Consider the following 55981-nt stretch of genomic DNA (forward strand, 5'->3'; position numbering starts at 1 on the left):
AGTCCAGGAATTTATCTCTCATGAAAATTTCAGCTCGGTTTCCAACACATAAGTAACCACTCAGACAAGGCAAGCCGCTGTTCTACGCATTAATAGACAGCAACTTACTTGAGGTTTAACACAAGGTTTTTATACAGCTTTAATGCATATTTTTGATCATGATCTATCTTAAAATTACATTGATGAATATTTCAGAGCTAAAACCCCATGAAAAATACATAGAGGAACGAGTACTTTTCCTGTTAGAAGATATGATGAGGACTGGTATCCTAAGAAAACCGGTGGTCGCAGAAAACAAACACAATGTTTTGCTGGACGGTCATCATCGATTTGAAGCATTTAAGAGATTAGGACTCCAGTATATCCCTGCCGCTGTAGTAGACTACCAGGATCCTAGAATTGTCGTTAAAAGCTGGGAAAATGGGTACATTTTTGATAAAGACCAAGTGCTTAGGAGAGCCCTTAAAGGAGAATTATTCCCTCCACGCACAACGAGACACGTGGTTCAACTTGACGGGAGAGAGCTTCACATCTCCGAGATTCTTCCCGATGTCAACTTACCCTTGAAGAGCTTTAAAACTATGCCTCTCAGTATTGGGGAGAGGCTTGAATTCTAGAATCTCTGAGTAATCGCAGTTGCTACACACTTCGAATCCGGAGACGTCGAAAAAACCAGAGACCTCAAGCCTGATATATTCTTGATCTATTATGGGAAGCCTTAGTATCAGCTTTCTGGACGCATCGGAGGGTACCAGGTGTAGTATAAGCCACCTTCCACCATCAGGCCTGCTGCCTTCAAGCCCACTAGGCCCGGACTTACCGATTATGGATAGTGTTCTTGAAAAAGTAATGCTTTTATCGCCATCAAAGCCCCCTTCATCGTTGCGGATGCCCAGGTTCATCTGTACCTTTCCATCCACAACGATGGTAAAGAAGCCTCTGTAGACCCTTCTACCTTTCTTTACACGCTTGTGAAGTTCTCCTGATATACTGACACGAGCCAAGGGTATGCTCGGTTTCGCCTTTGGGTTGAGTCGGCTATAAATGTTTCGTAGGACGTTTTAAATTTTCAGCTTGGCTTTGAAGAACCGTAGATAAATAACATATATAATAAAGGTTTTGCGGTTGGGGAATCATGGATATCAGGACATCTCAGGTGGAGACTAGAGGCTTCAGGATTTCTATAGAGGAGAATGGTCGCGAACTAGGACATTGCTTTATTTATCTGATCAAGAATGATCTTCACGACAGACCTTATGCGTTACTAGAAGATGTCTATGTGAATGAGAGTAATAGGGGGCAAGGAATCGGAAAGCTTTTAGTGAAAAAGGCTATCGACCTTGCGCGAGAATTAAACTGCTATAAAATAATCGCTACCAGTCGCTTTGGACGGGGTGAGCTCCACCAGTGGTATCAGAAGCTGGGTTTCAAGCTTTACGGCTACGAGTTCAGGATAGATTTTGAGTAGCCAGTTCATTTTTTCTCATGTACTTTCTCATCTTTTTCTCGACGAAAATTCGCTGAAGACCTCTAGCTCCACTCTGGACTCGAGCATGTCAAGTATGAGTGAAATTATGTTTCCTAAAAGATGATCTATAAGGCTTGAAGACTCGAACTTCTCAAAATACTCTCGGTACGTTTTCGTGATGACAAGTTTTGACTCCTCGTCGCCGGTCTTGAAAGCCTTTATCCCTGCTTCGAACGCCTCGCGGATTACTCGGATATCCTCCTCTGATAACTCAACTATATGAGCTATCCTTGCTATGTTCACTATAACGTCTCCCACTCGTTCAAGAGTCTTGCCGTAGTTGAAGATTGGAAGGAGCAAGGTCTTATTAGGAATGCCCACTTTGGCCAGATACCATGAGTATAATATCGAGAGGTTGACTTGCCTGCTTAAGAGAAAATAAAACTTGTCCACCTCTTCGTCTCTCTCTAGTATGTCTTTCAGGTACGACATGTCCCCCGTGCGCACGAACTCTTCGAGGTCCTTTATACTGTTAAGGATGAGTACTTCCATTCTGTTCAAAACCTTAGGAACCTCTGTTGATGCTGTGTTCGCCAGCATCTGGAGAAGGATGTAGTCGGAGCCCTCCTCGAAGACTTCTAACCCTACTAGGCGTTTTAGAGTTTTCCTGATCGTTTCGCGTAAGCTTAGGGGAACTCTTCCCGAGGTGGATACGACTTTAATCGATGAATAGCCTGCCTGGTACAACGCTATTATCATTCTCTCGACGGTGTCCTCGTCCCCCTGTGCGGCTTCCAGAACTTTGGTCTCCTCTATGAACTCCTCTCGACGCATTATCGGCGAAATAAGCAAGTAGTTGTCGTACTCTTCCAGAAATAGAGTATCTCCCTCGCGTAGACCGTTTTTCTCAACCCATTCCCGTGGAAGTGTGACTGCGAGGCTTGTTTTTCCCAGCTTTAAAAGTTTTCTTGTCGTAGACATAATACAGGTATATACTTGTTTATATAAATTAGTTTTGTATTAAAACAAGTCTTATAGGCTAAGCCAAGCGTTTCACGAATATGGGGAGATTTGTAGAGAAACTAAAAACAGCTGAAACAGCTCTAAGCTTCGATGACATTCTCATATTGCCTAGATACTCTGATGTAAGTATAAGTGAAATAGATGTCTCGACAAAGCTGGCCCCTAAACTGGACCTCTCTCTACCTCTGTTAAGCTCCCCAATGGACACTGTTACAGGCCGCGAGATGGCGCTGACACTGGGAGAGATCGGTGGTCTGGGAGTCCTGCCGAGAAATCTCCCAATTGACGAAGCAGTAGGGATAGTTCGAGAAGCATCAGTTAAAAAAATTCCCGTGGCTGCTGCGGTTGGACCATTTGACGATGAAAGGGTAGGCAGGCTTTTGGATGCCGGTGTCTCTATGATAGTTATAGATACAGCTCATGGCCATAGCAAGAATGTCCTGGAGGCTACGCGAAGGTACTCATCGATGGGCGCTGTCGTGATGGCTGGGAACATAGTCACAGGTGAAGCCGCGGAGGACTTAATTTCGGCTGGGGCTGTCTCGCTTAGAGTTGGGGTAGGGCCCGGCCACGCATGTACAACTAGAGAAGTGGCAGGGGTCGGATGCCCACAACTTACGGCCATCGCAAGCGTAGCCGATGTCGCTAGAGCTTACGGTGTTAGCGTTATAGCTGACGGGGGGATTGAGAAGCCTGCTGACGCAGTTAAGGCCCTAGCGGCTGGAGCAGATGCTCTAATGTTAGGCTATCTTTTCGCTGGAACCGATGAGGCTTCGGGGGCTCTCGTCGCCAAAGAGGGTCGTTGCTTTAAAGTGTACAGGGGTATGGGTAGTAGGGGAGCTTTAGCTAGTGGCTCAGCGAGATATGGAGAGTTTAAACGCGTACCTGAGGGTGTCGAGGGACTTGTTGAGTGCCGTGGAAGTGTAAGAAATGTTGTTGAGTGGATAATAGGCGGGATTAAGCAAGGGATGGGTTATGTTGGAGCTAGGAACATACGTGAGCTACAGGAGAAGAGTATCTTCGTGAAACTAACGCCCTCAGGTGTACGGGAAAGTGGTCCTAGAGGACTATACGAGGTGAGGTATTGATGGGTGTTATTGAGGTCTCAGAGCTTCTCGACCACGGAGTGCTCCGGAGGAATGTCAAGATTCCCTACAACGGGAGTGAAGATTTGTACTTTGTGTCTGCGATTGCACCAGGTTTTAGTGACGCGCATGCTCATCCACAGGTCGTTGACGTCGGTGAGAAGGGGGGGTGGAGGCATTCCTATGAGTGGCTCGAGAATAGAAAGCTGAGGGTTAACGAGGCTGGTATTAGAAGGGACAAGGAGCTTTCCTCTCTTCTCACAAAGGCTACTCTTCTAAAATCCTTGATGGAGGGGGCTACACTTATAGCGGTAACGGGAAGTCTTGAAGGGAATATCTCCGCTATACTATCGCTTCCAGCTACGCCACGAGTGGTCGTCCTCCCAACGGTAATGGATCGGGAGGGCTGGAGTACTCCGGAGAGAGTTTATGCAGAACACGTGAAATACCTTTCAAGGTGGGATGGATACTTCAATATGGGCTTCTTCGTACACTCGCTTCGAAAGACGGGCAAATCTTTTCTTGTCGCCTCGTATAAGACGGCTATCAAGCTTGGTGTTCCTTTCGCTATTCACTTATCAGAGGGCGTGGACGAGACTGAAAGTTTCATAGAGGTGATAGGTGAGCCTGCAGGGAACGTGGTAGCCGTCCATTGCCTTGAAGGCGCCGAGAAGTGTAAGAGGTTCGGGTTTAAGGTTGTTCATTGTCCAACTTCTAACCTCTACCTTTACGAGCGAACCCTGAGAGGTCTCGGACTTTTCGACGCTTTGGGTAGTGATTGGCCGCTTGTAACTGGAACTATAGCTAAGACTTACAGGGATGCTGTGGCTGTCCACGGTGCTAGCTACGAGTTACTGCAGAAAGCCACGCTCGGGGGATACAGGGTCTTCGGAATGAAGACTTCGGGAGATATTGTTGCCTTCGATGAGAACCTCGACAAGGTGATGAGGGGCGAATTGAAACCCAGGGCTGTAGTCGTTAACGGTAGACTTGTTGTTTATGAGAATGTTATGATTGACTTGAACTTATCGAGTCAAGATATTGAAAAGGTTAAAGAACAGGCTGTGAGGCTTGCCTTTGAGCAGTATGGAATCTAGGAAGAGCGTTGTAGTCCTGGACTTTGGGGGCCAGTACGCACATCTTATCGCACGCCGTATCAGAGAACTCAACTTCTATTCTAAGCTTCTGCCCTACGACATATCTCTAGAGGATTTACAAAGGTCAAATCCTGCTGCTGTAGTATTCTCAGGGGGGCCTGCAAGTGTACTTGAGAAAGACGCTCCCAGGCCGAGAGAAGAAGTTGTCTCGTTTCTGTTAAGGAATAAGATCCCAATCTTAGGTGTATGTTATGGACACCAGCTTATAGCTAGCTTTTTTGGGGGAAGAATTGCCCGCAAAGAGAAGGGGGAATACGGCTCCAGTGTCCTGAGGGTAGTAGAGAAGAACGAACTTTTCCTCGATACCCCCAGCATACAGCGTGTCTGGATGTCTCATCGGGACTCCGTGGTAGAGCTTCCTTCTGATCTTGTAGTCCTTGCATCTACCGATTACTCGGAGGTAGCAGCTTATAAACATCGAACGCTACCCGCTTACGGTGTCCAGTTTCACCCTGAGGTAAAGCACACGGAACATGGAAAAACTATCCTCTCAAACTTTCTTAGAAGAGTTGTTGGTCTTACACCGAACTGGTTTATCGAAGACGAAGCCATGCATATCATTGAAGAGATGAGAAAAAACATTAAGGGGAAAGTGCTCCTAGCCGTAAGTGGGGGTGTTGACTCCTTAACAACAGCCCTCATGCTTCAAAAAGCCATTGGAGGCGAGAATCTATACCTAATCCACGTTAACACCGGCTTACTCCGAGAGAATGAAAGCGAACGTGTCCTCGAAATCCTCAAGAAACTCGGCTTCACAAACGTTCACTATGTTGACGCCAGCAAGCTATTCCTAGAGAGACTCAGAGGAGTTACTGATCCGGAGGAGAAGCGGAGGATAATCGCCAAGACATTTGCAGAGGTCTTCAAGGATAAAGCCCTACAGCTCAGCCATACTGTGGGCGGTTTCAAATACCTAGCACAGGGAACCATTTATCCAGATCGTGTGGAGAGTGGGGCTACCGGCAAAGCTACAGCCAAGATAAAGAGTCACCATAACGTTGTGATGGAGGCTATCCCTGGGCTGGAGCTCGTGGAACCACTGGCGGAATTCTATAAGGATGAGGTTAGGCGTATAGCTGAAATCCTCGGATTGCCAGAAGAACTTGTTAAGCAGCACCCGTTCCCGGGGCCTGGTTTAGCCGTGAGGGTTTTAGGAGAGGTTACAGAGGAAAAGCTCAAAATCCTACGAAAGGCTACTATGATAGTTGAGGAAGAGTTTAGAAAAGCAGGTCTCTATGAGAAAGTGTGGCAGGCTTTCCCCGTACTACTCCCTGTGAAATCCGTAGGCGTGAAAGGCGACGTTAGAAGCTACGAGTATGTGCTCGCCCTCCGCGTGGTCGAAAGCGAGGACGCGATGACGGCTAGCTTTGTAAAGCTTCCCTGGGATTTTCTTGAAAAGCTGGCCGAGCGCCTTGTAAATGAGGTTGATGGGGTTAATAGGGTTTTATATGACATCACTCATAAACCGCCTGCGACTATTGAGTTCGAGTAGACCTTATAATGGTGTGTCAGCCTTGTCACCAATCCTCACAGATCGGGATTGGAGTCACTCATCATCCATTTATTTGATAAGCGGGACCCTATAATTGTTATCATGAAGCCACGAGATTCTTGGTAACGGTAGAAGAGGGTAAGAGGGCCTCAGGTCCCTTCTCGTCAAGTACGCGCTCGAGCTCACGCACCCTTGCCTTGACATACATTAGAAAAGCCTTGAAGAGTATTCTTACAGGAAGATACTTTGGCGAGCGCAGGTACATGTTGAAGGCTATGTCTTCTCCCCAACGTAGAGAGTGGTTTAGGGCACGCCACATGACCTCTAGGTGGGCCTCAGTGATCCTATCCCTTATGAAGCCCTCCCTATCTTTCAGGTATCCTAGCGGGACAAAAAACATGGGCACTATAAGGCTCCGGTAGTCCTTTATGTTATCGATTAGCTCGCTAGTCTCTATAAGATCCTCCTCCGTCTCTCCAGGAACCCCCAGTATAAGTGTTAAGGCTGGAACTATCCTATTGTCGTGCATTATAGCTAGGGCGTCCCCTACAACCTCATGCCATTTTTCAATGGGGTAGGGTGCCGCTTTCCCGGGCATGATTATCCTGGCCAAGCGTCGACTCCCAGTTTCAAGCCCCACTTGCACACCTAGCCAGTCCTGGTGCTCGTCGTACAATATTTCTGTAAGATTAGTGATTAGCCTGTACTTCTCCTCCGCGTACTTTACGCCTGCAAGCGTCACATGACTCCAGGCAACTGTTCTATAATACTTTTTCACAAGGGTGTGCAGTTTTAGAATAGCATCAGGGTTCGGCTCGATGCCCCTCGCCCCATATAATAGGACATCCTCTGAGTGAAGCACACCCGAGCGTATCCCTGCCTTCACGTTTACTTGAAGCTCTTTTTCGATCTTCTCCAACGGGTAGTACCTAACAGGTCTAAGGGTTACTGGGCAGAACCTACACCTTCTAGGACAACCCCTCATTATCTCGACAAAGCCATTAACACTTGCACCCTTTATCTCCGGAATCTCATCTATACTGGGAGCGTCCTCTGGACCCACGTAGAGGTATGCTGGGAGCTCCTCGCCTTCAAGAGCCTTCCGGGTTATGTCTACAATTACTCTTTCCGCCTCCCCATCTATGACCGTGTCCACCCCGAACTCGCGCCAGTACTCTGTTCTCCATAACCACTGCCAGGCTGCTGGGCCACCCGCTATTATTTTTAAGCCGTTGCGCTTAGCCTCCCTTATGCTCTTTTGCCTCATAAGCCTCTTGAAACTCCTTGAATTAACAGGCTCTTCACCCGTTATTGCCCACCACTCAACACTCGGAGAGTTCATCGCAAAGTAATCGTGATGCCCCACCATGAGGAGCCTAGCGCTCTTAAGATACTTGTCCAGGTGGTCAGGATCTATGATGGCAGCATTGAAGCCCGCCTCTTGAAGCTTGGCCTCTATTTTCCTAAGACCATAGGGCGCCTCGATGGGTCGTCCAAGTCTGTCCACTTTAGGCTTTGGCGCGCTTAGCCACATCCAGGCCCGCTCCGGTAGTCCCACAGGCGGAGCTGTGGTAAAGAAGCCTAGAAACTCCTTCCTGTGATGGTTTGTCATCATAGTCCTATCGGTTGTTATTACTACGTCCAGCATCCCGCATCACCCGTACCTCAACGGTGAGGAAAGACGCCTCTGCCAACGCACCTCGCACAACCTCAGCGGCACCTGCAGGATCCTGTGCGGGCACGTACAATATTATCTTCCTGTAGCCGTTCCTCCTTGCCTCCCTAATTACACGATATGCCTCGCTACTAGTCCTCACCGTTGCCTCCAACTCCATGGAGGCTCGCCTCGAAGGTGCTTATAACACTAGATATCTCAGAGTCTAAAAGGCTCAGGCTGTCACCGTGTTGTGGAAAGCGCCTTGAAAGTTCTCGGATTCTATCCCGAGCAGATCTCAGCATCATGAGGTGGGACTCTGCCACTAGCCTAGGAAGCGTTAGTGAGGGAGAGTAGTGATTTCTTCTACCACTTTTCACCTTATGGACTAGCCTGTGACTCTCAAGCACTTTTAGGGCAGCGGATACTGCAGATTTACTGTAACCCGTCATACTTTGAATTTCACTACAATTGAGAGGCCTCCTAACAGCATATAGTAGGGCCAGTATTAAGGCACTGGACCTAGGCAAGTTTAACGGTGCAAAAGTTGTCGAAAGGATGGAAAGGATCTCCATGAGAAATGTTAGCTGCATATTCATGAGAACCACTAATTCCACAGAAATCTGGAAATACAAAAAATTTTGTTTTTAATGAAGGTTATTTATTAGGAAAGAGCTATAGGTGTCTAAGGTGCTCTACATCACCCGCATAAAATACGTGAAGCTTACCATCGGACTCGACTAGCAGTGCTCCTTCCTCGTTTATGTCTAATGCCTTCCCGACGATTTCTACTCCCTCCTCAATTTCCACTCTTACATCGCGACCAAGAGTAGCTGAGAGGGATCTCCACTCGTCTAGAACCCTAGCCCCTTCACCATCACTTATAAGGCTGATTGCGCGGTAAAGCTCGCTTAAAATCTCCACTAATAGCTTGTCAGGGTCTACCCATCTGGCAAGATACTCCTTAAGCGAGACAGCACGTGATATAAGATCATGTGGAACTTCATTGTTAACATTGACTCCAATACCCAGGATGACGAGGAACCCGGAATCAAGAGTTTCAGCCTCCAATAGTATGCCCCCAACCTTCCTGTCATCCAGGAGTATATCATTGGGCCACTTAACAAGAGCCCTCAGCCCCGTTACCGATTGAATTGCTCTAGCTACAGAGGCTCCGGCTGCGAGACTTAGTATTCCAAGGTTCGCTGTTCCATGCTTAAAAGCAAGGCTAAACCAAAGACCACCATTAGGAGCATGCCACGGCCTACCTAGCCTGCCTCTAGCACTCGTAATTTCCCTACATACAACGAGCACAGGTTGTGAACTGTTAAAGAGACCCTTGGCCAGCTCCTGTGAGGACTCCTCGCATCTCTGGAACAAAAACATTTTAAGACCAGGCCACACGTTTACCAGCAACTCTGGCAGAGATCTCTCTAAATTGTTAAGCATAGCATCACGACCCTTGTTCACGCGTACAATACAACACACCAAAAAACATTGCTTTTCACAGTGAATAAGATCTCTCAAATCCCGTGAGTACTACAAGCCTCTAGCGAGAATACTCAGATTCGTGAGAACTCTGGACGCGATCACGTTATAGGTCGCTAAGAGAAAATCGAAGACTTTGAGGAATTACAAAGCGTTGTTGGAATTCTGTCCGTTGCTCTTAAGCCTTATTAGTTCACTTATTCCTTTTTCTAGGTCTATGGTCGGCTGGTAGCCGAGCACACTCTTGGCCTTTGTTATGTCTGCATAGCTGTATCTTATGTCCCCGGGTCTCGGCGGGTAGTGCTCTACCCTGCAGTCAGGACATGTTAGTTTTTTTATGAGCTGTGCCAGTTCGAGTATGGAGACAGGCTTCCCGTACGCAATATTGAACTTCTCCCCGTAAGCTTCCTTCTCTAATGCCAGTTCTACGGCTTGGGCGACATCGTAGACGTGTACAAAGTCTCTGGTCTGGAGACCGTCGCCGTATATTATGAGCCTTTGGGATTCAAGTGCTTGTTCTATGAACCTTGAGATTACTCCTGCGTATGCGCTTGATTGTCCTGGACCATAAACATTGAATAGGCGTAGGACCGTGTATCGAAGCCCTTGTCTTGCGAGAAGTTCTAGTATTTGCTCGCCGAAGAGCTTGCTTAGACCATAAGGAGAGATAGGTTTTGTAGGGTGTGCTTCGTCTATCGGGAGTTTGACAGGCTCGCCGTAGACTGCAGCCGAACTAATGTATATCATGCTGGCACCCGCTTCAAGACATACTTTTGCGACTGCGAGAGAGCCCATCACGTTGTTGTCGATGTATACTTCGGGGTTCTTCATCGATTCCTCAACACTGATGTAAGCTGCAGCATGAACCACGATGTCTCCTTTCGAGACAAGTTTCTTTAGAAGAGCTACGTTCCTTATGTCCCCTCTGATTAAGGGGACATCTGAGGAAGAAAGCCTCTGGAGAGCGAACGTTGTTGAACGTTCCAGAGAGTCTAGGACAATCACGTCGTACCCTTTCCCTTTCAGGATAAGAGCTACGTTATGTCCGATGAAGCCGGCACCACCGGTTATCAATACTTGCATAACTTGCCGTGTTCTAAATCTGAAGACTTTACTATTATATTAGTTTTGTATTTTTCAAGTCAGTGCTCCTCCTCGCTGATAACTCTCTTAATCTTCTTTGCGACGCTGTCGGGTAGCGCTTCATCTTCTACTCTGCGCGTGAGAGGACGCGTCAGCGTTAGCCCCTGGCCATCGACTATGGATATTTCCCAGGCTCTTAGATCATGAGGGGTCTGTCGCATCTTCTCTACGATCAGGTAGCGTGTCAGTGTGCCGTTTATGATACGCCTCTTGAAGTGAATTATACCGTCTGCTATGTGTTCTAGACCCCATCCAAAGGCTCCTCCTGTAGTAATGGCGTACTGTGATGTCGCGTAGACCGTGTAGTCCCATTTTGCCAAAACCCTCTTCACGAGGTAGCTTTCCTCGCGAGCCTTTACAGGTGCTCGGAGCCAGAAGGCACTCATAGAGTCGATTACCAGCCGCCTGGCCTGGGATCCCAGGAGCTTCTTAGCTTGTATCACCTTGTCAAGCATTTCCTCGACCGTTACCAGGTTTAAGGTCCACTCGTCACTGGTGGCTCTCATCAAGGCGTCTATTATTATGAGTCTGTTCTCCCGTAACGCCTTGTCGAAGTTCATGTTGAACTGCGAGGCCTGTCTTACTATGCTCTCCCTGCTCTCCTCGGTGGTTACATAGACAGCTTTCTCGCCTTTTAACAGGCCAGCGTTGATGAAGTGGAGACAGGCTATTGTCTTGCCTGTTCCAGGCATCCCGACTAGCGCAACGAAGAAGCCCTCGGGTATGCCACCAGCTAGAAGAGAGTCAAGTGATGATATGCCTGTGGAGAGCCTCTCCAAATCGCTTCATGTATCGAATTGGGTTAGATGGATAAAATGTTAACTTTCAAGAAGAGGAAGCGGGGAAGTCTCTCTAAATTCTATATAGTTTGAGCCGAAAATAGATAGTTTTATATATTCGTGCCCGTTTCTTTGTAACGAACAAAAATGGCCGAAAAAGTATTCAAGGATAGAAAGATGCTAGGCATAGTTGCTGCAGTGATTATTCTGATAGGCATCTTGGCTTTCATACTCACTGGAAGTAGCCAGAGCCAGGAGCCTGCTATAACTGAGAATGTTCTCCTGGTTGGAAGCGGTGCCACCTTCCCACAACCCCAGATAAATGCATGGATCCAGGCATTCACAAAGAAGTATCCAAACGTCAAAATAGAGTATGGTGGTGGTGGCAGTGGAAAGGGTCAGACTGACCTGTTACAGGGAGTCGTAGACTTCGCGGGAAGCGATGTTCCAATGAAGACTGAGAATTGGGAGCAGGCCAAGGCGAAGTATGGAAAGGTGTATCAGATACCATGGATTTCGGGAGGAGTTGCCTTTGTCTATAATATACCTGAAGTAGGAAGTAAAAGGTTAAAGCTTTCTCGTGAGGCCTTAGTAGGAATACTCCTTGGAAAGATAGAATACTGGGACGACCCCGTAATAAAGAAGGATAACCCAGATCTAAACCTCCCCCATCAGAAGATTATATTTGTGCATAGGAGCGAGGCTAGCGGAACGACTAATATAGTTACGGCCTATCTGTCCCTTATCTCACCTGAATGGAAGGAAAAAGTGGGCAGTGGCTTGACCGTTAAGTGGCCGCTAGACGCCGTGGGTAGAGGCGTCGGAGCACAGGGCAACCCTGGCGTAGCACAAAACGTAAAGGCAACCCCGTACTCCCTTGGCTACGTTGAGCAGGCTTACACGAAAGGACTTCAAGTCGCCTTGATCGAAAACGGTGTAGGTGAATACGTCGACCTCACGCCTGAATCTGTGTCAAAGGCGCTCTCAGGGCTCACTATACAATTCGATCCAGCCGAGGATATAAGCAAGATAGACCTGCTATCCAAAACACTTAACGTGAAGGCGTCAGGTGCTTACCCAATTGTTTCGATGAGCTATGTCATAGTCAAAGACCCCGCACAATATCCGACAGCGAAGGCGAGGGCCCTTGGCGCCTTCCTGAAGTATGTCTTCACTGAGGGCCAGCAAACTAGCAGTATAATTGAAGGATACGCGCCTGTAGGGGGAAGCTTTGTAAAGGCCGGATTAAAGGTAGCCGAAGAGCTATTAGCTCGCAAGTAAAATATATAATTATTTTTTATATCTATATTTTCTCTTTTCTAATGACGATAGTTTTATATCACTATATACGGGTTATAGGTCAGAGGAAGATGAACATACACGATGACCTGAATTTGCTCTCACTTCCATTCTTAGTGATAGTGCTAGCCATCGTGGTTGGAGTATTCCTAGTACTCTTAGTGAACTCTATGACAACCTTCACTAGGGAGGGTATAAATTTCCTGATCGGCTCCAACTGGTCCCCCTCATCTGAAACATATCAAATCCTACCAGCTCTAACCGGGACCTTCTACACCTCTGTGATAGCCGTGCTTTTAGCTCTTCCCATCTCTCTTGGCCTTGTGGCCTTCACTTACGAATATATGCCTATAACTATACGAGAAACAATAAAAAGCGCCCTCTACTACGCAGCAGCCATACCCACGGTCGTTTACGGTATATGGGGTCTCGAGTTCGTCGTGCCCGCTGTCAGGAAGTTCATTGAGTTTTGGGGTTTAACGGCTTCACCGACTGGACAGTCCATACTGGCCGGCGCGATAGTGCTAGCCTTTATGAACATCCCATACATGTCTTTGATTATAAGCGAAGTATACGGTAAAATCCCGTTCACCTACATCGAGGCCATGCACAGCCTTGGCGCTCTCGGCTATGAGAGGCTTCGGATTAAGTATGGGATGGTCAAGGGAGCCGTCCTAGGAGCCTCGCTGCTTGTCTTTGGAAAGTGTGTGGGTGAGACCACGGCAGTATCAATGGTAGTGGGGAACTCATTTAACCTTGCGCTTTCCCCTCTCATGCCGGGCATCACGATCTCTAGCCTGATAGTGAACTACGTCTCAGAGACGTCACTCTATAACTACATGACGGGCGCGCTCTTCGCCGCAGCACTCGTTATGCTCGTTTCTAGTAGCTTGTTCATACTCCTGGGGATGTGGGTTGCCAGGAGACTCGTGATAGGTGGTGGTGAGTGGGGAGGATAAGATATATTCTCGATAAAGTCTTCCTATTGCTGGTCACTCTAGGGACAGCCATGCCTGTTCTTGTTACAGGGCTAATAGCTGGAAGCTCCATTTATTGGAGTGTTAAAGCTCTACTATCGGAGGGGCTGGGCTTGTTCATTAAGCCGCCGGGTGTGCCGGGGGGCTCCGAGATAGGAGGGCTTGGACCCGTGATTCTAAATACTATTTTCATAACAGGGCTAGCCATCTCGTTCGCGGCACCGCTAGGTGTGGTTGTCGGAGTCTACTTGAGCGAGAACCGTAACGGAAAGCTCTCTAAAATTGTGAGCCAAGCGGTCCAGATGATATCTGAGATGCCTACGATAGTTATAGGGCTCTTCGTATTCAGTGTCGTATGTCTCCCGCTCGGCGGTTACTCGATGCTGGCTGGCGCTGTAAGCCTAGCTATAGCAGCACTACCATATATCGTGACACAGGTGCGTGAAACCCTTATGTCTATTCCTTCGACTTACCGGGAAGCAGCCTACTCGCTTGGTCTACCGAGATGGAAAACCGTTTGGTTCTTATTAGTGCCTATGAGTAAGAGTGGGGTCGCCTCCGCGATAATGCTTGGCTATATGAAAGCTCTAGGGGAGACCGCACCCGTTCTTCTAACTGCGGGCTTCGCCCTCTACGGCTTCTACGGGCTACTGGGACCCTCGAATACCGTTTCTCTCTTGATTTATAAGTTTGCTCAGACACCCTATGACAATTACAGGATTTTAGCTTGGGCTGCATCCGCTATCCTACTACTTGGCTCTCTCTCCCTTTCCTACTTAGTTAGAAGGGTTGTTGGTGAGGTGAGATACGCATGAGTAGTGTTGCAGTTAGGCTTTCGAACTTGAACGTGTGGTTTGGTGAGAGACAAGTCTTGTTCAACGTTAATCTGAGTGTTCCCTTGAACACCGTGTACGCTATTATGGGGCCATCAGGTAGCGGTAAGTCAACTATACTCCGAGTGATAAACAAGCTTATACTGCTTAGACCTGAAAGCAGAGTCGAAGGAAGGGTTGAGGTGATGGGCCTAGACATTTACGGTGACTCGGTCAGGCCTGACCAGCTCGCGAGGCTTACGGGAATGGTTTTCCAGACACCAAACCCCTTCCCACACCTCAGCATCTACGATAACGTGGCTATCGGTCCAAGGCTACACAATACAGTTAAGAAATCTGAACTCGATAGCCTGGTTAGGTGGGCTCTCGAGAAGTCTGCTTTATGGGACGAAGTTAAGGACCGCCTCCGAGATCCAGCATCCACGCTTAGTGGAGGGCAACAGCAGCGCCTCTGCATAGCGAGAGCTCTCGCTTTGAAGCCCAGGATACTACTGATGGATGAGCCGACGGCTAACTTGGATCCAGTAAACGCTGCTAAAATCGAGGAGGTTATAAGGGAGCTTTCACGTGATGTCACAGTGATCATCGTAACACATGACCCTGGCCAGGCGAGACGGGTTGCTAACCGTGCCGCCATATTATTCATGGGGAGGCTTGTAAGAGAGGGGCCGCTCCACTCGGTATTGCATGACTCGTATAGCCAGCTTATCCAAAGGCTGACTGAAGAATACGCTGTACAGAGAGGAGTGAGTGATTAGAATTCGTATTCTTTACCTGTCTCTCCATCCACGCGGTAGCCGGGGAACTTTTCGATGTCCTCGCCCTTGAGGCTTTTTACTCTCTCGAGAAGCCTAGCTACCTTGGGTTTTTGAAGGGATTCCTTGCTGACAATTAAATCGTATCTCTCCCATGCGAGACTTGTGAAGCCTAAGCCATATTTTATTGCGACGTATCTCAGAGCAACACCAACATCAGCCACGCCGCTAGCCACGATGTGGGCTACTGCTTCATGCGTTTTAACCTCGAACGTGTAGCCCTTTAGTTGTGCTTTAAGCTTGGAGGATGTTATACCCCTCCGCGCGGCCTCATCTTCGAGGAGTTTATCGATGAGAACCCTGGTCCCGCTGCCAGGATTCCTGTTGACAAAGCTTAAGCCCTTGTCGATCACCTCGGAAATGGACCGAACGGGTTCTTTTTCCTTCCGGTAAACGAGGCCCTGCTCTCTGAGATATCCCCTTATGAGGATGACTTTGTCAATGCCATAGCTTTTTACGTATGGAATGTTGTATTCGTTGGTGGCGGGGTCTAAGAGGTGGCTCCCCGCTATGTCCGCTATACCGCTCTTTACGGCTTGCAAGCCACCCGTACTCCCTACATTGACGAGCCTAGCAGATGCCCCTAATGTCTCGCTTACAACCTCTTGGAGAAGAGGATCGTGGCTACCGATAATGTTTACCTCTGGGCGCCTCGAGAACGGGTTTAAAAGTACCTCAACCATAGATCCCGCGGGCAGATATTCCTGGTCTTCGCGGAGTACTGCGAAGCCATCAAAGAGAGAAATTAAGGAGACCCTCCCACTATGTCCGGGAAGAGGGAAAACCTTCATTCCGGAATACTTCTGGACAAGTATGACGGGTATAAATGACCTTATCCCTGGCTCGTTTCTCAGAGGCAATGCCAGCTCGGCCCTCACAGCCTCGATCGAATGTTCTCGTAATCCTTGGAGCTTAGACACGATTGGGATAAGGTACAAGTAGACTGTTTGCATACACGACATTGGAAAGCCCGGCAGGCCTAGGAGGATCTTGTCTCCGTGGAGAGCAACAACCAAAGGCCTCCCTGGCTTTTCCCTGACACCATGAATGATGATCCCTGGTTTTAGCCTCGACATTGCCCGGTAGGTGTAGTCCTCTAGACCCGCACTTGTACCACCTATTGTTACAACTACGTCGTTCTCCTCCAGTGCCCTGTCTATGTACTCGCCTATCTGAGAGGGATCGTCGAGCGCCCTCTCGTATATCTTTGGCTTTGCACCGAGAAGCTTCATGAAGGCGTAAATCATGTGCGAGTTGGAGTCGTAGATCTGGCCGTACTCGAGTCTCTCGCCCGGGTATTTTATCTCGTTGCCAGTGGGTATTATGCCTACACGAGCCTGCCTGTAAACCCAGACTGTTTTAAGCCCCGTAGCTGCAAGTGACGAAACCAGGAGAGGCGTAACGAGTTCACCCTTCCAGGCTACAACTTCCCCCCTAGCAATGTCTGAGCCAGCCGTGTCGACGTTTTCCCCATGGCTTACGCTCCTGTAAAAGGTAACCTTATCCCCCGAGGCGTGCGTGTACTCCACGGGAACCACAGCGTCTGCCGGATATGGTACAATCGCGCCAGTTGAGACCTCAACGGTTTCACCCGAACTTATGTGGGGTACTCGAGTCTCCCCTGTCGAAAGCTTCCCCACAAGCTTCAGGGTCTTTGGCCTATCCTCGTAAACCCCGACCAGATCACTGCTTAGAACGGCATACCCGTCGACTAACGCGCGAGTGTAGGGCGGATAGTCTATAAGGGAGTAAACGTTGCGGCTTAGAACACGCCCGACAGACTCCTCCAGGGGGACTTCTTCTTCTCCTAGGGGTTCTAGACGACGATAAGACTCTATTATCTTTAAAACCTCGTCGACCCCCACCAGGTTCCTGTATATTTTTCTCTCACTTGTCACTCATCAACACCCTTGTAGAGATGTACCTTGACGATTTCCCCTTCCTCGTACCCCTCCACCCCCTCCGGTACTATAAGGAAGCCGTTGCCCCTAATAAGACTTGCCAGCGAGCCAGAGCCCCCCAGCATCACTGGTTCAGCACAGAGCTCCTCGCCACACTTGTAGACTCTGACTCTAGCAAATCCAATCACGCCCATCTTAACGGTTACTCTACGCGTGAGGCGAGCCTTAACTACTGGATATTCCGGTAGCCTGAGGCCCGCTGCCCTAAACAGGGGTTTAAGGACGACTTCGAGTGTTGAGAGTGCTGCAACTGGTAGACCACTCATAGCTATGAATGGTCTACCATCCTTTATGGCTAGGCAAGCTGTTTTCCCAGGTTGAACCGCGAAACCGTGTACCATATACTCGGGCCTCATTTTCTCCAGAGCCCTCACAGTGAAATCATGGCCACCCATGGATGTGCCTCCGAGCATGATGTTGAGATACGACTCTCCTCTCTTCAACCATTCGAGTATGTCGCCCTCCTCGTCACGCGAGAAATCCACTTCCAATACCTTGAAGCCGTGTTGTTCAAGCCAGGCTTTCACAAACATATGCGTGAAGGGCCTGAAGAAAGACCCGCTTACTATCTCGTCGCCGACGTTTAAAATCCTTGCAGTGGCTTCGAAAACCCGAAGATGTTCTCTACCCTCGAGAATTAACGCCGCTATTGCAGGGGGTGTCACAATCTCTCCTCTCTTTATTATGGGTAAACCTGCATCGTACTCCTCTCCGGGCAATGAGACGTTCTCGTATGGCGCCACGCGCTTCAAGATGAAGACCTTACCTTTGTCCTCAAAGGCATCCTCGACCGGAATTACCGCGTCGGCACCCTCAGGTAGTAGAGCGCCGGTCTCTATCCTTGCAGCCTGGCCAGGTTGTAGGACGAAGTCCACACCTCCTAGAGGTCTTAGAAGTTCTGATCTCAAATCTAATGGTACGGGAGCACTAGGGGAAGCTGCTTCAACGTCGACTGCCCTCACTGCGTAGCCGTCAACGACACTCTTACCACGAGGAGGAAGCCTGAACGTCGAGTAGACGCTCTCAGCTGAATACCTTCCAAGGGACTGCTCTACGCCTATCGCTATTTCAGGAGGGGGGCGGAGAAGAGGGAGAGCCTCCTTGATGACTTTGGCTACGCTGTGTAGCTCTCTCAAACTCATTCACCACCTTATATGGAAGTCCTTGAATTCTCCCTTGTATTGTTCCCAGTCAACCTTTACTTCTTCAACTCTAGCAAACCTTGGACCCTTGTGAGCCCACTCTATAATCTTTAATACCTTGTCCTCCTCGCCCTCGACTACCGCCTCCACCCTTCCGTCAGGAAGGTTTCTAACCCACCCTGTAACGCCAAGCTGTCTGGCGACCTCCTGCATTGAAGCCCTATAGAAGACTCCTTGCACGTGACCTGAGATTAACAGGTGCGCCCTCACCATTTTTGCCAAGAAACAACACCTAATAATCAATGAGGATATAGGAATTTTAACTTTTACCGGGATTACTGAAATACGATAATATCGATTTAGGGTCAAGAGGTTAGGAGAACGGCTGGCTTCCAGGAGATACGCGAGGTAATCACCCTAGCGTTGAGCCTTTCAAGTATTTCCACAACCTTGTCAGCCTTGTCCTCGGGGACCACGGTAAAGACCGTGTCGCCCACCATGGCTTGACCCGCGTGTGGAAAACCCTGGTCTTCTAAGACCTGGTAAGCCCTAGCCACTTTTTCTGTGGCAAGCCTCGTCTCAATGGAGAACTTTTTAGAAATATCGAGCATTTTCTCAACTGTTGGCTCGCGTGCAAGCTCCTCTACAAGTCTCCTGCCCAGCCTGTTTATCTCGTTTAAACTTGTGGACCTCAAGACCGTGCTCTTCTTTATGGGCCCGAAGAACCCAACCACAGCAACGTAGTCTTGGCCTATGGGTATCCTTTCTACCTTGTCGTAGCCAGGTGGCCCTGGCTCAAGAACAATGCAGGCTCCGCCTAATGCTAGGCCCGAGATCGTTCCTAAGCCAGTACCTGCTAAGACCTCGACCTTATGGGCTATGCGTGCAATTGAAGTATAGGTAATTTTTAAGTCGAGAAGTCTTGACGCAGCGAGTGCTACTGCAAGCGAGCTCGCCCCGCTGGTTCCTAGCCCTCCTCCGATTGGAACCTCGACCCATTGTTTGATTATGAAGCCACCTGTATACTTGGCCTGCTTAGCAACTTCTTCTGCTGCCATCCTCGCAACAATGTAATCGCCTCTAATATCATTGAGATAGGTTTCATAGACTCCCTCCTCTGAGAGGCATACCTCTACCATTACACCCTTTTCGAGGGCTAAACCAGCACCCCTAGCCCCGGAACGCATCGGGTCTCCTTCGACAACCACTGCCTCGAAAATAGCGGAGAGCCCTGCAGGACTCCAAGCCTTGGTGCATCTCATGTCTAACCACTCTTAGCCAGGCCTAGTTTTTCGAGAAGGTGTATCACAGGAGGCGCCAGTAGGACAATAAAGGGTACCTCCGTGATATATGTCCACAAAAACCATACAAGGGCTGCCCATAGAGGAAGACCCTTCTCACCGGTAGGCAGTAGAAAGAACTGACTATAAAGCCAGACGCCTATCCCTATAACGGCTGAGCCTAGTATTAGCCCTGTGGACCCGGCAAATGCTACTCTAGAAGCCTCCCCCTTATAAATGAGCATGAAGGCAAGCGTCAAGGCTATTGTAAACACTATCGCCAGTGTTGCCGAGAAAACAAAACCTTTGTCTAGAACTCCCAGAGAAGATACCAGGTAAAGAGATGCGGAAACTGCTAGAATCTCAATCAGTGTAAGGGTTAGTGCATTTCTGGTATTCCTAACATAACGATAGACGACGCCAACCGTGTAAAAGCCTAGAAAGTTGGCTGGTACACCCACGGTTAAGCTGAGAAGAGGGTTTCCATGAATCATCATGTCGCTTATAAATATCCCTATTGCGGCCCCTAGACCACCGATGAGAGGCGAGAAGGCGATTGCGAATACAGCCGGAACAAAGACGCTTGGCCAGAATCTCACCGTGCCCAAGGCCGGTGCGAATACTCCAAGATAAGTCAGATAGCCAAGTACCGCGTACAAGGTGGCGTTGACAGCGATCAACGAGACTTGGAGAGACCTTGGAAGATTTTTCACAATGAAGGGAAGAGCTGCGGGCTTATCAAAGTTAAGTTTAACATGCTAAACATTTTATGTTGCACGTGAGCATGAAAACCATCAAAATGTATCTATTGGCTGCAGGGCCTCTAGCCTTCGTCGCGTTTACCCTCGGCGTTCTCGTTTCAGCCAGCCAGAACACGTGGTGGAGCTTAATCAGAAACGCGTTCAGTGATCTAGGTGGACCCAGGGCAACTAATCCCTGGATATTCAACTGGACCCTCATCATCTCGGGAATTTTATACATACTGTACTCTATGGGAGTCTTGGCCTACAGCAGATCACGCCTAGACTCTTTTTCCGCTGGACTGCTCTTCACAGCAGGCATATTCCTCGCGCTGATAGGAGTATATCCGAGCGGTACAAGGCCTCACACATTTGTCTCGACATGGTTCTACATTCAAAGCTTACTTGGAATCTCTGTCCTTGGTTTAAGCTTCCTTTTACAGCGTAAGAGACAGACAGGAATCATCCTACTGGGTTTAGGGGTATCAGCGATCCCCCTCGCATACCTTGTGCATGTGACTGTTGGTTGGCCGAGCGTAGCGATACTCGAGCTAGCTGGGGCTATCTTCATCCTAGCCGCTGCAATAACGCATATGGTATCAGTAATCCTATCGAAGGAGTAAGAACCCTGGTTATCTGATAAAGATTTTTTGTCTTTTAGTCGAATATAGACAACGGTGGGAAAATCAGGTCTACAACACTAGAGTAGCTCCAACACCATGGGCAACATACTCCATCCATGCTCAAATATTCCTAGGGTGCCTCTAGCACACTCCCTCTCTGTGAAGCGTGAAAGCTTATCGTTCTCCAGGAGAGGGTGATAGTACAAAATCGGGACAGGATCGTCTGTGTGTGCCCTCCGCGTATAAGGAGTCGCATGGTCCGCCGTAACTAGGACCGCGACATCCTTGTTCTCTATCTCGGCTAGGAGAGGTTCAACATAGTACTTGTCGATCGCCTCGATGCTAGCCACCTTAGCCTTGAAATCCCCGTCATGACCCGGCTCATCAGGACCCTTGAGGTGAACATAGACCACATCATTCCTGGCAAGAAGCTTCAAAGTTGCCTCAAGCCTTATCCTGTAATCCGACTCTTTATCGTTTGTTGGAGGAGAGACGGGCTCAACATCCATCTTGAGGACTCGTGCAATGCCTATTTCGACAGGCATCTCTGCCACTGCGCCGAAACGCCGGCCGAACTTCTCACCTATAGGCTGCAGCCTCGGTAGACGGCCTCCGGAGTCCCTCAAGAGTATAGCGTTTGCAGGGGGTTTACCCTCTCTCATTCTCGCATGGTTCACGGGATGATCCTTAAGGATAGAAATAGCCATCTCTGTAAACCTGTTGACGAGCTCTGCAGTCAATCTTGCCTCCTCCGTGTCCTCTAGAGGGTCTGCTTTCGCAACAAAGGGCTGAAACGTGGCCCTAGCTACAGATACATATCCATGCTTAGCGTAGGCTGGATCCGTGTTGTCAACAGCATCACTGAGCCTGTGCGTAATACTGCCTATAATCACCACGGCCCTGTGCCCCACGGTTGCTACAACCCTCGCGTAGCCGTGATGCACGCCGAGATCAAGCCCGTCCAGTGCTTTTGCAAGCTCGTGTGCCTCCTCGCTTGTGAGATTCCGGCCACACCTCCTATCTATAATTCTTCGAGTTTCCGGATCAATTGTAGCGAAGTTTGCACGGAAGGCGACCTCGTATCCTTCTCTGAGAGAAAGACCTGCGCCGACGGCCTCGAGCGGTCCTCGACCCGTGTATTCTTCGTGAGGGTTGTAGCCGAGGATTGAGATTACCGCTGCATCACTCTCGGGGGCGATGCCCCTCCCTATCGTGTACATCAGGCCACCTTTAGCCTCCTTTGCAAGTTTATCTAGCGCCGGATGCTTAGCCACTTCAAGAGAGGTCGGGCCGTCTTCAGGCTTGTCGGCAACACCATCCAGTACAAGGTATATTAGCTTCATATGATGCTAAATCATCATCCGGATTATTAATCCAATTGGTGTTAAGGCTTGTTAGTTACTTTTTCTGTCTGTTCAATGTAGCGAAGCCAGCCTTCCAAAACCCCAGGATCCACCTCCTCTCGGTAGCCAGGCCTAAGAATAACCACCTTATCTATATCGATCTTTTCGCCGAGAACTCTCCCAGATATTGTTATCTCTGAGTACTCGCCGAGAACCTCTTCTAGGATAACCGAGGAGAACTTTAGTGTCAGCCTGCCGCCGGATTCCTCAACGCTGTATAAACCACTTTTAGATGTGAAAGAAAGAAGCTTTTCCTTCGTTATAATCATTGATATCTATGAAAGGGATATATGGAGGACGGTATTAAGGTTTTCGAGAGATTTGTGCTGCCCCGAATAGACCTCGAGCTGGCGAGAAAGTCCATCGTCGAGGGACTGAAAAACTATGTTTTTCAGGTAGCTGGTAAGAAAGGCGGCGTCATAGGTGTGAGCGGTGGAGTCGACAGTGCCGTGGCGGCCCTACTTGCAGCGGAGGCTTTAGGGAGTGAAAACCTGCACCCGGTTATTCTTCCCAGCTTGGCGACTCCTAAGGAGGATGTTGAGGATGCCTTCTTGGTTGCGGAAAAAGCGGGCGTTACACGGGAAAAAGTGGAGGTTATAGAAATCGAGCCTATACTTAGATGTTTCGACAAAGCGTTGGGCCCGATGACGCATATGGAGAGGGGTAACCTAGCGGCTCGCGTCAGGATGTCGATCCTGCACCAGCGCGCATACAAGTACAACAGTATAGTTATAGGTACAGGTGATAAGAGTGAGCTCCTAATAGGCTACTTCACAAAGTATGGCGATGGAGGCGTGGATGTACTGCCGATCGGCGGTCTATACAAGACATACGTTAGGCAAATGGCTCTGCACCTGGGTCTCCCCGAGAGAATAGCGTTTAAGCCGAGTAGCCCTAGATTATGGCCGGATCACGAGGCTGAGAAGGAGATTGGATTAAGCTACGAGATTATCGACGAGATACTATTCGGGTTGTTCGATAAAAGGCTAAAACCCGAGGAGGTTAGCAAGCAAACCGGCATCAGTATGGAGATTATACAGCGTGTAATAAACATGCACCTGAAAACCGATCATAAGCGTAGGCCTCCACCCGTTATCGAGCCGGTGATCCGTTACCTGTGAGCTGCTGATCTATGACCAGGGTTACGGACTTAAAGAGCACGATGAGTAAGGGTGTGAGGAGCACCCTGAGAATAAGGCCGGCCACGAATGGTGTGTGAGGACTTAGAGCGTTGTACATCCAGCCCCCTATTATTGCTCCAATGCTCCAGGCTATCACCGGGGGGATGCCCATGAGCGCGTATACACGTCCTCTATGCTCCTTGGGAACCAGGTCTGCTCTGAGCGTCGAGTAGGCTATACCGTAGAGGGGGCCGCCGAGAGAACCCATCAGCGAAGAAAAGGCCAAGAGTGGCATCGTGTAACTTGTGTGGGGTGGGGTTAAGACGAAGACAAGAAGGCTCAAGGTTCCTAGGATGTGCCCCCATAGAATCGAGAAGCCTCTCCCCTGCTTGTCAGCTATGTATCCTGCTGGAAGGGTAAACAGGAGTCCTGTAACTCCTCCTAGAGTGGCTAAGAGTCCTAGTCCAGTTTTATCCACGCCCAGGTAATAATACATGTAATAGTTTCCTAGGAATGTTACACCTCCCAGAAAGTTTAGAATGACGTCGACTAGTATTAAGTTGGTTATGTGCTGCTTCATTACAGCGAGAGCTTTCCTGTAAGCTTCCACGAAGCCTCCATGATTATCGCTTGTGGGGAGGGTTTCCTCCATGTATCGTAGACGCATCCAAGTTATGAAGAAGCCGACTATGGCGCTAAGCAGGAAACTAAGCCTAACACCATCGACTATCCCTAGAGCGTTTACGGCTGCGGCGCCGCCCAAGGGGGCTACAGAGGAGGCTAGTCCGCTCAGGAAGTTTACAAAAGCATAGGTTCGCCCCCTTGTCTGGAGCATAACAGAGTCAGCTTGTATTCCTTCAAGGGCAGGCTGGTAGAAAAGTGATAGGCTGTTGAGCCCTGTTAAGATAGCGTAGGAGCGCCAGTCGGGGGCAAAGACCATTAAAAGGTAGATAAGGGAAACGAGTAGAGTCCCGATGATTATTATTTTTTTCCTGCCGTGCCTGTCCGCTATATATCCTCCAATTACCCTGGAGGCAGCATTAGCAAGCTGCTGGAAAGACTGTACTATCGAGATATCCTCTGTTGTTGCGCCGAGCCGGCTTACATAGAGCTGTATATATGGGCCTGACATTGCTTGAACAGGCGACCATAATAGCCATCCCGCTGCAAGCACTTTTATGTTCCTGGGGAGGCCCTTAACCTTCGAGAAGACTTCCCGGAACTCTCTCATCATATATACCTCGAGAAATCATAGACACCTAGTCTTAAATTTTATTTAAGTGTACTTGATAAAAACAATGGTTGGAAGTGAAGAGACCCGTGCTCTTGACAATCATTGCAGGGATAATCCTTGCAGGAGTAATCTACTACATCTACACTTCGAGTTTTGAGGACGCAAAGGTCCTTTTATCGCATGCAAAGAGCTCCATTTTGAGCTGGAAGGGCTGGGGCTTCGAGGAACGCATTAATTGCTCGGACACTTACGTCTTCGTTAAGGGTAATGTGAGCTTGGCTACACATGAAATCTCGACAAGCATATCCGTGGTGCCTAAGCAGGGGAGCCCCGAGGCCTACCTCTTCTACTCGAATAAGAGCACCTCGCTTGTAAATCTTGAGGGGGCGTGGATCTCGAGGGGGAGAGGATGGGATGTAGAGGACCTACTAGTATTAAGGCTTCTCGACGTGGCCATGAACTCGACCGAGATATATATTAGAGGGATTCCTGAAGGAAAAGTCATCTTATTCAATTCCACTTGCGGCAAAACATGCTTGGATGTTTTCACCCTTACGGCAGCTCTAACCGAGACGAAGATTTCTAGCCCCTCTGTTGTCTCGGGCAGGATAAAGTTGACCTTGAATGGGCAGCCTGAAAGCCTGGTGGTCGTCTTTAAGGGTGAAAAAGGGGTATGCAGGTTGGAGTATGACCTTATCCCGTATAATGAACAGCCATTAATCATCAAGCCGTAAAGCCTAATTATAGCGGATTTTAGACTAAAAATTTAATATTCTCCAGGTGAGATTCTCACGCTATGAATCTAACGTTTAAAGAGTTGCTGTTCGACTTCTTCAAACTTAAACAAAGTTTGCTATTGATTTGGACCGGATTCTTCGCCTTCCTGGCGGCAAGCAACGTGAAGCCTAACCCTTCTCATCTCGTCCTGACCCTCCTCTCTATGTTTTTTACGATGTCGGGCACAGTCGGGCTTAACATGGTATTGGATGCTGATATAGATTCCTTAATGTTTCGGACTCATAGGAGACCTATTCCCTCAGGTAGACTGAGCAAGCAGGAGGGGGCTCTTCTAAGCCTTCTCGCGGTTGCTATTGGTCTCGTTCTAGGTGTAATGGTCAACTTTTGGGTGTTCTTAGCGGGCCTTTTAGGCTTTACCATAGATATAATCTTGTATACATACCTCCTGAAAAGGAGAAGTCCCTGGAGCACTGTCTTCGGCGGCTTTGCGGGTGGTATGCCAGCTCTGGGGGGATGGGTAGGAGCTACAGGAAGCCTAGACATGCATGGTGTCCTCCTCATGCTCCTTGTAGCCGTTTGGAGCAACCTTCACATATGGACTCTCGCAACGTACTATGTCGAGGATTATAGGAGAGCAAGCGTCCCGATGCTTCCCGTAGTAATGGGCGAGAGAGCCGGGGTTTTAGGCTCCATTACATCAGCTATCATAATAGGTCTGATCGTATATTCCCTTTATACTCTAGGCGTCTTAACAACATATGGGTTCCTCCTATCTATAGTTCCGCTCGTGATCGTGCTCTTTTATCTAACGAAGGGATTAATGACAAAAGAATACAAGACCTGGTCTTACAAGGCTTTCAAAATTGCCAATATGTTCATGGCTATAGTGTTTCTAGCGTTAATATTGCGATAAGGATTCATGCCTTCATTGCCTCCGGTTAGAATCTAATAACAAGGCCGAGAGCCAAGCCCAAAATATACCATATGGCGAAGTCTTGTACCAGCTTTGCCGTCATAGGGTCTGCCGTGGCAGGAATCTCTTTTTGGAACATCTTCACAAGTCTGAAAGCACTCGGGAGTGTTAAGATGGGGAGAAGCGCGGTTAAGGGTACTAGTCGAAGAGCCGTCAACACGACAAGAACCATATATGCTAGATACACTTCAAAGTAGGCGAAGAATCTTAACCCCTTTTCACGGCCGAGCAGAACTTCAAGGGTTGTGGCCCCCCGGCTTTTGTCGAACTCTATGTCCCTCAGGTTGTTTGCGGTAAGAACAGCAGCCACTAGCAAGCCTATTGGTATGCTTGCGAGGACCGGTTGTAGGTCGAGAAGGCCCGTCTGAACATAATAGGTTCCAAGCCACATGAGTGGCCCCCAGCTCAGAAAGACTGAGAGTTCTCCAAGAGCCTTGTACTTCAAGCCCAACAATCCGGAGTATCCTATCACGAAGAACACGCCGGAGAGTGCAAGGAGGATTACTATGAGGGTTCTATAGATTGCAAGTATAAAGGCGAAAAAGAGCCCGGCGGCTAAAAGTGTGAGAGCAAAATTCCTGAGCTTTTCTGGGGTTGTAAAGCCGGTTATAAGGGGGTGGGGGCGATACTGGGTTGTAGGCGCTCCTGGGATGTCAACGCCTCGTTTCGTGTCGTAGTAGTCGTTCAACACGTTTGCCGAGGCATGTAGCAAAGTTACCCCTAGAAGTGTCGCTATGAAAAATGGAAGGTTTAGGATACCTGTCAGGTAGTAGGTGTAGACCGTAGCGGCTGTGATAGAGGAAGCCGTCATGACAAATGACCAGGGTCGGGTCGCTATGAACCAGGCTCTAAGGTTCTTCATACGACATATTCTTCCCGAAAAAACTTATATTTTCATCTATTAGATTATTGTATTACCAAAACATATTATAATGAGTTAAGCATAAATAAACGGATATAGGATGTTATGCGATAACCATGCACATCCCCGACGGATACCTTGACCCCTTAACGTGCGCGGTCACCTATCTTATTTCTCTGGCCGTAGGCTTCTATGCGTTTAAAAAGGCCAAGCATGCTCCCGAGGAGACTAAAGCCCTACTACCTGTTCTTGCTGCAGCGATCTTCGTCGCCCAGATGCTGAACTGGCCTATACCTGGAGGCACATCATTGCATCTTGTAGGCGGGGCTCTTGCCTCAATCCTCGTGGGGCCCTGGCTAGCTTACCTCGCAATGGCTCTCGTACTGTTGACACAGGCGCTAATATTCCACGATGGGGGTATCACAACCCTCGGAGCAAACATTCTCAACATGGGGGTGGTAGCTGTGTTCACAGGTTATTTTGTCTACAGGCTTGCCCCGGAGAAATATAAGGTCATAGCGAGCTTTCTGGCGGGCTGGCTTAGCATAACTTTAGCAGGAATTGTATGCGGGGTCGAGCTGGGGTTATCCTCGAGCTTTCTTTATGGGCTAGGAATCACTGTTCCAGTGATGGGTGGATGGCACGCTGTTCTAGGTGTTGTTGAGGGGGCTATAACCGCTGGTGTATACGCCTATCTAAAAGCCAGGCATCCCACCCTTATCAAGGGGTGATTAACTTGAGTATGAGAGAGTATTTCATAAAATATAAGAAGGCTTTTACCCTTATCGGCCTGCTACTCGTCATTAGTCCAATTTTCGGAGTGTATTTGGCAAGCCTAATCGGGTATCACGAGCCCCTCGACATCGCCGCTAGTATGCTTGGCCTGAACGAGACTACAGAGGAGATAAACTGGACACCCTTGCTCGACTACACCGTGCCCGGTCTCCCTGACTGGCTAGGATATATCGTTTCCGGTGTCATAGGCGTGCTTGTCGTTCTTGTCTTAGCATTTGTTTTCCTTAAGCTGACGAGGTTGTAGGGTTGAAAGCTAAAGATATTGTTTTTTCCCTGACCGCAAGGATTCTCGAAGAGCTTTCAAGCAGTGAGACATCTTTGAGCTACAGCAGTTTAGTTCTCATTGCAGGCTTACTGCTCACCGCTGTGTCCTCCTTTTCAAACTCCTTGCTGGCGCTTGCCGCGGTAGTGGTTTTTAGCGGTGTTCTAGCCTTTGCGTCTAGGAAGGAGAAAAGTTGGCTTATAGTCACAGTAATCTCGGCCTTATTCTCCTTTATTGTTTCCTTTCCAGTCTACGTAAGTCCACAGCTTAACTTCAAAGGCTCTGTTGACGCAGCAACCTTCATAGCTAGGGCTACCGCATCGGCTTCAGTCTTCACCGCTTTTTACTGCTACATGGGGTGGCGTGGACTCTTAAACGGGCTGAGGGGCTTGAAAGCTCTAGGAGATATGGGTGAACATGTAGCCTTTACGTTAAGGTTCATACCGCTCTTCGCTTTTAAGGCTGACAAGATGCTTGTTGCACGTGAAGCCAGAGTATTCACGGTGAATAGAGAGCCGACGTGGAGGATCTCACTTAGCATTGTGGGAGACATTTTGGCTGCAAGCTTTATTAAGGCGTATTGGGCCAGACTGGCGTTTACCGCAAGGAACTTTGGAGAGTTGAGAGTAAAGCGAGGATCATACAGAGCAGATTTAGGGGAAATTACAATCGTCATTTTAGCAGCTATATTAATCGTCGCCTGCTTGGTGTAAATCGTGTTTGGCTGCGAGGATCTCTGGGTGTCACTACCCACAACCGGTGAAGTTTTGAAAGGAGTAAGCCTTGTAGTCAACAAGGGGGAGATAGTAGCTCTTCTCGGGCCAAACGGTAGCGGGAAAACAACCCTCATACTCGCCCTAGCCGGGCTTCTAAACGCTAGATCGGGAAAGGTAACCCTTGAAGGCGTGGAGCTTCGGCTTCAGCTGCCAGAGGCGAGGAGAAGAATAGGGGTTTTGTTCCAGGATCCTGACGATCAATTGTTTAACCCTACAGTGATGGACGAGTTAATGTTCACGCTCGACCAGCTAGGATTGCCGCCCCAAGATAAGGAGAGGAGAGTAAAGGAAGTAGCCTCCCTGCTCAACATCGAGCATATACTTCACAGGCCAGTGTATAGTCTAAGCTTTGGAGAGAAGAGGCGTGTTGCTCTTGCATCGATACTGGTTTACGATCCAGAGTACCTCCTCCTAGATGAGCCCACAGCCAACATTGACCCGGGCAACCTTAATATTATGCTGAAAGTGGTCTGCTCTCTGAGGAAAGCCGGCAAGGGTATACTCCTCGCTACCCAGGCTGTTGATCTAGTCAACAGGCTAGCGAGTAGAGTCTACGTGATGAACGAGGGTAGGATCATATGGTCCGGAGGGCCCGAAATCCCGGAAGAAGTGCTTGTAAGGGCTGGATTGAAAACTGGGCAAGTGGCATGCCAATAAAAAGGCTCAGCTCCACTTAAGTGAAAGCTTGTAAATATATATCTCTTAAGCCTTAGCACAATGTGTGCGATACTATTGTCGCCCTAAAAGATTCTACTGCTTACAAGGTTACTATTTTTGCAAAGAATAGCGATAGGGAGCCCAACGAGGCCCAGTACATAGAGATTATACCCAGGCAAAGACACGAGGAGGATTACGTCAAGTGCACTTATATCTCCGTTCCGCAGGTCAATGAGACATATGCTGTCTTTCTCTCCCGCCCCTGGTGGATGTGGGGTGCTGAGATGGGAGTAAACGAGTTCGGGGTTGCTATCGGGAACGAGGCCGTCTTCACAAAGGTTCCCTATAGCAAGGAAGGACTCACAGGAATGGACTTAGTGCGTCTAGGATTAGAAAGGGCTAAGACGGCGGGAGAAGCTCTCAAAGTCATAACGGGGCTCATCGAGGAATACGGTCAGGGCGGAAACTGCAGCCGAGAAGGCAAGCTCTACTATCACAACTCGTTCATAATATCTGACCCTAATGAGGCTTGGGTTCTCGAGACTGCGGGAAAATACTGGGTTGCAGAGAGAGTAAAGGATGTAAGAAGCATATCTAACGCTCTCTCAATAAGTAAAGGCTGGGACAGGTGCAGCAGTAGCTTAACCCAGTACGTGGAAAAGCTGGGACGTCAGGAGAGCTTTGACTTTGCTAAGCATTTCTCGGACTTATTCTTTACCACGATTGCTAGAGGGAGGGAAAGGCATAGATTTACCCAGAGCTATCTCGAAGCGCATAAGGGCTCAATCGACTTCGTAGGAGTAAGCCGTCTTTTGAGAAGCCACACCGTAAACGCAAACTATTCACCGATACGAGGATCGATGCGGGATATATGCATGCATGCCGGGGGACCTACAAGGCCAAGCCAGACCGCGAACTCGATGATAGCACTTCTCTACGAGAAGACGCCAATCATATTCGTCACGGGAACATCCTCACCATGCATATCGCTCTATAAGCCTGTCTTCCTCGAGGCTGGTCTCCCCGACCTTGGTCCTAGACCGGAGAATCGCTACAACCCTGAGGCTTACTGGTGGATACACGAGAGGTTGCACAGAAAGTTGCTTGCATCGTACCCGGATTACGCAAAGGACATCAGAAGTGAAATAGAAGCTTTTGAGAGGGAGCTCTTCCAAAGGGCTATGAGGCTACGCGAGGAGTATCTTTACGGCAAGACTACTCGAGAAGACTTATTCAGGCTAACGCAGGAGGCGTTCACTACAGGTAGAATAATCGATGAAAAGTGGACTAAATCTGTTCGGGCGAGACGTAGCTTCAACTTGCTGTTTGAGTTTTACTGGGATAGAGCAAACAAAAGAGCCGGGATTCCCACATAACTCTCAGCGAAAATGACTGCGGAGCACTCGAAACAAAAATATATTATATCTTTTTGAATAGGACTCAAGAGCCCTTATGTGCGTTATCTCGCGCACACTTGTATGTGCCTCTTCCAAAACCTACGTTTTCAACGTGAAAGAAGACTGCATCGACAAAATAGTCGGCCTCATCGAGAAAGAGGGGAAGGTTACAGCAAGGTTTGGCCCCCTAGTTAAAGGGGTATACAGAGACGCTATCGTCACCATCGTTAAGCCGGACAAGGTTCAAGTCATCCTCCAATTTAGCAAGGTGACGATAGACGAGTTCGAGCAACTCCTCAGAAACCTCCAATAACATAGTTTATACAATTGGTTATGGGGGGCGAGACATAAGTGAGTTATTATCCATTCTCGTTGAATTTCACGTAGAGGTTGTAGTTGATGTACGTAGATGGCCAGAGTCCAGCAGAATCCCCCTGTTCACTAGGGATAACTTGAGAAAAACGCTTGAGAAACATGGGATAAAATATGTATGGCTTGGAGACACGCTGGGGGGATACAGGAGGGGGGGCTACGAGTCATATATGGAGACTGAAGAGTACCGTAGGGGCCTGTCCAGACTCGAGGAAATCGCCAGGAGTCACATTGTAGCGGTGCTGTGTGCTGAGCGCCTATGGTTCAGGTGTCATAGGAGATTTATTGCAGAATCACTGGTAAGGGACGGCTTTAAGATTCTCCATATTGTTGAGAAGGGTGTAGTGTATGAGCACTGGAGGAGGGTTTAGGCGGGTCGCAATAGTTGGGGCTGGCCCTGCGGGAGCCTACCTTGCCAGGCTATTAGTTGACGACGGCTTCGAGGTTAAGGTTTTTGAGGGGGCTCCAAGGCTTGCCTCAAAGCCCTGTGGGGGCGGCTTACCATTTAGTGTTGAGAGGGTTTTGAGGGTTCCCGAGGAAAGTGTGCTTGTTAAGGTTAAGGGGTACAAGGTTTACGTTGGTGCAAAAGTTTCCAAGGAGAGTCATGGGAAGTTTTACGGGTATATTGTGGATAAGGAGTCTTTGCTTAAATATCTCTTAGAGGGCGTCGAGGTTGTCAGGAAGTGGACCTCGCCTGAGAAACTTCAAGACTTCGACTTAATCGTTGATGCTAGGGGGCATCCGGTTTATAGTGGAAAGAAGGCTCTCGCTCTGCAGGTTGAGGGTATGTCAGAGGAGATTGTCGAGGACGAGATTCAGATTTACTTTTTCCCCGAAATTGTTGGATATGCTTGGGTCTTCCCTACTGGTGATAAGAGAGTTAAGGCTGGTGTTGGTGGGCTAGCTGAGCATGATGTGCTTCAAAGGCTTCTAAACGATTTGATCAGACGTATAAGACTGAGAGAGATAACGGGTGTCAAGGGTAGCCCTATAGCTTCAGGCGGGCTCCTAGGCCATTATAGTGATGGCGTTTACAGGATAGGAGAAGCTTTGGGTGCAGTGATGCCTCTATCAGGGGAGGGCATAAGGCCTTCGATGATAACTGCTGTAGCTCTGCACAGAGACCTCACGGGCCAGGCCAGCTTTAACAGGACTATCTCTAGCTTCGGTCTGGACCTCAACCTCAAGGTACAGCTCGGAATACTTAGATTTCTCGAGGAAAGCCCTCCCAGTGGGAGAGCAGCCCTCCTTGAGAGAGCCCCTCAGGAAATCTTAGAGCGAGTGACAGCTGGAACAGTGACGCTATCCTTTCTAGTAGAGGCTGCAGCCAGGTGGCCGGGATTCTTTTCAAAAATTGCGGGAAAAGTAACGGGACTTAATATTAAACAATTAACGGGAAAGTCGGATTAAACAAGGGGAAAAATGCTAGGTAGGCGTTGCTACGACAGCAAAAACGCCGCATGATGAGCAATATTCCCCAATATAGAGCCTAGGGGGTTTGCTTGGAGTTGTTAATGGTTCATAGTCTAGCGTGAATGCCCTCTCATAAACCTTATATCCCGCAGTTTTCAGATACTCCTCGACTTCGCTCAAGGTATATAACCTGGCCATCGAGATCACGGGGTCTGTTCCCTTTTCAGCAATTTCTGCATACATCCTGCCCCAAGGACTATTCTTTTCAATAGACAACAGTACTAGCCTGCCGTTAGGCTTTAGGAGACCTTTAACAGCTACAATCATTTCCAAAGGGTTCTCTAAAAACTCCAAAACAGTCACAGCGTAAATGAAGTCGAGAGAACCAACCCTTAACGGGGGATGCTCGCCGACAGCAAGCACGGAATGCTGACACCTAGACTTGGCCAACACGAGCATCTCAGAGGTAGGATCAAGGCATACTATCTCCCGGTTAAGGGCTAGTTTTTCGGCAAAGACTCCAGTGCCAGAGCCGAGGTCTAACCCGACCCCGCTTGGGAGAAGGAGATTGAGAAGGTTTGCCTCTGATTCGAGAACAGCTCGACCATATGGCGTTTTATACCAGGAGTCGTATTCAACTGAGTATCTGGAGAAGACCTCTATAACCTCTAGGCTCACGTGTAAACCTTATCCTCTCTTGCTCAAAAACTTCACCTTCTGACAGAATAGGAGAACGTATTGTGTATGCTGAAGACGTTTCTATCCAGTTAAATATAACGAACTCTAAAAAACGTAGCTTTAGTTGAGGGCTAAAAGAGTCAAAATTCTATATTAGAAGAATTCTATATTTGATCAGGGTGTGAGAGTGTAGTAGATTCTCTTTCTCTTTGCACCCTTGCTTTCCGTCTTTTGTAGAACAATCTCTCCGACTTCGCAAGTGTTCTTGACGTGCGGTCCACCGTCCGCCTGTATGTCAACACCCGGAATCTCAACAATTCTGATTTCCTCTACTTCTGGAGGGAGGCGGCCGGCTAGCTTTACGATGCCCGGGATTTTGAGAGCCTCATCCCGCTTGAGCCAGTATACCTTAACCTCGAGGCAGCTCTTTAGAATCTTGTTTGTCTCGGAAATAGCCTCGCTCAGTGCCGCTTTCCAGTCATCGACTCCCGTCAAGTCGAAATCATCCCGTGCGCCTTCCGGTTGGATGTGGCCTCCCGTTACGAGTGCACCGTATTTTTTGTAGAGAATTGCGGCTAAGACGTGGCTGGCTGTGTGTAAGCGCATCATCCTGTAACGTCGATCCCAGTTTATTATCCCCTTTACCTTTGTTCCGGTTGTGAGGACTGTAGGTGATGATAGGATGTGGGCCACGTCATTGGGCTCCTCGACAGCCCTAATGACCTCCAACTTGGTTCCGTCGGGGAGAATAAGCCAACCTGTATCCGTGTCTAGTCCCCCGCTTGGACCAGGGTGAAAAGCTGTTTGGTCGAGGTATACTTTCTCGCCTTCTACGCGCGTTATTGTTGCTTCGAACTCGCGTAGGTAGCTGTCGATCTGGTATAGGAGCTTTGTCATAGATTTCCAGTTATTGTTAGAACATATTATATGTTTTCTTATCAGTCCGCGGCAATCCGGATCACAGGTCACCGGGGGGCAAGCTTAGTCATCATTCCTTCTTTTAGAGGGGCTTCCTGGTATTAAGTTTTTTCCTGAGCACCGATATTAGACAAGGCCAGTCTAACCAGCTCTACAAGCTTCACTGGATCGTCACCTAGTATTACGAGAGAAGGCTCAAGGTTCGGCAGGTTTCGGTAGTAGAGAGCTAAAGCCTTCGATCCCTCATGTAAGGCCTGCTCTATGGGACACTCTGATGGAACTGCCTTGACCTCGAGTGGGTTTAGACCTATCCGCTCTAGCCCCTTGAGGAGCACTGGTTCTGGCTTGAGGTTTATAGCCGCCCTGAGGTCAGGGTTGTTTCTAGTGGCTTGGAGGATTACCCGTGCAAGGTGCCTTGAGGATCCATAAGATGGCTTGCCGCAGATCCTTGCCCCCTTTGACGTTCTCACTATCCTGCCGTCTAGAGCGGCGACATCCTCTGTTCGGGAAGCGCCTCGCCTGGCATAAGCAATGTTGGCGCCTACCTCGGGTATGAATCTCTCTATATCTTTAATCTTAATCAACATGGTTGCTGCGAGCAGGACTTGTGCCAGCTCAGGGTCTCCAGGCGTGTAGGGGTTGTAAAGTTCTATGAGAGGAGTACTCAGTGGCTCAGAGTACAGTTTAGACTTGTACTCGACTCCTTCCCCCTTACCAACTATGACAGCTAGGGAGGTGCACTGTACTCCTTCGTCTCGACAGACCGCTTCGAGCTCCTGGGGCGAGGAGGTCACCGCTAGAAGTGCACCGTATGTTGGTGCTGTGAGGGGGTCAAAGTCTCTTGGTAGATCCTTATTGGTGGGCATACTTGGGGCTGTAACTTTTATGATGAAGCCATAATGTTTGCTAAGCTCTAGTAAGGCTCCGAGTACGCCGCCTTCCGAGACGTCGTGGAGAAGCTTGACCTGTTCAAATCGCATTAGCTTCAATGCATTCGGGAGAGGGGTCATTTCTTCAAGCGGGATGCTTTTTCCTAGGAGCCAGGCTGACTCTGCTCCTATTGTGCCTATAAGGTATACCTTGTCACCCGGTGATGGGTTAAGCCTTGGTCTGACCCGTTTACCAATTATTGTTGAGACGGCTAAGGGGTACTCGATGCCCTCGTAGCGCGCTGTATGCCCGCCTCTTAACTCTACTTGATACTTCCTGCATTCGGCGACAAAGCTCTTCACCACCTCTTCCATTTCTTCGTCGGTGGTTGAGGGTGGGCCTAAAACGTTGAGTGTCGCATACATGGGTTTGGCAAAGGCAACGGCGACATTCGAGGCAGTGTAGTGAAAGGCGAAGAATCCGAGCGTTTTCAAGGGGACTCCTATAGCTGGATTTGTTGAAACAACCTCTTCTTCACTGAGAGGGTTAGCGTCTAGCTCTGCTCTAAGCCCTACGGTTTCAAGAATTCTACGAAGGTTATCAATAGGAACTTTTCCAAGCTTCATCGAGAAAATACTCGGAAACGTCGTATTTCAAGCTTGGCCCACTACTGGTGCCATGGAAAGGGATAACCTTGCTCCTTCAACTTCTTTAATTCTTCAGCAAGTTTTCTCTCGATCTCCTCCACCTTTACTGTGGGCGGTGAGAACAGGAGAGATAAGCCTATAACAAGAGTTACAAGCAAAAAGGATCCCATCGTGACCGCGGCTGTTAATTTGAGGACAAGCATGCTTATAGCTTCACCAGCAAAGAACAGGGAGTAGATAAAGATAGTCCCCGTAAACAACGAGAAAAGCGTTAATATGAATCCTACAAGCCTGTCCTTGTCCACTAGTTGCCACCCCATATCTGCATAAAGTACTCTGTTTCCGCGTTAGCTATCTCGGGGCTGTCGATGAGTACACTGGCCTCGTGGTTACGCATCATGGCCATATAGCTCCAGTTATGGGATCCCACTATGACAAACCTTCCGTCAACTATGATTAGCTTCGCGTGAGTCGTCTTGGCTCGTGTATCAAACCTTACCGGGACTCCGTTTGCGAGCAGCCTCCTGTATGTGAGTTCATTGTCATCGATGGTGTTTTCGAGAACCACCTTTACGTCGACGCCCTTCTTTGACTTGCCGATGAGGATCTCGACTATACGGGAAATCTCATCGGTATCGCTCTTAAACTCGAACATCGCTACATATATAGACCTGTTAGCAGAGGAGAGGAGGGAGAGGAGCTTTGGATAATAGTCCCTGTCGTTTATAATTTCAACCTTGACCCCGGAAGGCGCCGTTGCAGGCGGCTGTTCAATGGTGATCGTTCTTCCTCTACTACCGAGGTAGTAGCCTCCAAGAAAGGATATACCGACTAATAGAACTACGAGGAGAAGGATTGATCCTATAGACCCTCTACGCATCTAGACACCCGACATGAATATAGCGAGATGTTTTATAATTATTTTCCTAAGGTCTAAGAGTTGAATCCAGCCTGCTATAAGATCTGGGTTTTCAGTGTTCTCAAAGAGTTGGTGGCTCCTGGAAAAAGTACTATAAATCGATCTTTATCGACTTGTTTTTCAACTTCTCGGCTAGTTTCGTTAGAATCTCTTGGTGTACCTCATGGATCGTCCTAGAAGCATCAATAACGATGAAGAGTGAATTATATTCCCGAGCCAATTCTAGATATCTTTCCCTGACCTTCTGCATGAAGCTTGGATCCTCAAACCTCGTTGTTTCTCCTCTGGCTTCCAAGCGTTTGACAGCAAGCTCGAGGGGAAGGTCTAGAAGTACAACTATGTCAGGCAGCCTTATAGAGCGGTTGATTGCCATTATGAAGTCTGCGGGTAGACCACGAACAACCTGATAGGCGAGGCTTGCGAAGACTGACCTATCAGAAACCACAATTTTTCCTGATTCAAGAGCCGGGAGTACAACTTCCTTTTGAAGTATTATTCTGTCGGCTGCAAAAAGATAAGCCTCGGCATCAGGGTCAAGGTCATGCTTGTAAAGGAAGTCCTTTATGGCTTTGACCCAAGGTTCTCTTACGAGGACCACCTCGAAATTTCTGTTTGAGAGGTACTCGTAGAGCATTACAGCCTGTGTAGTCTTACCGCTCCCGTCTATCCCTTCGAAGACTATGTATACTCCTCCCGGCGTAACTTTACGCTTTGGGAGGTCCAGGGTTTTTCTCTCAGACATTATAAAGCCGTGTTTGGGACAATAATACTCAATTACAATCTCACCGGTAAGCGTAAGGTTACGAACAACCTTAGGTGTTACGTAGTCCTGGCATTGAGGGCAGAAGACTTTTTTCCTGGAGTATCCGGACATAACTCTTTGATAGCTATCTACATTTTAAAGTCATTTTCGCAGCCTTCAAGCATAATAACAATGATACGTTGTAGAATAATATTTTTATACTCGATTAGAACGATCATATTGTGGATGAATTCGAGAGGATAATTTTTTGGGTTTGGAGGATAGGGGATAGCGAAAAGACACTTGTCGAATTGTCGAGAAATGCGGCTACTGCAAAGGAGGCACTCGAGCTCTTAAAAAAATACTCGCTGGTAGTCGTACGTAAAAAGGGTCGAATATACCTTGTCTCCCTATCAGAAAAAGGTCTGAACGTCTATAGAAAGCTTGGGGAGCTTAGGGAATTCCTGGGAATACCTGTGCCATCTGAGAGGCGAGAACAGCCAGCTATAACTGAGAGTCAAGGAGCTTCAACTGGCCTGGAGAGTGTTCCCACTTTCGTGGCAGATAACCCATGGCTGAAGGTTCTAGCCCAGAGGGGGAGAGAGAGGGTTGGTTTATGAATGGTCTTATAGTTGTTGGTAGGGAGGAGTTTTCGCGGGTTCACCTGAAGGTTTTCAGGGAGGAGGAGGTGCGTGCTATTTTTGGAGAGATGTCTGAGGAGCTTTTAAAGCTTAGCAGGGATACGCTTGTATTGTTTCAACCTCTCTCAGTATCAGTAGAGTTCTGTGGTAGAAAAGTGAGCCTACCATATGGCGTCAGCCTAGCGAGTGGCGTCGAGCTCGAGATTCCAGGCTGCATATATGTCCCTGCCCTCCTTGACGGAGAATTTCTAGAATTCCTGCTGTTCGACCTGCCTCGGAAGCTAGATGAGAACAGGAAGCCTGTAGTGGTCGAGGACGTTGATCAGCGCTTCACCAGGGACGTTCGTGAAGGGATACTCTATGCACTTGATATTCTGGACCGCATCTCATCAATTTATAGGATCCCGGTCGTTGTGTATGGGACTCCCTCTCTAGCTAGTTCCTGGCGTTTTACGAGGAGGCTTTACTGTGACAAGAGTGGGACATGCTTCCTTGACGGCGAGCTGTTCTGTGGTGAGGAGGGTGCATAGTATAGACGAGCTCGCAAAAGAGGAGAATATAGGCAGAGTCACTATTTCGAGGCTTAAAGCTGCTGGTATCGAGAACCTCGAAGATCTTGTCCTCTATAATCCTGAGGAGCTGGAGGAATTGACGGGGATAGACTTCGAGAGAGCCTTAAGAGTTATACGGACCGCCAGAAGGATAGTGGGCTGGGAGGCACGGGCCATCCCTGGGAAGGAATATGCTTCATTGCTGAAGAAGAGAGAGGCCCTCACTACCGGTGTTAGCTCCATCGATGCACTGACTGGTGGCGGGTTAGCAGTATATGACATTCACGAATTTGCCGGAGAGTTTGGCTCGGGCAAGACACAGCTCTGCCATCAGCTCGCGGTTACTGTTCAGCTGCCACCTTCGAGAGGTGGTCTAGGGGGAGGCGTGGTATACATCGACACGGAGGGGACTTTTAGCCCTGAAAGGATTGAGTCTATCTCTGCCAGGTTTGGTGTAGAGGATCCCTTGTCTAATATTTACGTGTTTAGACCTTTGAGCGTAGACGAGTTGGAAGAGTTTGTTGTGAGGGAGCTTTCCCGGCTTGTAAAAGGTGGATCTAGGCTCATCATAGTGGACTCTGTTATAGCGCTGTATAGAGCTCAGTTCAGGGGTAGGGAGTGGCTTGCCATGAGGCAACAGAGGATAAATTATATGCTGGACTGGGTTAAGAGGCTATCTAGACTCTACAGTCTCGTCGCGGTTATCACGAATCAGGTCGTGAGTGTGCCTAGCGCTTGGGGCGTCGCTGTAAAGCTCCCGGCCGGAGGCAACATTATAGCCCATGCAAGTACGCACCGCTTCCTTTTGAAGAAAACGGGCGATGCATTCCTCCTCGAGGTCTTGGACAGCCCGCGCCTTGCCCGTGGCGCAAGTGTAGAGTTTAGAATCGAGGAGGACGGGCTCCACGATGCCAGGTAGCTTTTTAGGAGCTCAGCTGAGATCCTGTCTTGAGCGTTTTGAACACGCAATGTCTTCACGGAAGGAGGCCTTCACTGTTACGGAGGTGGCTAAACCTTTTGGGAGAGGGAGGGGTAGAGGGCTTCAAGCAGGTGTTATTCTTCATAGGAAGTTCTGGGGTGACTTGAGCCTTATATTGCAGGAGGACAAGGCTTCGACGCCCCTCCCAGTGGCTTGGAGGTTCCGGTTTGGCTGGCTTCTCGGTGTGGCTGACCAGGTTCTATTTGTAGACGGCTTGCCTGTAGAGGTTGCCGAGCTGAAGAGTTATGACGGCTTCAAGAGCTATGAGAAAGTACAAGCTTCACTCTACGGCCTCCTAGTTATGCTTAACTTTCAATACCGTCCGAGAGTCTCGATCATAGGCGTGAACGAGAAGCTGGAGATAAACAACTGGGAGGATTTGGCAGTGAATGCATTGGAGAGTTTTGTTAGGAGTAATGTTTTGCTTAAAAATGTTTCTAGGAAAACATAACTAAGGTATTAAAGACCTCTTTCTCGGTGATAACGTGAAACCTCTCGGTGTTGCTGTTGCAGGACTGGGTCGTATCGGTGTCGTTCATACTGAGATACTGTCGTACAGGGTTGAAGGGGCTCGTCTCGTTGCAGTAACAGATGTTGTTGAAAAACTTGCTAGAACGACGGGCGAGAAGTTTAAGGTTAAGTATTACACAGATTATGATAAGCTTTTAAGTGATCCGGAGGTGGAGGCCGTCTTCGTGGCCACACCCACATATCTGCACCATGACATGATTGTTAAGGCCTTTGAGGCCGGGAAACACGTGTTTACCGAGAAGCCGATCACAGTTACTGTCGAGGAGGCTGTGAATGTCGTTAGGAAGGCGGAGAAGCATGGCTTGAAGCTGATGGTAGGCTATATGAGAAGATTCGACGATGCCTACATGGAGGCTATGAAGAGGATTAGGGAGGGCTCTATAGGCAAACCTGTAGCCTTCCTTAATATTGCTAGGGATCCTGGTGCTCCCCCAGGCTGGGCGCAGGACCCGAAGTTGAGTGGCGGGATATTCCTGGACATGTTGAGCCATGACTTTGACATGGCGCGCTATCTTATCGGAAGCGAGGTGAAAAGATTACATGTCATGGGCTCAGCTGTCCTATATGATGAGATAAAGGCTAAGGGCGACTTAGACCTTGTAAACATAAGCTTCGAGTTCGAAAACGGCGTCTACGGGGTTCTTCACGGTAGCCGTAAAAGCGTGTTTGGCTACGACTTGAGGACTGAGGTTCTTGGAACGGATGGAACTATTTACGTCGGTAATAGCGTTGACCCTAACCTCGCCTTAGGTACAAAGAGTGGGGTTTTATTCCGTGGAGTGCAATGGTTCTGGTCTCGCTTTTATGAGGCGTATGTACGCGAGGATCAGGCGTTTGTTAAAGCTGTCTTGGAGGATAAGACTCCCCCCATTACGGGGTTGGATGGTCTTAGAGTTGTTGAAATCGCCGAGGCGTGCTGGCAGAGCTTAAGAGAGGGTAAACCGGTGAGCGTAACTAGGAGTATCTAGTCCTCCCAATATTGGCGTGTCCTCGTATAGTTGGCCTCCGCTTGCAAAATGTTCTTTACAAGGGTTTCTATATCACGGCTTTTCGATAGAATGTTACGCGCTGTTGTTGGTCCTATACCGTGACCCGCCATTGCGAGTACCGCTGGGTAACCGTAAGACATGAATAGAGATGCAGACTGCCTGACCTTCTCGACGAATTTCTCCTCTTCCTTTGAAAGCTTCTCACCTTTCCTCCACTTCCTTAAGATCGGAAGGTTTTCCGAGTCATATGGCCTGAGAATTGCTATGGCTCGCGAGCCACACCTGGGACACTCCCTTATACTTTTTGCCTCGCCCGCCCTGAGCTCGCTTGTCCACTCGCCACAGTGTAAACAGTAGAGTAGAACACGTGTGTTCTCTAACCTCTTCAATACCGCATCGAGGACTGCGGTAATGGGTAGTCCCGAAGCTAGAATACCTGTCCTGACAAAGGGCTTCTCGAAGATTAGCTGGGCCAATGGGCTTAGTTCTTGAACCTGATGGACAGTCACCCTTTTGGCGCCAGTTTTTATCTGCTCTACTAGTTTAGCAACGACATCCGCATTGTAGTATTCTACAAGGGAGGAATCTACGGCCTCCTTGTCGACGGGTGTGCCCTTTAGTTTCCTCTTAAGTAGAGAGAGGTAGCCCGCCTCAATTCTACCCTTGCTTTTATCTATGACCCCCATCCGCGTAGCGACTTGGAGTAGCTCTAGCATGTAGGCGTTACTTTCCCTAATGGCCTCCTCAGCCCTCTCCAATGCCCAATCAATACCCTCCAGCAAGGCATTGCGAAGTTTTTCAGGTCCTAGTTCCGCGTCTGCATAGATGAGTATCCTATAGGGATCCGAGTAGTATCTTACTGTTACACCGTAGAATCCTCTCAGGGCAAAGGCCAGTAGCAATGCTAGGAGGTTATTTCCCTTAGTGCCAAGGAAAGTATGATAGACAGCAAGGGTTTTACCGTTCTTCCTTGTAAACTCCACGACGAGACTCCTGTCGGAAGGCATGAAGCCTAACTGAAGCTGCTTCCTTACGATCTCCTCCAGTTTCTCGGCCGTCTTAGGAGGTATCATGTACGACTCATAGAGTTTAATACTCTCCTCCCGGCCTATACTCTCAGCAATCCTACGGTACAGGGCTCCAAGCTCCCTAGCCGCACGCCACTCGACGGGCAGGGTTTGTCCTGTCCAAACAGGAGGCTCGCCAAGGTCACCGGTATGCTCGGTTACGTAGACTTTGTTGCGCTCGATGCTGATCTCCTCTATGGTCCAGGCTCGACCGCCAAGTATGATGACTTTTCCCCTGTCTATCAGCGAGGCGAAGGAGTAGTCTAGGTGACCGATCTTTCTCCTAGACGCGATGTCCTCCACGTCGAACGATGGGTTATCAGGTATCATTGAGGCGGAGTTAAAGTAGTAGCTTATCGTCCTTCTACCCATTCTTACCACATCGTCCAATAGTCGAACAATCCCTATTGAATCCAGGAATCTTAGTAGTTCAACAAGCTTAGAGAAGTTCAGATCATGGTAGGGGTAGGCCCTTGTGATTATTGCGTAAAGCCTCTCAAGTGACAGCTCACGATAATCTATGAGTAAGCCTGCGATCTGGTGTGCAAGTACGTCTAGCGGCTCGTGGAACAAGTCTAGGCTCTCGAGTATACCGCTCACAGCTCTCCTAGCTAGTACGGCTGACTCGATAGCATCCTCTATGCCCAGGGGGACTATCAACCCTTGAGAAACCTCGTTTAACCTGTGCTTGGACCTGCCAATCCTTTGCACGAGTTTTATGGATTGACGTGGGGACCCGAATTGTATGACGAGCCTTGCGTAACCGACGTCTATTCCCAGCTCGAGACTTGAAGTCGCAACAATCGCTTTTATCTTCCCCTCCTTAAAGAGAGCTTCTGCCTCCTCTCTTTCTTCACGTGAGAGGCTCCCGTGGTGTACCTTTATGTTCAGGTTGAAGTCATGTGAAAGAATTCTACCTATAAGCTCTGCAGTATCACGCGTATTCGTGAATATTATAACGCCTCCCTTTGAGACCTCTTCGACTAGAAGCTTGACACGGGCGTACAGCTCTGGTGGAAGATATTCATGCTGGGCCTTGTCGTTTTCCGGAATATCCGCTAATGTTATCCTGTACTGTTTTCTTTCTGCCCACTCTATGACCGCGCCTCCTCTCCCCCCGCTTATGAAGTTCAGGGCGATCATGGGGTCTCGTAGCGTCGCGGATAATCCTATTACTTTCAAATGCTTGGATAGTAGGCGAAGCCTTTCCAGGGCAAGCGTGAGCTGAACCCCTCTCTTGTCGTCTATCAGCTCGTGAAGCTCATCCACCACGACCCAACGAGTGTTTTTAAGGTGCTCTCTGAACCTCTTGTCGACGAGGATAAACTGGAGGGTTTCAGGCGTCGTTATGAGGAGGTGTGGTGGGCTCTCTGCTATCCTCCTACGCTGACGCATCGGTGTGTCTCCATGACGAATTTCGGCTGAAAAACCTAATGAGAGAAAAATATTGCGCATCCTTACAAATATGTCACGGTTTAAGGCCCTCAACGGAGTGACGTAGAGAGCGTAGATCGGCTGTCCTCCTTCCTCTATAATCCCCCTGAGCACGGGTAGAATCGATGCCTCCGTTTTTCCCGATCCAGTCGGAGCTATGATTAAGAGATTTGAGTACGCTCTAAACTTGAGCGCTTGTAGCTGGATATAGTTCAGGCTGCGATAGCCTTCACTCTCCAATACATCTATCAACTTGTTAGGCAGCAGATCCCCGATCTGTCTCAGCGATAATTCCCTCATTACAGTACAGGCCTAGATTGGAGTGATATTTCGCTGTAAAAAATTTTCACTAGGGGAATAACATGTTCAAGGGACGGAAAAACAATTTTATACTCCTATCCAGGTAATACATGCGAAAAAGAGGTGGAGGAGTACAGTAAGCTCAAGGAATCCCTGATAAACCTTGTTAAGAACAAGGGGGTGGTTACAGCTCAAGAGATAATTTCCTGGGCGAATGAGAATGACGTCGGAGTATTCACGCTATACCTGCTAATCCAGGACCTCTTAGAAACAGGAGAAATTAAAGGTGAGGGGGAAAAATTCCTAATTGAAACCAACATTAATCTCGAAATACCTTCCCGGTTAGTCTGTCCCAAAAAGGAGGTCAGGATAACTAAACCTCCTCAGCATAAGCAAAAGACAAAGCAAAGGCCTAGAAGACACTCTTCTCAAACCCTAATGCCGTATATTCAACAAAAGGAGGGTACCGGGGAGGCGAGCCAACCACCTAGAAAAGAAACTCAGGCAACTAATGACGCCGCAAAGACATCAACTAGTAGTGCGAGTGTGCCGATAAAGAAAGACATTATTTTAACAAGGGAAATAACGGACAACCCGGAGCTAGGTAATCTGCTTAGCGACCAAGACTTTGCAAAAGCTATACGGTACCTTGGAAGATATTGGAGTGTTGGAAAACTTCGATTCCTTATAGATATGAGCAATGAGAACATACAGCCTAAAAAAGCTGAGAAAATTATCGTAGAGCTAGCTAGATTAGGGTTGGTTGAGGTCTCGGAAAACAACGTTATAAACGCTAAGGACACACTACGAGAACTTTACAAGCAAACCCAGTCGCAAACCCCTCTCTACGATATCTTCTCGTAAGATAATCTAGGACTTTTTACTTGGCGGGGCGTAGATTGGAACCCTACTGTTCTTGTCGATGGCCACCAGTATGCCTCGTGATTCGAGTTCACGTAGGACGCGTTTAGCTCTGCTAAGCTTTAAGCCGAGACGAGAAGCGAGCACGTATGGAGTGACGTATTTCAGGCCTTTTATGTCTTTTATGAGTGCATCCATGGATACTTCGGTAAGCTCTCCGGTTGTACCTGAGAGCTTCATTTGAGGTTTTTTACCGCCTTCTTCTTTCTTCCCCTCCGTCGCTTTCTTTGCCCTCTTCTCTAGTGAGGAGACTGTTGGTCTTTTTTTCCCGCCGCCCAAGGTTTACACCTAGAAAGGTAATCATATACATGGGTTTTTATTGTTTGCGGATTTAATGGTCGAGAGCCTATCTCAAACTTCACTATTCTATCGTGTGCTATGACGTTATTTCATTTTAGATGTCTGTCACTCCATCCTCTGAGATCGCAAAGGCTGCTTCTTTCTCGGCGTGTTTTGGACTGTCTATTATCCTCGCGATCCTTTTGCCCTCCTTGGCTTTTCTAAACCATATCCGGTATGTGAAGCCGTGAGCCATTATGTTTCCACCCGCGGGCTTTAATGGGTTTCCAAAGAATATGTCTGGGGCAGCCATTACCTGGTTTGTCACGACGACGGCCAGATTGTATAGGCTTGCTAGCTTGTGGAGCTGGCTGATATGCCTGTTTAGTTTTTGTTGACGGGAGGCAAGGTTCTCCCTGCCAGGGTACTCGGATCTGAAATGGTTTATCAGGCTATCTACTATGATCAGCCTGATGTTGTTCTTCTCGATATACTTCTTGGCCTCATCCACTAGGAGCATTTGGTGATCGCTGTTATACGCTCTGGCATAGATTATGTTCTCCAAGACCTTCTCAGGGTCGGCCCCTTTCGCCCTGGCTATTTGAACAACCCTCTCAGGCCTAAAGGTTCCCTCAGTGTCTATGTAGAGTGCTCTAGCCCCGAGCCCTCCCTTCTCCTTTGGCAGCTGAACCATCACACTGAGCTGGTGGCAGAGCTGGGTCTTACCGGCGCCGAACTCACCTATGAATTCTGTTAGACTCCCAACCTCTATTCCTCCCTCAAGCAAGTCGTCTAGAGCCTTGACGCCGGTACTAATGTATTCGACATTTTTCCTTTTCTCGAAGAGCTCCTTAGCTGTAATGAACTCCTCGCCACGGCTTACCAGCCTTTGAGCAGCCCTGATAATAGCCATTGCTCGATCCTCGGAGCCTAGGATTAACGCGAGCTCGTGCGCAGAGGCGAAAGCAAGATCCTTCACTGAGTAGTACCCAGCTGCTCGAAGTTTTTGAGCAGTAATACGACCAACCCCTTCGAGATCTTCAAGCCTAATCTCTCCTTCCTCAATTTCCTCGGCGGCCCCACCTGTAAACTCTTCCTCTCCGAGAATTACTCGTTCGAGCTCCTCGTCTAGACTCTCGTTTTCACTTGCCTCTGCCTCCTTCTCCTTTAGTTTCTTCGGCATTCTCAGGATACCTATTTCGAAATTCTTGCGTAAGATATTTAAAGATATCTTACAAGTATGGTGAAAGTGAAATCTAACGTTTAATACCTGGGAGCAGGAGTATCTCTAACGTACGACAAGCTTAAGTAGCAATTTAGATGTAAAACACGATATGACTATGGAATATGCGAGAGCTCCATCTCTCGAAGAGGCTCTAAACCTGATTCTTGAAAGATTAGTAGGAATCTCCAAGAGAAAAGGATTAAGGGCTTCGAAGAGCGGAATCCAGCAAGGAATAGGCTTCCACCTCGACACCCCATATATAATTGTTGAGGGTCTCATCCAGAGAGGTCTTATTTCCCTTACTGGGGAAAAGTTTGTCCTCACAAGTCCTGGTGAAACATTTGTGGAGTATGTTGTAGAAATTGCAAGGTTGATTAAACCTTATTCTCTTTTCCCGGAATTCGATGAAGGAAGAATTGTTGGAGCAGTCCTCTATGCGCTTTATGACTGGACAAACAAGAAGGACGCTAAACAAATTGTCGAGGATGCCCGGGAAACTCTGAGGCTTCTCAACGAGGTCAAAAAGAAGAATAGCGATGCTTTTAAAATAATAGCCGTCACATTACCGAGACTATACTTTGAAGATGGGAAATACACCCCATCCTCGCTCATCGAAAAGATTTATCCCTCGATAGCACATGAGGCACAAGGCGTCAAGAATACTTGTTGATTAAGCCCAAAAGTATGGGGCTCCTTGTGTGTAAGGCAAACATTTACCTTTATCTAAAACATTATTCTCGAGTGAGCACCTGTGATTAAATTAAAACGGATAGATTTTGATGTTCTGAAGTCTCTCCCCACCTCGAGGGATTTTACAGATATTGTGAGGAGTTCAGGGATTAGCCCATCTAGTGTTCGAGATATTCTAGAGAGGATTAGGAGGAGCTTTCTTATAAGGGGCTTCTTTCATCTTTCAGGGCTCGGATACCAGTTGTATTTAGTGAGGAAAGAGTTTGACCCGATTCTACACATAAGACTTGTGCCCTTCATTATTGAAAAAATACCTGTTTTGGTCAGTAAAAGTAGATCCTTAACATTCTATCTCGTCATGGGACCCCCTGAAGGCAGAGATGAGGTAGCTGATATATTGAAAGTTGACCCAGATACTGTAACCCCTGTGAGAAGATTTGTTTGGAGACCCGACGTTGCGCGCGGTTTAACACTCAAAGACGCCGACCTTAATCTCGAGATAGATTATATAAGGGAAAACTTTGAAAAAGTGGTAGTACCCTCGTTTGAGCCCCCGATTAGACAAAGACCCGATCACATCGATTTATGGATAATAGCTGAGCTCGCCAGGAACCCATTTGTTAAACTGTCCAGCATAGCCCGAAGTATGGGAATAAAACAACAAGTTGCAAGCTATCATTACCTACAACATGTAAGGCCTTTCCACATATTTAATGCTGTCACCCCTAGGTTTTCCTCTTTGAATATTCCCGGGGTTTTTCTCGAAATTTCTGTCAAGAATGGAATGGCGGATCAACTGGCATGGGCGCTTACAAACCATCCTTATATAAGGGAAGCCTTTTCAGCATCCGACGGGAACGTGTACGCCCTCACATATCTTCAAGGACGGGAGTTATGGGATCTTTATAAATTCTTGAAAGAATCCGATTCGATAGAGGACTTAAGACTTTATGGAGTCCTTATCGATGAGATAAAGGAGTATACACCTCCTTTTGGTGAAGCCTTTAGGGAGGACCCATACAATCTTAGGCCAATGTATGAGGCGGTTCAAGTTCCCTCAAAAGCATCCGGGTGGATGCTCTACGAAATCACGTAAAGAACTATAAGGCTGTAATGGGAAAAATAATTCTGATTCTTGGAGTGATACTACGGAGAAGACTTATCAAGCAGAACCCTTTATAAACTTGTGATGGAGTCATTATCTTGTAAGAGATGCGGGGCGCCTCTCTCGGTTGATCCCGAGTCTCTAATAGCCGTTTGCGATTACTGTGGGTATCCAAACATTATTGGAGGTGACTTTTCAAGCGAACATGTTAGTATAATACCGTCGAAGACAAGGGAAGTTGTTGAGAATAAATTTATCGAGGTCGTGAAGAAGGATCCCCAGCTCTCAAAGATTGAAGACATCGAGGTATTAGAGATTTCAGGAGCATATTTTCCAGCATGGTATACTACTATTAGGGCAAATGTAAGGGCTTCCTGGTATACCACAGTGATAGAAGAGAGAAATAACAGGGTTATTACTCGTCGCGTACTCCAACATGAGGAACGCACTATTTCAAGGAAGATTTTCCTGCCTGCCAGGCGTCGTATTCCCTCAGAACCAGTACTTAATGCGTTAGCAAGCTACACGGTGAAAAAGGCTGAATCTATCTCACCTACACGTGAAGACTTTGACTGGGAAAAAATTAAGCTAGAATTTCTAGGTGTAGAAATTGGGAGGCAAGAAGCGCTTAGGATACTTACGGACAAATTCATCGATTCGCTCAGAGAGGAGTATAAGAGTAGAGGAGAGCAACTGGACTTCTTCTCAGCAAGCATAGTTAAGGTTGAGGAGCCTGTGCTTCTTTACGTTCCTGTTTGGACAATTTCCTACACGGCCCACGACTCTGTTTATTTGGCGGTATTTGACGGGTATGATTTGACGTGTCTTTATCGCTCGGAACCTTTAACTTCTTTGGAGAGAATCGCAGGCTTTTCGTTAGGCCTAGCCCTGTCCTCTCTCTCCGGCCCTATTTTTGCGGCAACCGCATCGCTTACAGGTTTTGAAACATCCCTTCTATTCCTAGGACTCTTAGCGACAGCCGGCTACACGATAACTAAGAGCGCAATGGCCTCAGCAAGGGTGGAAAATGCATGAGCGTGGTAAAAGAGCATACTGTTAGATGTCCTCACTGCGGAGCTGAGTTTCAAGTTCCTCTAAGCGCCTCGAGAGTGACTTGTCCCTACTGCTTCACCGTCTTCGACGCCAGGGAACTTACGGTTAAGGAGGAAAACCATTACTATTTCCCCTTAAGTAAGACGTTGGATCCCTTTGAGAAGCTCGTCAAGTTCATCTCGCGACAATACGCGGTTCCAATAGACCTCCCTAAGAGTTTCACTGTAGATAAGAGGGAATTGTACTGGGTACCCGTTTACTTCTTCTTTGCCGATGTCACGGCTGAGGCTAGGGGGCATAGCAACATGTATGGCGAACAAACCTCCGAGATTAGAGAGACCAGGCTTGTTTCTATTCCCGCCTCTGGAACCTGGCTTGACGAAATCCTGAACAAATATCCTTTCCCCGTCCGCGGAAAACTCCCCTTCAATCCAGAGATAACTTCTAGGGGCCTTTACTTAAATCCGGCTCTTGACGGTAACGCTGCCCAGAAAAAAGTAGAGCAACTCGTAACCTCGAAGGTGAGGCTAGAGGCTTCAGAGAGCTTCAACACCTTGTACTCAGTTAAGATTATCGAGAAGAAAATTGAAAATCGTGGACTCATACACTATCCCATCTGGGTTTTAGGATATAACTATAATGGGAGGAGTTACCAAGCAATTGTTGACGGCGCTAGTGGAATTGTTATACACTCCGAGTATCCCCAGACAGTGAGGGGAAGAATCTCCCTGGCTGTTTACGCCTTGCTTTCAGTTGTTATGGGCGTAGCAGGCGCTTTGCTTTACTCGTATCTAGTAGGTGAGGGCTTCCTAGCACTTCTTGGAGGGCTCGTCGTAGGCGGCGCGACGGCTTTGCCGGCTCTAACGAGGTCTGCGACTCGTGTTGCCAGGGCAAGCGAGTATATGGAGTTTCGGTGAAAAAAAGAACATGTATGTTAGGCCTTTTGACCCTTGGCGTAAGACAAGCCTTTGCACGTGTCCTTTCAAGTACAGCGTAAATCCTTACACTGGTTGCTTTCATGGATGCCTTTACTGTTACGCCTCCTCATACATTAAAGACTTTTTTAACCCACGGCCAAAAGAAGACTTTCTAAGAAGAGTTCAGAGAGACTTGGAGAAGATAAAAGAAGGCTCCATAATAAATATCTCGAGCAGCAGTGATCCCTATCAGCCCTTAGAAGAAAAATACAGGTATACGAGACACCTACTCGAGATGCTAAAGGATCGTTTCATTATTGAGATAGTAACGAAGTCGGATCTCGTAACCCGAGACGTCGACGTACTCTCAAGTTCAAGGTCACTGGTATCGATAACAGTGACAACTCTGGACTCAGGCATTGCTAGACTACTCGAGCCTCGCGCTCCGCCGCCTAAGAGAAGAGTGGAGGCGATAGAGCGTCTCACGGAGGCGGGTGTTCCCGTTGTTGTTCGCTTAGATCCTCTCATCCCGGGTTTAAACGACGATATTGAAAACATCATAGAGGTGCTCGAAGCCGTATCGCTAGCTGGCGCAAATCACATAGTAAGCTCGACTTACAAGGTTAAACCCGATAATCTGGGACGGCTTTCCAAGGTGTTCCCAGAAGTCATCCCAAGGGTAAAGGAGCTTTATCTCGAGAAGGGTCAGAAAATTCACGGATATATCTATGCTTCTAGAAGCTATAGAGCCGAGATTCTGAAGCTCGTCAAGGTCGAAGCTGAGAAAAGAGGGATGACCTTTGCAACGTGCAGGGAAGGCTTATCAAACCTCAATACACCAGGGGTGAGTTGCGATGGTACTCACCTAGCCCTGAGAAAAGCAATAATCTAAATCTTAAAGTGTTTTTGATTCCTTAGGTTATTTGATGATGAAAGGGAGATAAATAAAAAATGTTTTTAGGCTAAAGGAGCTTCTTTAACTCATAGGGTTTCCATCCAAGTTTTTCTCGAAACTCATTTATGAGCTGTATAGATTTCTCTTTCTCCTCTTTGGGCATCTTCGAGGATTTAAGAACTCCCATGAAGAGGGCGTATAGCCTCGCGTTGATTGTAGCCTTGGATATGCCGAAGTCGAGGTCATCCTCTAGCTCCTTCAGGATGCCCTTAACCTCCTCAGCGGAAGAGAGGCCGGGGGGACCTATGTCTTTTACTTCTCGCCCCAGGTAAAGGTGGCCCTTTTGGACTACAACCGCTTTCCCATCCTCGATAGTAAGCCTACCTTTCATTATTCTGTCGTAGAAGACCCAAGCGTCATGAGCATGCGGAGCCATTTCCTTTAACCTGAGTAGAACAAAGCGGCGTATCTCGCTTGTAGAGGCACCATCCTTTATCTTCTCCTCAGCTTCCTTCGTTATCTCGTGGGCAACCTCGGGAGGGGCGCCTGCAGCTATACATGCATTATATATTTTTTGCGGATTAAAATCCTCGACTTTACCGCTTTGCTTTACAACTTTTTTAGAAGCCATTATGATACTTGGGGTAAATGCAAGGATTTAAGTGTGATGTTTACCCTAACACTTCTTGATCCATCAGTTTTTCTATAAGTCTGCGTTTTTCAGCGAGAATCTCCTGCTTCTTTTCAGGAGAGAATATAATCTGCCCATTGACCACGACATACTCAAGAGACTTGGTGTTTAATCCAAAGAAAAGTAGGTTTGCATCCTGGTATGTCGGTAAGGACAATTCTTCGAGAGAATAAAATAGAAGGTCAGCCTTTGCACCATCTCTGATTTCTCCACCCTCAAACATTAAAGTATTGTAACCCGCACTAGTCGCAGACACATAGGCATCAGATATCGTGTAATCAATATTTTCGAAGAAACCCCGCTGGAAGAGGTAATAAGTTTTAAGCTGCTCAAGCATGTCTAGTGTGAGCCCTAGACTCGGCGACTCGCTACAGAGGGCTGGTGTGACGCCCCGGTTGCGTAACTGTTCATGGGGTAACAGGCCCTCGCCTGTGTAGAGCCCAGCTATTGGTGCTTGAACGACGCGGGTTTCAGTCTCAGCGAGTAAACTTAACTCCCAGCTTGTGAGCCAAGCGGGGGAGATGAGTATTGTTCTCGAACCTAGGAGGTTCTTCATGTAGAGGTATTCAATAGGATACCTGCCTTTCCTTCTTTTAAACCCGAATACTTGCTCCTTGCTATTGGATACGTGTATCATAAGGAAAGCCTTTGCCTTTTCCTGGTATTCCCGCAGATCCTCTAAATCTTCCTCAATCGAATCAAAATTATCTATGAGGATAACTTTTCCCTTTGAAACCTCCTTCTTCGGCCACCTCGCAGAGATGATATAGTTTAGTCCTATTTTTCCTGCATGAACACTAATCTCCTCCGCGTATAAGGATGCGTCTACAATGAGAGTGGTCCCTGTCTCGAGTGTGTTGTAAAGAGATAAGACAGCTAAGCTGATTGCAGACTCTTTTGGTAGAGGCTCGTCGTGATGACTCGACCAATTAAGTCTCGAGAGAAATTCCCGTTTATAGAAATAATGCGTCAGCTGGGTGTGAAGATTTGCAAAACCGTGAACCACTAGAAGACCCTTACAAGGTACTTTTTCCTCCCCTGCAAGCTCTTCTCCAATGTTGATTCTACCGTCAGGATGTACAAGGATGTCTACGTCTCTGAGCAACCCGCTGGACGAATACACCAGCGAACATTGTTTGAAAACGTACGCCATCGCGAAAACCCATTCGCTAAAACTAAACTTTTCTGAAAGATAAAGTTAGTAGTAGCCACACTTTTTTACTGCCTCTACCTGTGCCCAGAGGTTCTCTATCCTTGTGGCAGCACCCGGGGAAACACCTGAGCCATAAAAGACGAATCCTCCGGGCTCCTTTATATCATTGAGAAGGTTACAAGACTCCTCGAAGACTTTTTCCCTGGAGCCATGCATAAGTATCGATACGGGTATACCTCCTCCAATGCTTACGTGATCCCCTAGGATTTCTCGGGCTTTTCTGAGGTCTGCTTTCTCGAAGTATGCGAAGACCCTGCCCTTGGGGAGCTCTAAAATGTAATGTAGGAAAGGAGTGAAGTCGCCTTCGAAGAAAACCCAGGGCGTGTAGCCTAGCTCAATGGCATAAATTATTGTCTCCTTCAGGCTTGGCCAATAGAATTCCTCAAAGAGCTTAGGAGGCAACATTTCGTCCAAGTGCAGTGGCCAGAAAACCAGCACCACCCGTGTACCAAACAATTTTTCGGAGAGCTCTTGAGGTATCGTAGAGTTTTTTATTGCCTTTTTAATTAGGGGAGTTAATACTTCTGTCGCCTGTAATACTTCCTCTGGATGCCTCCTTAGGTCAAGCATTACTCCGGTTGGCATTCTCATAAAATCCCCTATAAGGTCCAACGGTGCATAACCATATCCCATATAGAACGTAGGGAACCCCATTTGGAATGATTCAACTCCTATACGGGTCATTGTAGCGTTAAAGTTCTTTGTCTCAGCCCCCAGTTTCATTAATGCTGCAGCCGCCTCAGGAGAATAAGGTTTTCTCAGCGCTTCTACAGCGCGCGGAAGTAGGGTACTAGTGATAAACTCCAGAGGGTCTTCTATGAGCTTCCTGTACTCCCCGGGCTCCATGAATGTTCCCCCGATAAACTGGGGATGAAAATCCGGAGGAAGCTCCCTGCCCGGCCACCTTGTCCATTTGTCGCGTAGAGCATCATGGAACTGTCCGGTAATGAAGCGTGTGGCTATCCACTCCGGATAGTCAGCCCATGCAACGGCGAAAATCATTCCTTCTAAACCCGGAGGAAAAAACGGTAGAAGATCCACTCCCTCCACGTTAAAGTCTCTTCCCCATTTAACGGCGGTTTTCACCCATGAATCCCAGTTAAAGCAATACTCAGCTACCGTGATACCTGCATATTTGGCTTGTAGATCCATTGCGGGAAGAAAGGTGTAGGGAACCCTGTCAGGTGTGCCACCAGTGAAGGCTCTCTCCAACCTCTCTCTCCTGAGCTTTAAAGTCTCTTGGGGCTCCAGAGACGCCATGTTCCTCTTCACCTCTTCTTTTCCTTCACCCATTCTAGCATAATCTTTATTCCTCGCCCCGCGTCGGTTGTCCAAGCATCAGCCCCAACGTATTTGCATGCTGACTCGTCTACTCTTCCACCACCTATTATTATCTTCACTTGATCACGAAGACCAGTGTTTTTTATGACATCAACGGTTCGCTTCATTGACTCTATAGAAAGGGTTAGCAGACCCGAGAGACCGACAATGTCAGGCTTATACGTCTTAATCGCCTCAACGAACTTCTCAGGTGGAACGTCGACCCCGAGATCAATAACTTCAAAGCCGGCAGCCTCCGCCATACTTACAACTATATTCTTCCCGATGTCATGGATGTCCCCCTGAACAGTACCTATAATTAGGCGTCCGACGTATTCATGTCTTGGCTCTGATTGGAGAAGAGGCCTGATCATCTCGCTTATCTCCTTGAGTATCTCACCAGCCATAACGAGATCTGCTACAAAAAATTCTCCCTTGGAGTATTTTTCTCCTATAATGTCAGCAGCCTTACGCAGAACCTCAAGCATCTTGAAAGGTGACTTTGAGTTCTCCAACTCTTTCCTCGCAATTTCCAAGGCTCGCTCCTCATCGAGCTCAACTATAGCCTTCAAGAGGTTATTCTCCATAGACAAGGGAATCAGCCTAGTTCTGCTATCCATTCTAGAGAGTATTTTAAGATATTTATTTAATGCATGAGAGTAATTTTTTATCTCCAATTATCAGCCTTCATTACTCTCTCGCGGAAAAGTCAATGCCCTAGGGAAAATTTTCTTGAATTCCTGAGCCACTGTAAGCTCGATATATTCGGTCTCGCGAGCTACCTTCTCGGCCTCCTGGACAGCCTGTTCGGATATAAGCATGAGTTTAGCTCCTTCTATAGCCGTGTTACCGGTAAGCCTTACCTTTGAAAGATCAAAATTTGGTAGGAGTCCTATCCTTACAGCGTTCCCTATGTCGAGATTATACCCGAATGATCCTGCTATTAAGACTTCTTCTATATCCTTAGGGTCGAGATGCGCTCTTTCAAGAAGAACCATAATACCACTGTATATGGCAGCTTTTGCAAGTCTTATCTCCGCTATATCCTTCTCAGATATAGTTATATCCCTGCCCGTAGCACTATCCTCAGCTCTTACAATGACAAATTCATAGCCATTACTGTTGGGAAGGTTTAGGAGCCTGGAGCTATGAATACCTTTGTTGAAGAGGCCCCGCCATGATAACAAGCCGTTCTCCAGGAGGCCGGCAACCACATCTATAAGGGCTGAACCCGCTACTCCTAGAGGTTTCTCGCCTCCAATAACCTCGTACTCAACGTTCTCGGAGTCTCTTATTACTACCCTCCTTATGGCTCCTGGAACTGCCTTCATGCCATGTTTTATGTGCCCACCTTCGAATGCGGGCCCGGAAGGAGTTGAGCATGCGAGAAGCTTTTCGCCTGTATTCAGTATAATTTCCGTGTTGGTGCCGATGTCGATTAAGA

63 protein-coding genes (1 of these 63 cut by a window edge) are annotated in these 55981 nt (G+C 48.0%); 32 read left to right on the forward strand and 31 right to left on the reverse strand.

Translation table 11 applies throughout. From position 1 onward, the window contains the following. The first annotated feature begins 158 nt into the window (after positions 1-158). Positions 159-617 (forward strand): ParB N-terminal domain-containing protein, encoded by a 459-nt coding sequence (locus ACP5KC_RS01245; RefSeq protein ID WP_052884112.1) that lies wholly within the window; start codon positions 159-161, stop codon positions 615-617. Here ACP5KC_RS01245 and ACP5KC_RS01250 read toward each other — a convergent pair. Continuing rightward, the gene (locus tag ACP5KC_RS01250) at positions 558-1004 is read right to left on the reverse strand and encodes a hypothetical protein (protein ID WP_424738466.1); all 447 of its coding nucleotides are present in this window, start codon (positions 1002-1004) and stop codon (positions 558-560) included. The genes ACP5KC_RS01245 and ACP5KC_RS01250 overlap by 60 nt on opposite strands. Before the next feature lie 131 nt (positions 1005-1135). On the opposite strand from ACP5KC_RS01250, the gene ACP5KC_RS01255 reads away from it, so the two are divergent. Next, positions 1136-1468, forward strand: coding sequence for a GNAT family N-acetyltransferase (locus tag ACP5KC_RS01255; protein WP_052884113.1), 333 nt, complete (start codon positions 1136-1138; stop codon positions 1466-1468). A gap of 27 nt (positions 1469-1495) precedes the next feature. Here the strand turns inward: ACP5KC_RS01255 and ACP5KC_RS01260 are convergent, their stop codons facing one another. Then, positions 1496-2449, reverse strand: a complete 954-nt coding sequence (locus ACP5KC_RS01260; protein WP_273433863.1) for a phosphate signaling complex PhoU family protein — start codon at positions 2447-2449, stop codon at positions 1496-1498. Between the two features lie 80 nt (positions 2450-2529). Between ACP5KC_RS01260 and ACP5KC_RS01265 the strand changes: the two genes are divergently transcribed. The 3 genes from ACP5KC_RS01265 to guaA are packed head-to-tail and all read left to right on the forward strand — an operon-like array spanning position 2530 to position 6225. Next, positions 2530-3579 (forward strand): IMP dehydrogenase, encoded by a 1050-nt coding sequence (locus ACP5KC_RS01265; protein ID WP_424740173.1) that lies wholly within the window; start codon positions 2530-2532, stop codon positions 3577-3579. Continuing rightward, positions 3579-4673, forward strand: a complete 1095-nt coding sequence (locus tag ACP5KC_RS01270; RefSeq protein WP_273433865.1) for an amidohydrolase family protein — start codon at positions 3579-3581, stop codon at positions 4671-4673. The genes ACP5KC_RS01265 and ACP5KC_RS01270 overlap by 1 nt, the downstream gene beginning before the upstream one ends. Continuing rightward, positions 4663-6225, forward strand: a complete 1563-nt coding sequence (guaA, locus tag ACP5KC_RS01275) for a glutamine-hydrolyzing GMP synthase (RefSeq protein WP_052884117.1) — start codon at positions 4663-4665, stop codon at positions 6223-6225. The genes ACP5KC_RS01270 and guaA overlap by 11 nt, the downstream gene beginning before the upstream one ends. 100 nt (positions 6226-6325) lie before the next feature. Here guaA and ACP5KC_RS01280 read toward each other — a convergent pair whose 3' ends face one another. The 6 genes from ACP5KC_RS01280 to ACP5KC_RS01305 all read right to left on the reverse strand — a co-directional run bounded on the left by ACP5KC_RS01280 (position 6326) and on the right by ACP5KC_RS01305 (position 11289). Then, positions 6326-7873 carry a B12-binding domain-containing radical SAM protein gene (locus tag ACP5KC_RS01280; RefSeq protein ID WP_428286743.1) on the reverse strand — a complete coding sequence of 516 codons (1548 nt, stop codon included), beginning with the start codon at positions 7871-7873 and terminating at the stop codon, positions 6326-6328. Continuing rightward, positions 7845-8060 carry a hypothetical protein gene (locus tag ACP5KC_RS01285; protein WP_428286744.1) on the reverse strand — a complete coding sequence of 72 codons (216 nt, stop codon included), beginning with the start codon at positions 8058-8060 and terminating at the stop codon, positions 7845-7847. The genes ACP5KC_RS01280 and ACP5KC_RS01285 overlap by 29 nt, the downstream gene beginning before the upstream one ends. Beyond that, entirely contained in the window at positions 8032-8478 is a 447-nt protein-coding gene (locus ACP5KC_RS01290) for a MarR family transcriptional regulator (RefSeq protein WP_428286761.1), read from the reverse strand. The genes ACP5KC_RS01285 and ACP5KC_RS01290 overlap by 29 nt, the downstream gene beginning before the upstream one ends. Positions 8479-8554: 76 nt before the next feature. Then, positions 8555-9328: a biotin--[acetyl-CoA-carboxylase] ligase gene (locus tag ACP5KC_RS01295; RefSeq protein ID WP_273433873.1), complete on the reverse strand. Its 774-nt coding sequence runs from the start codon at positions 9326-9328 to the stop codon at positions 8555-8557. Positions 9329-9511: 183 nt separating this feature from the next. Next, entirely contained in the window at positions 9512-10450 is a 939-nt protein-coding gene (locus tag ACP5KC_RS01300; RefSeq protein ID WP_052884122.1) for an NAD-dependent epimerase/dehydratase family protein, read from the reverse strand. Positions 10451-10509: 59 nt separating this feature from the next. After that, positions 10510-11289 (reverse strand): KaiC domain-containing protein, encoded by a 780-nt coding sequence (locus ACP5KC_RS01305; RefSeq protein ID WP_052884123.1) that lies wholly within the window; start codon positions 11287-11289, stop codon positions 10510-10512. 147 nt (positions 11290-11436) lie between these two features. On the opposite strand from ACP5KC_RS01305, the gene pstS reads away from it, so the two are divergent. Genes pstS through ACP5KC_RS01325 form a run of 4 tightly spaced genes read left to right on the forward strand, consistent with a single transcriptional unit; the run spans position 11437 to position 15156 of the window. Continuing rightward, positions 11437-12570, forward strand: coding sequence for a phosphate ABC transporter substrate-binding protein PstS (pstS, locus tag ACP5KC_RS01310; RefSeq protein WP_052884124.1), 1134 nt, complete (start codon positions 11437-11439; stop codon positions 12568-12570). Positions 12571-12611: 41 nt separating this feature from the next. Further along, positions 12612-13547 carry a PstC family ABC transporter permease gene (locus ACP5KC_RS01315; RefSeq protein WP_428286745.1) on the forward strand — a complete coding sequence of 312 codons (936 nt, stop codon included), beginning with the start codon at positions 12612-12614 and terminating at the stop codon, positions 13545-13547. After that, on the forward strand, positions 13535-14380 hold the full coding sequence (locus ACP5KC_RS01320) for a PstA family ABC transporter permease (RefSeq protein ID WP_428286746.1): 846 nt from the start codon (positions 13535-13537) through the stop codon (positions 14378-14380). Before ACP5KC_RS01315 ends, ACP5KC_RS01320 begins: the two co-directional genes overlap by 13 nt. Then, on the forward strand, positions 14377-15156 hold the full coding sequence (locus tag ACP5KC_RS01325; RefSeq protein WP_052884127.1) for a phosphate ABC transporter ATP-binding protein: 780 nt from the start codon (positions 14377-14379) through the stop codon (positions 15154-15156). The genes ACP5KC_RS01320 and ACP5KC_RS01325 overlap by 4 nt, the downstream gene beginning before the upstream one ends. Here the strand turns inward: ACP5KC_RS01325 and ACP5KC_RS01330 are convergent. The 5 genes from ACP5KC_RS01330 to ACP5KC_RS01350 all read right to left on the reverse strand — a co-directional run bounded on the left by ACP5KC_RS01330 (position 15153) and on the right by ACP5KC_RS01350 (position 20309). Next, positions 15153-17111 carry a molybdopterin biosynthesis protein gene (locus tag ACP5KC_RS01330; RefSeq protein ID WP_273433880.1) on the reverse strand — a complete coding sequence of 653 codons (1959 nt, stop codon included), beginning with the start codon at positions 17109-17111 and terminating at the stop codon, positions 15153-15155. The genes ACP5KC_RS01325 and ACP5KC_RS01330 overlap by 4 nt on opposite strands. After that, positions 17108-18316: a molybdopterin molybdotransferase MoeA gene (locus tag ACP5KC_RS01335; RefSeq protein WP_428286747.1), complete on the reverse strand. Its 1209-nt coding sequence runs from the start codon at positions 18314-18316 to the stop codon at positions 17108-17110. The genes ACP5KC_RS01330 and ACP5KC_RS01335 overlap by 4 nt, the downstream gene beginning before the upstream one ends. Further along, on the reverse strand, positions 18317-18589 hold the full coding sequence (locus tag ACP5KC_RS01340) for an acylphosphatase (protein WP_428286762.1): 273 nt from the start codon (positions 18587-18589) through the stop codon (positions 18317-18319). It abuts the gene before it with no gap. A gap of 92 nt (positions 18590-18681) precedes the next feature. Beyond that, positions 18682-19578 (reverse strand): hypothetical protein, encoded by an 897-nt coding sequence (locus tag ACP5KC_RS01345; RefSeq protein ID WP_273433883.1) that lies wholly within the window; start codon positions 19576-19578, stop codon positions 18682-18684. A gap of 2 nt (positions 19579-19580) precedes the next feature. Beyond that, on the reverse strand, positions 19581-20309 hold the full coding sequence (locus ACP5KC_RS01350; protein ID WP_052884131.1) for a hypothetical protein: 729 nt from the start codon (positions 20307-20309) through the stop codon (positions 19581-19583). Positions 20310-20380: 71 nt separating this feature from the next. Here ACP5KC_RS01350 and ACP5KC_RS01355 point away from each other — a divergent pair, with 71 nt between their 5' ends. After that, positions 20381-20959, forward strand: coding sequence for a DUF998 domain-containing protein (locus ACP5KC_RS01355; protein ID WP_424738501.1), 579 nt, complete (start codon positions 20381-20383; stop codon positions 20957-20959). 77 nt (positions 20960-21036) lie between these two features. Here the strand turns inward: ACP5KC_RS01355 and ACP5KC_RS01360 are convergent, their stop codons facing one another. Further along, entirely contained in the window at positions 21037-22302 is a 1266-nt protein-coding gene (locus ACP5KC_RS01360; RefSeq protein ID WP_428286748.1) for an alkaline phosphatase family protein, read from the reverse strand. A gap of 41 nt (positions 22303-22343) precedes the next feature. Next, positions 22344-22631, reverse strand: a complete 288-nt coding sequence (locus ACP5KC_RS01365) for a hypothetical protein (RefSeq protein WP_052884134.1) — start codon at positions 22629-22631, stop codon at positions 22344-22346. Positions 22632-22652: 21 nt separating this feature from the next. Between ACP5KC_RS01365 and ACP5KC_RS01370 the strand changes: the two genes are divergently transcribed. After that, on the forward strand, positions 22653-23483 hold the full coding sequence (locus ACP5KC_RS01370) for an NAD+ synthase (protein WP_052884135.1): 831 nt from the start codon (positions 22653-22655) through the stop codon (positions 23481-23483). Here ACP5KC_RS01370 and ACP5KC_RS01375 read toward each other — a convergent pair. Then, the gene (locus ACP5KC_RS01375; protein ID WP_052884136.1) at positions 23455-24714 is read right to left on the reverse strand and encodes an MFS transporter; all 1260 of its coding nucleotides are present in this window, start codon (positions 24712-24714) and stop codon (positions 23455-23457) included. The genes ACP5KC_RS01370 and ACP5KC_RS01375 overlap by 29 nt on opposite strands. A 71-nt stretch (positions 24715-24785) precedes the next feature. On the opposite strand from ACP5KC_RS01375, the gene ACP5KC_RS01380 reads away from it, so the two are divergent. After that, positions 24786-25451, forward strand: coding sequence for a hypothetical protein (locus tag ACP5KC_RS01380; protein ID WP_052884137.1), 666 nt, complete (start codon positions 24786-24788; stop codon positions 25449-25451). Positions 25452-25513: 62 nt separating this feature from the next. Continuing rightward, entirely contained in the window at positions 25514-26368 is an 855-nt protein-coding gene (cyoE, locus tag ACP5KC_RS01385) for a heme o synthase (protein ID WP_424740153.1), read from the forward strand. A 25-nt stretch (positions 26369-26393) separates the two neighbouring features. Here the strand turns inward: cyoE and ACP5KC_RS01390 are convergent, their stop codons facing one another. Next, on the reverse strand, positions 26394-27290 hold the full coding sequence (locus ACP5KC_RS01390; protein ID WP_273434326.1) for a UbiA family prenyltransferase: 897 nt from the start codon (positions 27288-27290) through the stop codon (positions 26394-26396). Between the two features lie 116 nt (positions 27291-27406). On the opposite strand from ACP5KC_RS01390, the gene ACP5KC_RS01395 reads away from it, so the two are divergent. The 8 genes from ACP5KC_RS01395 to ACP5KC_RS01430 all read left to right on the forward strand — a co-directional run bounded on the left by ACP5KC_RS01395 (position 27407) and on the right by ACP5KC_RS01430 (position 32959). Continuing rightward, positions 27407-28021: an energy-coupling factor ABC transporter permease gene (locus tag ACP5KC_RS01395; protein ID WP_052884140.1), complete on the forward strand. Its 615-nt coding sequence runs from the start codon at positions 27407-27409 to the stop codon at positions 28019-28021. Positions 28022-28032: 11 nt separating this feature from the next. Next, entirely contained in the window at positions 28033-28329 is a 297-nt protein-coding gene (locus tag ACP5KC_RS01400) for a PDGLE domain-containing protein (protein WP_052884900.1), read from the forward strand. 2 nt (positions 28330-28331) lie between these two features. Next, positions 28332-29060 carry a CbiQ family ECF transporter T component gene (locus tag ACP5KC_RS01405; protein WP_428286749.1) on the forward strand — a complete coding sequence of 243 codons (729 nt, stop codon included), beginning with the start codon at positions 28332-28334 and terminating at the stop codon, positions 29058-29060. A 3-nt stretch (positions 29061-29063) separates the two neighbouring features. Further along, the gene (locus ACP5KC_RS01410; protein ID WP_052884142.1) at positions 29064-29780 is read left to right on the forward strand and encodes an energy-coupling factor ABC transporter ATP-binding protein; all 717 of its coding nucleotides are present in this window, start codon (positions 29064-29066) and stop codon (positions 29778-29780) included. Positions 29781-29842: 62 nt separating this feature from the next. Next, the gene (locus tag ACP5KC_RS01415; RefSeq protein WP_428286750.1) at positions 29843-31156 is read left to right on the forward strand and encodes a C69 family dipeptidase; all 1314 of its coding nucleotides are present in this window, start codon (positions 29843-29845) and stop codon (positions 31154-31156) included. A 76-nt stretch (positions 31157-31232) separates the two neighbouring features. Beyond that, complete coding sequence (locus ACP5KC_RS01420) at positions 31233-31490, forward strand: hypothetical protein (protein ID WP_052884144.1); 258 nt, start codon at positions 31233-31235, stop codon at positions 31488-31490. A gap of 34 nt (positions 31491-31524) precedes the next feature. After that, positions 31525-31920: a DUF488 domain-containing protein gene (locus tag ACP5KC_RS01425; RefSeq protein WP_273434332.1), complete on the forward strand. Its 396-nt coding sequence runs from the start codon at positions 31525-31527 to the stop codon at positions 31918-31920. Continuing rightward, entirely contained in the window at positions 31898-32959 is a 1062-nt protein-coding gene (locus ACP5KC_RS01430; RefSeq protein ID WP_273434329.1) for an NAD(P)/FAD-dependent oxidoreductase, read from the forward strand. Before ACP5KC_RS01425 ends, ACP5KC_RS01430 begins: the two co-directional genes overlap by 23 nt. 15 nt (positions 32960-32974) lie before the next feature. Here the strand turns inward: ACP5KC_RS01430 and ACP5KC_RS01435 are convergent, their stop codons facing one another. The 6 genes from ACP5KC_RS01435 to tmk form a co-directional block, all read right to left on the reverse strand. Then, a complete protein-coding gene (locus ACP5KC_RS01435) occupies positions 32975-33640 on the reverse strand; it encodes a class I SAM-dependent methyltransferase (RefSeq protein ID WP_424737488.1) in 666 nt (221 codons plus the stop codon). Positions 33641-33814: 174 nt separating this feature from the next. Further along, positions 33815-34537, reverse strand: coding sequence for an alanyl-tRNA editing protein AlaXM (alaXM, locus tag ACP5KC_RS01440; RefSeq protein WP_052884148.1), 723 nt, complete (start codon positions 34535-34537; stop codon positions 33815-33817). A 122-nt stretch (positions 34538-34659) separates the two neighbouring features. Beyond that, complete coding sequence (locus ACP5KC_RS01445) at positions 34660-36054, reverse strand: thiamine-phosphate synthase family protein (RefSeq protein WP_424737491.1); 1395 nt, start codon at positions 36052-36054, stop codon at positions 34660-34662. Positions 36055-36095: 41 nt separating this feature from the next. Continuing rightward, positions 36096-36380: a transcriptional regulator gene (locus ACP5KC_RS01450; RefSeq protein WP_428286751.1), complete on the reverse strand. Its 285-nt coding sequence runs from the start codon at positions 36378-36380 to the stop codon at positions 36096-36098. Next, positions 36380-36955, reverse strand: coding sequence for a phospholipase D-like domain-containing protein (locus ACP5KC_RS01455; RefSeq protein ID WP_424737495.1), 576 nt, complete (start codon positions 36953-36955; stop codon positions 36380-36382). Before ACP5KC_RS01455 ends, ACP5KC_RS01450 begins: the two co-directional genes overlap by 1 nt. Positions 36956-37085: 130 nt before the next feature. After that, the gene (gene tmk / locus ACP5KC_RS01460) at positions 37086-37868 is read right to left on the reverse strand and encodes a dTMP kinase (RefSeq protein ID WP_052884152.1); all 783 of its coding nucleotides are present in this window, start codon (positions 37866-37868) and stop codon (positions 37086-37088) included. 110 nt (positions 37869-37978) lie between these two features. On the opposite strand from tmk, the gene ACP5KC_RS01465 reads away from it, so the two are divergent. The 5 genes from ACP5KC_RS01465 to ACP5KC_RS01485 are packed head-to-tail and all read left to right on the forward strand — an operon-like array spanning position 37979 to position 41406. Further along, the gene (locus ACP5KC_RS01465) at positions 37979-38356 is read left to right on the forward strand and encodes a hypothetical protein (RefSeq protein ID WP_273433520.1); all 378 of its coding nucleotides are present in this window, start codon (positions 37979-37981) and stop codon (positions 38354-38356) included. Next, positions 38353-38907 (forward strand): hypothetical protein, encoded by a 555-nt coding sequence (locus ACP5KC_RS01470; RefSeq protein ID WP_273433518.1) that lies wholly within the window; start codon positions 38353-38355, stop codon positions 38905-38907. Before ACP5KC_RS01465 ends, ACP5KC_RS01470 begins: the two co-directional genes overlap by 4 nt. After that, positions 38900-39847 (forward strand): DNA repair and recombination protein RadA, encoded by a 948-nt coding sequence (gene radA / locus ACP5KC_RS01475; protein WP_428286752.1) that lies wholly within the window; start codon positions 38900-38902, stop codon positions 39845-39847. The genes ACP5KC_RS01470 and radA (ACP5KC_RS01475) overlap by 8 nt, the downstream gene beginning before the upstream one ends. 49 nt (positions 39848-39896) lie before the next feature. Beyond that, on the forward strand, positions 39897-40358 hold the full coding sequence (locus ACP5KC_RS01480; protein WP_273433514.1) for a hypothetical protein: 462 nt from the start codon (positions 39897-39899) through the stop codon (positions 40356-40358). Between the two features lie 34 nt (positions 40359-40392). Beyond that, complete coding sequence (locus ACP5KC_RS01485; protein ID WP_052884157.1) at positions 40393-41406, forward strand: Gfo/Idh/MocA family oxidoreductase; 1014 nt, start codon at positions 40393-40395, stop codon at positions 41404-41406. On the opposite strand, the gene ACP5KC_RS01490 is transcribed toward ACP5KC_RS01485, so the two are convergent. After that, the gene (locus tag ACP5KC_RS01490; RefSeq protein WP_424737503.1) at positions 41403-44228 is read right to left on the reverse strand and encodes a DEAD/DEAH box helicase; all 2826 of its coding nucleotides are present in this window, start codon (positions 44226-44228) and stop codon (positions 41403-41405) included. The two genes, ACP5KC_RS01485 and ACP5KC_RS01490, sit on opposite strands and share 4 nt — an antisense overlap. A gap of 123 nt (positions 44229-44351) precedes the next feature. Here ACP5KC_RS01490 and ACP5KC_RS01495 point away from each other — a divergent pair, with 123 nt between their 5' ends. Continuing rightward, the gene (locus tag ACP5KC_RS01495; RefSeq protein ID WP_273433510.1) at positions 44352-45092 is read left to right on the forward strand and encodes a hypothetical protein; all 741 of its coding nucleotides are present in this window, start codon (positions 44352-44354) and stop codon (positions 45090-45092) included. Positions 45093-45098: 6 nt separating this feature from the next. Here the strand turns inward: ACP5KC_RS01495 and ACP5KC_RS01500 are convergent, their stop codons facing one another. Both ACP5KC_RS01500 and radA (ACP5KC_RS01505) read right to left on the reverse strand, forming a co-directional pair. Next, the gene (locus ACP5KC_RS01500; RefSeq protein ID WP_052884160.1) at positions 45099-45428 is read right to left on the reverse strand and encodes a 30S ribosomal protein S25e; all 330 of its coding nucleotides are present in this window, start codon (positions 45426-45428) and stop codon (positions 45099-45101) included. A 115-nt stretch (positions 45429-45543) separates the two neighbouring features. Beyond that, positions 45544-46611, reverse strand: a complete 1068-nt coding sequence (radA, locus tag ACP5KC_RS01505) for a DNA repair and recombination protein RadA (RefSeq protein ID WP_191118414.1) — start codon at positions 46609-46611, stop codon at positions 45544-45546. Between the two features lie 151 nt (positions 46612-46762). On the opposite strand from radA (ACP5KC_RS01505), the gene ACP5KC_RS01510 reads away from it, so the two are divergent. The 5 genes from ACP5KC_RS01510 to ACP5KC_RS01530 all read left to right on the forward strand — a co-directional run bounded on the left by ACP5KC_RS01510 (position 46763) and on the right by ACP5KC_RS01530 (position 51310). Beyond that, positions 46763-47323, forward strand: a complete 561-nt coding sequence (locus ACP5KC_RS01510; protein ID WP_424737506.1) for a hypothetical protein — start codon at positions 46763-46765, stop codon at positions 47321-47323. An 81-nt stretch (positions 47324-47404) separates the two neighbouring features. Next, positions 47405-48439, forward strand: coding sequence for a hypothetical protein (locus ACP5KC_RS01515; RefSeq protein WP_428286753.1), 1035 nt, complete (start codon positions 47405-47407; stop codon positions 48437-48439). A gap of 93 nt (positions 48440-48532) precedes the next feature. Continuing rightward, positions 48533-49483: a hypothetical protein gene (locus ACP5KC_RS01520; protein ID WP_273433504.1), complete on the forward strand. Its 951-nt coding sequence runs from the start codon at positions 48533-48535 to the stop codon at positions 49481-49483. Continuing rightward, positions 49480-50418 (forward strand): hypothetical protein, encoded by a 939-nt coding sequence (locus tag ACP5KC_RS01525; protein ID WP_428286754.1) that lies wholly within the window; start codon positions 49480-49482, stop codon positions 50416-50418. Before ACP5KC_RS01520 ends, ACP5KC_RS01525 begins: the two co-directional genes overlap by 4 nt. 10 nt (positions 50419-50428) lie before the next feature. Next, positions 50429-51310, forward strand: coding sequence for a radical SAM protein (locus ACP5KC_RS01530; RefSeq protein ID WP_273433500.1), 882 nt, complete (start codon positions 50429-50431; stop codon positions 51308-51310). A gap of 70 nt (positions 51311-51380) precedes the next feature. Here ACP5KC_RS01530 and ACP5KC_RS01535 read toward each other — a convergent pair whose 3' ends face one another. The 5 genes in view from ACP5KC_RS01535 to ACP5KC_RS01555 are tightly spaced (at most 60 nt apart) and all read right to left on the reverse strand, a layout consistent with a single transcriptional unit that may run on beyond the window. After that, the gene (locus ACP5KC_RS01535; protein ID WP_052884166.1) at positions 51381-51944 is read right to left on the reverse strand and encodes an ATP cone domain-containing protein; all 564 of its coding nucleotides are present in this window, start codon (positions 51942-51944) and stop codon (positions 51381-51383) included. Positions 51945-51984: 40 nt separating this feature from the next. Beyond that, entirely contained in the window at positions 51985-53157 is a 1173-nt protein-coding gene (locus tag ACP5KC_RS01540; protein ID WP_424737512.1) for an amidohydrolase family protein, read from the reverse strand. Positions 53158-53202: 45 nt separating this feature from the next. Then, positions 53203-54477 (reverse strand): uroporphyrinogen decarboxylase family protein, encoded by a 1275-nt coding sequence (locus ACP5KC_RS01545; RefSeq protein ID WP_428286755.1) that lies wholly within the window; start codon positions 54475-54477, stop codon positions 53203-53205. A gap of 8 nt (positions 54478-54485) precedes the next feature. Continuing rightward, on the reverse strand, positions 54486-55157 hold the full coding sequence (locus ACP5KC_RS01550) for a cobalamin B12-binding domain-containing protein (RefSeq protein WP_236944843.1): 672 nt from the start codon (positions 55155-55157) through the stop codon (positions 54486-54488). 60 nt (positions 55158-55217) lie between these two features. Continuing rightward, positions 55218-55981: the end of an ASKHA domain-containing protein gene (locus tag ACP5KC_RS01555; RefSeq protein ID WP_052884169.1), read on the reverse strand. It continues 1066 nt past the right edge of the window; 764 of the gene's 1830 nt are visible here — the last part of the coding sequence; the start codon falls outside the window, past its right edge; its stop codon occupies positions 55218-55220.

Source organism: Infirmifilum sp. (assembly GCF_049970975.1).
GTDB lineage: Archaea > Thermoproteota > Thermoprotei > Thermofilales > Thermofilaceae > Thermofilum > Thermofilum uzonense.

Coding starts and splice junctions, on each gene's coding strand:
- ACP5KC_RS01390 (WP_273434326.1), bottom strand. CDS start 27,290: ATGAAGAACCTTAGAGCCTGGTTCATAGCGACCCGACCCTGGTCATTT.
- ACP5KC_RS01285 (WP_428286744.1), bottom strand. CDS start 8,060: ATGGAGTTGGAGGCAACGGTGAGGACTAGTAGCGAGGCATATCGTGTA.
- ACP5KC_RS01260 (WP_273433863.1), bottom strand. CDS start 2,449: ATGTCTACGACAAGAAAACTTTTAAAGCTGGGAAAAACAAGCCTCGCA.
- ACP5KC_RS01525 (WP_428286754.1), top strand. CDS start 49,480: ATGAGCGTGGTAAAAGAGCATACTGTTAGATGTCCTCACTGCGGAGCT.
- ACP5KC_RS01420 (WP_052884144.1), top strand. CDS start 31,233: ATGTGCGTTATCTCGCGCACACTTGTATGTGCCTCTTCCAAAACCTAC.
- ACP5KC_RS01550 (WP_236944843.1), bottom strand. CDS start 55,157: ATGGATAGCAGAACTAGGCTGATTCCCTTGTCTATGGAGAATAACCTC.
- ACP5KC_RS01300 (WP_052884122.1), bottom strand. CDS start 10,450: ATGCAAGTATTGATAACCGGTGGTGCCGGCTTCATCGGACATAACGTA.
- ACP5KC_RS01540 (WP_424737512.1), bottom strand. CDS start 53,157: ATGGCGTACGTTTTCAAACAATGTTCGCTGGTGTATTCGTCCAGCGGG.
- ACP5KC_RS01480 (WP_273433514.1), top strand. CDS start 39,897: ATGTCTTCACGGAAGGAGGCCTTCACTGTTACGGAGGTGGCTAAACCT.
- ACP5KC_RS01445 (WP_424737491.1), bottom strand. CDS start 36,054: ATGAAGCTTGGAAAAGTTCCTATTGATAACCTTCGTAGAATTCTTGAA.
- ACP5KC_RS01325 (WP_052884127.1), top strand. CDS start 14,377: ATGAGTAGTGTTGCAGTTAGGCTTTCGAACTTGAACGTGTGGTTTGGT.
- ACP5KC_RS01375 (WP_052884136.1), bottom strand. CDS start 24,714: ATGAGAGAGTTCCGGGAAGTCTTCTCGAAGGTTAAGGGCCTCCCCAGG.
- ACP5KC_RS01365 (WP_052884134.1), bottom strand. CDS start 22,631: ATGATTATAACGAAGGAAAAGCTTCTTTCTTTCACATCTAAAAGTGGT.
- radA (WP_191118414.1), bottom strand. CDS start 46,611: ATGCCGAAGAAACTAAAGGAGAAGGAGGCAGAGGCAAGTGAAAACGAG.
- ACP5KC_RS01245 (WP_052884112.1), top strand. CDS start 159: ATGATCTATCTTAAAATTACATTGATGAATATTTCAGAGCTAAAACCC.
- ACP5KC_RS01265 (WP_424740173.1), top strand. CDS start 2,530: ATGGGGAGATTTGTAGAGAAACTAAAAACAGCTGAAACAGCTCTAAGC.
- ACP5KC_RS01520 (WP_273433504.1), top strand. CDS start 48,533: ATGGAGTCATTATCTTGTAAGAGATGCGGGGCGCCTCTCTCGGTTGAT.
- ACP5KC_RS01400 (WP_052884900.1), top strand. CDS start 28,033: ATGAGAGAGTATTTCATAAAATATAAGAAGGCTTTTACCCTTATCGGC.
- ACP5KC_RS01270 (WP_273433865.1), top strand. CDS start 3,579: ATGGGTGTTATTGAGGTCTCAGAGCTTCTCGACCACGGAGTGCTCCGG.
- ACP5KC_RS01470 (WP_273433518.1), top strand. CDS start 38,353: ATGAATGGTCTTATAGTTGTTGGTAGGGAGGAGTTTTCGCGGGTTCAC.
- ACP5KC_RS01345 (WP_273433883.1), bottom strand. CDS start 19,578: ATGAGATGCACCAAGGCTTGGAGTCCTGCAGGGCTCTCCGCTATTTTC.
- tmk (WP_052884152.1), bottom strand. CDS start 37,868: ATGTCCGGATACTCCAGGAAAAAAGTCTTCTGCCCTCAATGCCAGGAC.
- ACP5KC_RS01355 (WP_424738501.1), top strand. CDS start 20,381: ATGAAAACCATCAAAATGTATCTATTGGCTGCAGGGCCTCTAGCCTTC.
- ACP5KC_RS01255 (WP_052884113.1), top strand. CDS start 1,136: ATGGATATCAGGACATCTCAGGTGGAGACTAGAGGCTTCAGGATTTCT.
- ACP5KC_RS01535 (WP_052884166.1), bottom strand. CDS start 51,944: ATGGCTTCTAAAAAAGTTGTAAAGCAAAGCGGTAAAGTCGAGGATTTT.
- pstS (WP_052884124.1), top strand. CDS start 11,437: ATGGCCGAAAAAGTATTCAAGGATAGAAAGATGCTAGGCATAGTTGCT.
- ACP5KC_RS01370 (WP_052884135.1), top strand. CDS start 22,653: ATGGAGGACGGTATTAAGGTTTTCGAGAGATTTGTGCTGCCCCGAATA.
- ACP5KC_RS01545 (WP_428286755.1), bottom strand. CDS start 54,477: ATGGCGTCTCTGGAGCCCCAAGAGACTTTAAAGCTCAGGAGAGAGAGG.
- ACP5KC_RS01510 (WP_424737506.1), top strand. CDS start 46,763: ATGACTATGGAATATGCGAGAGCTCCATCTCTCGAAGAGGCTCTAAAC.
- ACP5KC_RS01335 (WP_428286747.1), bottom strand. CDS start 18,316: ATGAGTTTGAGAGAGCTACACAGCGTAGCCAAAGTCATCAAGGAGGCT.
- alaXM (WP_052884148.1), bottom strand. CDS start 34,537: ATGACAAAGCTCCTATACCAGATCGACAGCTACCTACGCGAGTTCGAA.
- ACP5KC_RS01280 (WP_428286743.1), bottom strand. CDS start 7,873: ATGCTGGACGTAGTAATAACAACCGATAGGACTATGATGACAAACCAT.
- ACP5KC_RS01395 (WP_052884140.1), top strand. CDS start 27,407: ATGCACATCCCCGACGGATACCTTGACCCCTTAACGTGCGCGGTCACC.
- ACP5KC_RS01295 (WP_273433873.1), bottom strand. CDS start 9,328: ATGCTTAACAATTTAGAGAGATCTCTGCCAGAGTTGCTGGTAAACGTG.
- ACP5KC_RS01340 (WP_428286762.1), bottom strand. CDS start 18,589: ATGGTGAGGGCGCACCTGTTAATCTCAGGTCACGTGCAAGGAGTCTTC.
- guaA (WP_052884117.1), top strand. CDS start 4,663: ATGGAATCTAGGAAGAGCGTTGTAGTCCTGGACTTTGGGGGCCAGTAC.
- ACP5KC_RS01455 (WP_424737495.1), bottom strand. CDS start 36,955: ATGCGTAGAGGGTCTATAGGATCAATCCTTCTCCTCGTAGTTCTATTA.
- ACP5KC_RS01290 (WP_428286761.1), bottom strand. CDS start 8,478: ATGAATATGCAGCTAACATTTCTCATGGAGATCCTTTCCATCCTTTCG.
- cyoE (WP_424740153.1), top strand. CDS start 25,514: ATGAATCTAACGTTTAAAGAGTTGCTGTTCGACTTCTTCAAACTTAAA.
- ACP5KC_RS01430 (WP_273434329.1), top strand. CDS start 31,898: ATGAGCACTGGAGGAGGGTTTAGGCGGGTCGCAATAGTTGGGGCTGGC.
- ACP5KC_RS01315 (WP_428286745.1), top strand. CDS start 12,612: ATGACGATAGTTTTATATCACTATATACGGGTTATAGGTCAGAGGAAG.
- ACP5KC_RS01490 (WP_424737503.1), bottom strand. CDS start 44,228: ATGAGGGAATTATCGCTGAGACAGATCGGGGATCTGCTGCCTAACAAG.
- ACP5KC_RS01360 (WP_428286748.1), bottom strand. CDS start 22,302: ATGAAGCTAATATACCTTGTACTGGATGGTGTTGCCGACAAGCCTGAA.
- ACP5KC_RS01530 (WP_273433500.1), top strand. CDS start 50,429: ATGTATGTTAGGCCTTTTGACCCTTGGCGTAAGACAAGCCTTTGCACG.